This window comes from Stenotrophomonas sp. 71799_Sma, assembly GCF_056482505.1.
Genome location: NZ_CM151202.1, coordinates 3,596,413 through 3,654,083, shown reverse-complemented (window position 1 = coordinate 3,654,083; position 57,671 = coordinate 3,596,413). Strand labels below are relative to the sequence as shown.

Annotated in this window: 45 protein-coding genes, 1 pseudogene and 1 riboswitch (2 of these 47 only partly in view); of the genes and pseudogenes, 23 read left to right on the top strand and 23 right to left on the bottom strand. The window is 66.6% G+C overall.

Features of this window, described 5'->3' with window-relative positions; genetic code table 11:
- Positions 1-446 carry the 3' portion of an NTP/NDP exchange transporter gene (locus tag ACZK4Z_RS17000; protein WP_478450938.1) on the top strand. Its footprint begins 883 nt before the window's first position, so only the last 446 of its 1,329 coding nucleotides appear in the window; its start codon lies off the left edge, out of view; it ends in the stop codon at positions 444-446.
- Positions 447-523: 77 nt separating this feature from the next.
- Positions 524-871 carry a DUF1304 domain-containing protein gene (locus ACZK4Z_RS16995; protein ID WP_277778651.1) on the top strand — a complete coding sequence of 116 codons (348 nt, stop codon included), beginning with the start codon at positions 524-526 and terminating at the stop codon, positions 869-871.
- A 29-nt stretch (positions 872-900) separates the two neighbouring features.
- On the opposite strand, the gene ACZK4Z_RS16990 is transcribed toward ACZK4Z_RS16995, so the two are convergent.
- The 4 genes from ACZK4Z_RS16990 to ACZK4Z_RS16975 form a co-directional block, all read right to left on the bottom strand.
- A complete protein-coding gene (locus ACZK4Z_RS16990) occupies positions 901-1,305 on the bottom strand; it encodes a hypothetical protein (RefSeq protein WP_049420963.1) in 405 nt (134 codons plus the stop codon).
- A gap of 6 nt (positions 1,306-1,311) precedes the next feature.
- On the bottom strand, positions 1,312-1,791 hold the full coding sequence (locus ACZK4Z_RS16985) for a hotdog fold domain-containing protein (RefSeq protein WP_478450937.1): 480 nt from the start codon (positions 1,789-1,791) through the stop codon (positions 1,312-1,314).
- Between the two features lie 75 nt (positions 1,792-1,866).
- On the bottom strand, positions 1,867-4,344 hold the full coding sequence (locus ACZK4Z_RS16980; protein ID WP_478450936.1) for an acyl-CoA dehydrogenase: 2,478 nt from the start codon (positions 4,342-4,344) through the stop codon (positions 1,867-1,869).
- Complete coding sequence (locus tag ACZK4Z_RS16975; RefSeq protein WP_032130065.1) at positions 4,341-5,258, bottom strand: alpha/beta fold hydrolase; 918 nt, start codon at positions 5,256-5,258, stop codon at positions 4,341-4,343. Before ACZK4Z_RS16975 ends, ACZK4Z_RS16980 begins: the two co-directional genes overlap by 4 nt.
- 141 nt (positions 5,259-5,399) lie before the next feature.
- Here ACZK4Z_RS16975 and ACZK4Z_RS16970 point away from each other — a divergent pair, with 141 nt between their 5' ends.
- A complete protein-coding gene (locus ACZK4Z_RS16970; protein WP_006464233.1) occupies positions 5,400-6,002 on the top strand; it encodes a TetR/AcrR family transcriptional regulator in 603 nt (200 codons plus the stop codon).
- A 150-nt stretch (positions 6,003-6,152) separates the two neighbouring features.
- Here ACZK4Z_RS16970 and ACZK4Z_RS16965 read toward each other — a convergent pair whose 3' ends face one another.
- From ACZK4Z_RS16965 to hslO, 3 genes are all read right to left on the bottom strand, one after another.
- Positions 6,153-8,906, bottom strand: a complete 2,754-nt coding sequence (locus ACZK4Z_RS16965; RefSeq protein WP_049401415.1) for a TonB-dependent receptor plug domain-containing protein — start codon at positions 8,904-8,906, stop codon at positions 6,153-6,155.
- 382 nt (positions 8,907-9,288) lie between these two features.
- Positions 9,289-10,137 (bottom strand): XOO1806 family protein, encoded by an 849-nt coding sequence (locus ACZK4Z_RS16960; RefSeq protein WP_049420960.1) that lies wholly within the window; start codon positions 10,135-10,137, stop codon positions 9,289-9,291.
- A 116-nt stretch (positions 10,138-10,253) separates the two neighbouring features.
- A complete protein-coding gene (gene hslO / locus ACZK4Z_RS16955; RefSeq protein WP_478450935.1) occupies positions 10,254-11,147 on the bottom strand; it encodes an Hsp33 family molecular chaperone HslO in 894 nt (297 codons plus the stop codon).
- Between the two features lie 77 nt (positions 11,148-11,224).
- On the opposite strand from hslO, the gene mtgA reads away from it, so the two are divergent.
- Genes mtgA through ACZK4Z_RS16940 form a run of 3 tightly spaced genes read left to right on the top strand, consistent with a single transcriptional unit; the run spans position 11,225 to position 13,442 of the window.
- On the top strand, positions 11,225-11,974 hold the full coding sequence (gene mtgA, locus ACZK4Z_RS16950) for a monofunctional biosynthetic peptidoglycan transglycosylase (RefSeq protein WP_032130069.1): 750 nt from the start codon (positions 11,225-11,227) through the stop codon (positions 11,972-11,974).
- Between the two features lie 57 nt (positions 11,975-12,031).
- Complete coding sequence (locus tag ACZK4Z_RS16945) at positions 12,032-13,051, top strand: glycosyltransferase family 2 protein (RefSeq protein WP_032130071.1); 1,020 nt, start codon at positions 12,032-12,034, stop codon at positions 13,049-13,051.
- On the top strand, positions 13,011-13,442 hold the full coding sequence (locus tag ACZK4Z_RS16940; protein ID WP_019336409.1) for a CBS domain-containing protein: 432 nt from the start codon (positions 13,011-13,013) through the stop codon (positions 13,440-13,442). Before ACZK4Z_RS16945 ends, ACZK4Z_RS16940 begins: the two co-directional genes overlap by 41 nt.
- 488 nt (positions 13,443-13,930) lie before the next feature.
- Here ACZK4Z_RS16940 and ACZK4Z_RS16935 read toward each other — a convergent pair whose 3' ends face one another.
- The 4 genes from ACZK4Z_RS16935 to ACZK4Z_RS16920 form a co-directional block, all read right to left on the bottom strand.
- On the bottom strand, positions 13,931-15,904 hold the full coding sequence (locus ACZK4Z_RS16935; RefSeq protein WP_478450934.1) for an AsmA family protein: 1,974 nt from the start codon (positions 15,902-15,904) through the stop codon (positions 13,931-13,933).
- An 83-nt stretch (positions 15,905-15,987) separates the two neighbouring features.
- Positions 15,988-16,626: a PAQR family membrane homeostasis protein TrhA gene (gene trhA / locus ACZK4Z_RS16930; RefSeq protein ID WP_005410682.1), complete on the bottom strand. Its 639-nt coding sequence runs from the start codon at positions 16,624-16,626 to the stop codon at positions 15,988-15,990.
- Positions 16,627-16,840: 214 nt separating this feature from the next.
- Positions 16,841-18,445: a peptide chain release factor 3 gene (locus tag ACZK4Z_RS16925; RefSeq protein ID WP_014038155.1), complete on the bottom strand. Its 1,605-nt coding sequence runs from the start codon at positions 18,443-18,445 to the stop codon at positions 16,841-16,843.
- A gap of 66 nt (positions 18,446-18,511) precedes the next feature.
- Positions 18,512-19,396, bottom strand: a complete 885-nt coding sequence (locus tag ACZK4Z_RS16920) for a M23 family metallopeptidase (protein ID WP_478450933.1) — start codon at positions 19,394-19,396, stop codon at positions 18,512-18,514.
- Positions 19,397-19,545: 149 nt separating this feature from the next.
- Positions 19,546-19,664, top strand: a riboswitch (SAM riboswitch).
- Between the two features lie 77 nt (positions 19,665-19,741).
- Here ACZK4Z_RS16920 and metX point away from each other — a divergent pair.
- From metX to ACZK4Z_RS16905, 3 genes are read left to right on the top strand one after another with little or no spacing between them, the layout of a single operon-like run.
- The gene (gene metX / locus ACZK4Z_RS16915; protein ID WP_478450932.1) at positions 19,742-20,773 is read left to right on the top strand and encodes a homoserine O-succinyltransferase MetX; all 1,032 of its coding nucleotides are present in this window, start codon (positions 19,742-19,744) and stop codon (positions 20,771-20,773) included.
- Positions 20,770-22,005, top strand: a complete 1,236-nt coding sequence (locus ACZK4Z_RS16910; protein WP_478450931.1) for an O-succinylhomoserine (thiol)-lyase — start codon at positions 20,770-20,772, stop codon at positions 22,003-22,005. The genes metX and ACZK4Z_RS16910 overlap by 4 nt, the downstream gene beginning before the upstream one ends.
- Positions 22,002-23,069, top strand: a complete 1,068-nt coding sequence (locus ACZK4Z_RS16905; protein ID WP_049420952.1) for a homoserine dehydrogenase family protein — start codon at positions 22,002-22,004, stop codon at positions 23,067-23,069. The genes ACZK4Z_RS16910 and ACZK4Z_RS16905 overlap by 4 nt, the downstream gene beginning before the upstream one ends.
- A gap of 48 nt (positions 23,070-23,117) precedes the next feature.
- On the opposite strand, the gene ACZK4Z_RS16900 is transcribed toward ACZK4Z_RS16905, so the two are convergent.
- Both ACZK4Z_RS16900 and ACZK4Z_RS16895 read right to left on the bottom strand, forming a co-directional pair.
- The gene (locus tag ACZK4Z_RS16900) at positions 23,118-24,113 is read right to left on the bottom strand and encodes an alpha/beta fold hydrolase (RefSeq protein WP_478450930.1); all 996 of its coding nucleotides are present in this window, start codon (positions 24,111-24,113) and stop codon (positions 23,118-23,120) included.
- Positions 24,114-24,235: 122 nt separating this feature from the next.
- Positions 24,236-25,618, bottom strand: coding sequence for an L-serine ammonia-lyase (locus ACZK4Z_RS16895; RefSeq protein ID WP_024956918.1), 1,383 nt, complete (start codon positions 25,616-25,618; stop codon positions 24,236-24,238).
- 100 nt (positions 25,619-25,718) lie between these two features.
- Here ACZK4Z_RS16895 and ACZK4Z_RS16890 point away from each other — a divergent pair, with 100 nt between their 5' ends.
- Complete coding sequence (locus ACZK4Z_RS16890; protein ID WP_032127830.1) at positions 25,719-25,949, top strand: glutaredoxin family protein; 231 nt, start codon at positions 25,719-25,721, stop codon at positions 25,947-25,949.
- 99 nt (positions 25,950-26,048) lie between these two features.
- On the opposite strand, the gene ACZK4Z_RS16885 is transcribed toward ACZK4Z_RS16890, so the two are convergent.
- Genes ACZK4Z_RS16885 through ACZK4Z_RS16875 form a run of 3 tightly spaced genes read right to left on the bottom strand, consistent with a single transcriptional unit; the run spans position 26,049 to position 27,840 of the window.
- Positions 26,049-26,621 carry a YceI family protein gene (locus tag ACZK4Z_RS16885; RefSeq protein WP_010482754.1) on the bottom strand — a complete coding sequence of 191 codons (573 nt, stop codon included), beginning with the start codon at positions 26,619-26,621 and terminating at the stop codon, positions 26,049-26,051.
- 3 nt (positions 26,622-26,624) lie between these two features.
- Positions 26,625-27,197 (bottom strand): cytochrome b, encoded by a 573-nt coding sequence (locus ACZK4Z_RS16880; protein ID WP_005410672.1) that lies wholly within the window; start codon positions 27,195-27,197, stop codon positions 26,625-26,627.
- Positions 27,198-27,207: 10 nt separating this feature from the next.
- Positions 27,208-27,840: a YceI family protein gene (locus ACZK4Z_RS16875; protein ID WP_032127796.1), complete on the bottom strand. Its 633-nt coding sequence runs from the start codon at positions 27,838-27,840 to the stop codon at positions 27,208-27,210.
- Positions 27,841-28,006: 166 nt separating this feature from the next.
- Here ACZK4Z_RS16875 and ACZK4Z_RS16870 point away from each other — a divergent pair, with 166 nt between their 5' ends.
- Together ACZK4Z_RS16870 and ACZK4Z_RS16865 are read left to right on the top strand one after the other, a co-directional pair.
- Positions 28,007-31,552, top strand: coding sequence for a hybrid sensor histidine kinase/response regulator (locus ACZK4Z_RS16870; RefSeq protein ID WP_478450929.1), 3,546 nt, complete (start codon positions 28,007-28,009; stop codon positions 31,550-31,552).
- A gap of 96 nt (positions 31,553-31,648) precedes the next feature.
- Positions 31,649-35,176: a hybrid sensor histidine kinase/response regulator gene (locus ACZK4Z_RS16865; RefSeq protein ID WP_107431908.1), complete on the top strand. Its 3,528-nt coding sequence runs from the start codon at positions 31,649-31,651 to the stop codon at positions 35,174-35,176.
- Positions 35,177-35,847: 671 nt separating this feature from the next.
- On the opposite strand, the gene mdtD is transcribed toward ACZK4Z_RS16865, so the two are convergent.
- The 5 genes from mdtD to ACZK4Z_RS16840 form a co-directional block, all read right to left on the bottom strand.
- Positions 35,848-37,257, bottom strand: coding sequence for a multidrug transporter subunit MdtD (gene mdtD / locus ACZK4Z_RS16860; RefSeq protein WP_010482759.1), 1,410 nt, complete (start codon positions 37,255-37,257; stop codon positions 35,848-35,850).
- Between the two features lie 92 nt (positions 37,258-37,349).
- Entirely contained in the window at positions 37,350-38,432 is a 1,083-nt protein-coding gene (gene hemE / locus ACZK4Z_RS16855; RefSeq protein WP_032127799.1) for a uroporphyrinogen decarboxylase, read from the bottom strand.
- A gap of 26 nt (positions 38,433-38,458) precedes the next feature.
- Entirely contained in the window at positions 38,459-38,698 is a 240-nt protein-coding gene (locus ACZK4Z_RS16850; RefSeq protein ID WP_032127800.1) for a WGR domain-containing protein, read from the bottom strand.
- 67 nt (positions 38,699-38,765) lie between these two features.
- Positions 38,766-39,878, bottom strand: coding sequence for a 3-dehydroquinate synthase (gene aroB / locus ACZK4Z_RS16845; protein ID WP_478450928.1), 1,113 nt, complete (start codon positions 39,876-39,878; stop codon positions 38,766-38,768).
- Positions 39,875-40,417 carry a shikimate kinase gene (locus ACZK4Z_RS16840; protein WP_032127802.1) on the bottom strand — a complete coding sequence of 181 codons (543 nt, stop codon included), beginning with the start codon at positions 40,415-40,417 and terminating at the stop codon, positions 39,875-39,877. Before ACZK4Z_RS16840 ends, aroB begins: the two co-directional genes overlap by 4 nt.
- Positions 40,418-40,515: 98 nt before the next feature.
- On the opposite strand from ACZK4Z_RS16840, the gene ACZK4Z_RS16835 reads away from it, so the two are divergent.
- Positions 40,516-40,719 (top strand): dodecin family protein, encoded by a 204-nt coding sequence (locus tag ACZK4Z_RS16835; protein WP_005410663.1) that lies wholly within the window; start codon positions 40,516-40,518, stop codon positions 40,717-40,719.
- A gap of 6 nt (positions 40,720-40,725) precedes the next feature.
- Here the strand turns inward: ACZK4Z_RS16835 and ACZK4Z_RS16830 are convergent, their stop codons facing one another.
- On the bottom strand, positions 40,726-41,553 hold the full coding sequence (locus tag ACZK4Z_RS16830; RefSeq protein ID WP_478450927.1) for a kinase: 828 nt from the start codon (positions 41,551-41,553) through the stop codon (positions 40,726-40,728).
- Positions 41,554-41,593: 40 nt separating this feature from the next.
- Between ACZK4Z_RS16830 and pdxH the strand changes: the two genes are divergently transcribed.
- Positions 41,594-42,193 carry a pyridoxamine 5'-phosphate oxidase gene (gene pdxH / locus ACZK4Z_RS16825; protein ID WP_049401396.1) on the top strand — a complete coding sequence of 200 codons (600 nt, stop codon included), beginning with the start codon at positions 41,594-41,596 and terminating at the stop codon, positions 42,191-42,193.
- A gap of 9 nt (positions 42,194-42,202) precedes the next feature.
- Entirely contained in the window at positions 42,203-42,550 is a 348-nt protein-coding gene (locus tag ACZK4Z_RS16820; RefSeq protein ID WP_125895329.1) for a YqfO family protein, read from the top strand.
- 78 nt (positions 42,551-42,628) lie between these two features.
- Here the strand turns inward: ACZK4Z_RS16820 and prpR are convergent.
- Positions 42,629-44,210, bottom strand: a pseudogene (prpR, locus tag ACZK4Z_RS16815) (propionate catabolism operon regulatory protein PrpR).
- 153 nt (positions 44,211-44,363) lie between these two features.
- Between prpR and prpB the strand changes: the two are divergent.
- The 8 genes from prpB to ACZK4Z_RS16775 all read left to right on the top strand — a co-directional run.
- Positions 44,364-45,257: a methylisocitrate lyase gene (gene prpB / locus ACZK4Z_RS16810; RefSeq protein WP_478450926.1), complete on the top strand. Its 894-nt coding sequence runs from the start codon at positions 44,364-44,366 to the stop codon at positions 45,255-45,257.
- Between the two features lie 36 nt (positions 45,258-45,293).
- The gene (gene prpC / locus ACZK4Z_RS16805) at positions 45,294-46,451 is read left to right on the top strand and encodes a bifunctional 2-methylcitrate synthase/citrate synthase (RefSeq protein WP_014038133.1); all 1,158 of its coding nucleotides are present in this window, start codon (positions 45,294-45,296) and stop codon (positions 46,449-46,451) included.
- A gap of 97 nt (positions 46,452-46,548) precedes the next feature.
- Positions 46,549-49,167, top strand: coding sequence for a Fe/S-dependent 2-methylisocitrate dehydratase AcnD (gene acnD, locus ACZK4Z_RS16800; RefSeq protein ID WP_478450925.1), 2,619 nt, complete (start codon positions 46,549-46,551; stop codon positions 49,165-49,167).
- 100 nt (positions 49,168-49,267) lie between these two features.
- The gene (locus ACZK4Z_RS16795; RefSeq protein WP_006384133.1) at positions 49,268-49,525 is read left to right on the top strand and encodes a type II toxin-antitoxin system ParD family antitoxin; all 258 of its coding nucleotides are present in this window, start codon (positions 49,268-49,270) and stop codon (positions 49,523-49,525) included.
- On the top strand, positions 49,512-49,838 hold the full coding sequence (locus tag ACZK4Z_RS16790) for a type II toxin-antitoxin system RelE/ParE family toxin (protein ID WP_006384132.1): 327 nt from the start codon (positions 49,512-49,514) through the stop codon (positions 49,836-49,838). Before ACZK4Z_RS16795 ends, ACZK4Z_RS16790 begins: the two co-directional genes overlap by 14 nt.
- Before the next feature lie 23 nt (positions 49,839-49,861).
- Positions 49,862-51,040 carry a 2-methylaconitate cis-trans isomerase PrpF gene (gene prpF, locus ACZK4Z_RS16785; protein ID WP_253145166.1) on the top strand — a complete coding sequence of 393 codons (1,179 nt, stop codon included), beginning with the start codon at positions 49,862-49,864 and terminating at the stop codon, positions 51,038-51,040.
- 124 nt (positions 51,041-51,164) lie between these two features.
- A complete protein-coding gene (locus tag ACZK4Z_RS16780; protein WP_293795375.1) occupies positions 51,165-52,625 on the top strand; it encodes a bifunctional 2-methylcitrate dehydratase/aconitate hydratase in 1,461 nt (486 codons plus the stop codon).
- 227 nt (positions 52,626-52,852) lie between these two features.
- Positions 52,853-57,671 carry the 5' portion of an alpha-2-macroglobulin family protein gene (locus ACZK4Z_RS16775; RefSeq protein ID WP_478450924.1) on the top strand. Its footprint extends 89 nt past the window's final position, so the window shows 4,819 of its 4,908 coding nt (coding positions 1-4,819); the start codon lies at positions 52,853-52,855; its stop codon lies beyond the right edge, outside the window.

Sequence of the window (57,671 nt, the reverse complement as noted above, 5' to 3'; positions counted from 1 at the left end):
GTATCGACCTGGCGGTGAACGCACTGGCGCTGCTGATGCAGCTCGGCCTGACCCGCTGGCTGCTGTCGCGCCACGGTATCGCGCCGGCCCTGTTGATCCCTGGTTTTGCGATCCTGATCGGCTTTTCGGTGCTTGCCGCTTCACCCATGCCGTTGATGGTCGCAGTGGTGCAGGTGATGACCCGCGCCAGCGAGTTCGCATTGGCCAAGCCGGCACGCGAAACCATCTATACCCGCGTGGACCGGCAGTGGCGCTACAAGGCCGGTGCGGCCATCGATACCGTGGTGTACCGCGGCGCGGACCTGAGCTTTGCGTGGGTGCACAAGGGCTTGTCGCTGTTTGGTTCACACGTGGTGTTCATCGGCGGCGTGGTGGTTGCCGCGTGCATGACCGCCGCCGCATTCGGTGTGCTGCGCGAAGAAAAGAAGCTGCCGCGCGACCGCTGAGCCGCGCGGGGTCGGCTCCCTCTCCCACGGAGAGGCTCTGACCCCATCACCCCATCCATCTATCCAAGGAACCGCCCATGTACTGGATCGCACTCGCCCTGACCCTGCTGGTCGCCCTGCTGCACGTCTATTTCCTGGTCCTGGAAATGTTCCTGTGGACGCGCCCGCTGGGCCTGAAGACCTTCCGCAACACGCCCGAGAAGGCAGAGACCACGCGCGTGCTGGCGGCCAACCAGGGCCTGTACAACGGCTTTCTGGCGGCGGGCATCGTGGTGGGGCTGGTGATCGGTCAGCCGGTGCTGGTGACGTTCTCGCTGGCCTGCGTGGTGGTGGCCGGGTGCTATGGCGCGTACAGCGTGAGCCGGCGCATTTTCATGATCCAGGCCGTACCGGCCATTCTGGCGCTGGTGTCGCGAGCGCTCTGACGTGGGCGCGTGCTGGCAGGCGCCGCCGCTCAGCGGCTGATGGCGCGCATGAAGCCTAGCCACATTGGCACGGCATGCAGCGCCGCACCCAGCACGAACAGGCCCGTCAGCAGGTGTACGCGCCAGTCGTTGATGCGCAGGAAAATGAATTGCTCAAGTGTGCGGCCCACCCAGAACACCGCCATGAAACCCAGCAGGACCAACCCCAGACGAGTGTCGACCAGGTCCGGGGCAAAGATCAGCGCGATCAGCCCCATTCCCAGGAACACATAGATCACGCGCAGATTGAGGATCTGCATGATCGCGCGGTTGACCGTGCCGAGCTGGGCGAGCTCGCGTTTCCAGCCGAACAGCCGCCAGAACGCCAGATGGAAGGCGGCAAACCCCAGGCTGTGAATGCCTGCCAGGCGCACAAGCAGTTCAGCGGTCGTCATGGTTGATCAGCCTATACGCGGAGGGCGCGGCGATACCCACATCGCGATGGTCGCATGGAACACCTCGGTCCCTGCCGCATCGGTCACGCTGACCTTCACGGGCAGGTCGTAGCCGTCCGCAGCACTGACGATGGACAACATGGGCGTCGCCACGGCCTTCAACGTGCCCAAGGCCTTGGCCTGGTATTTCACTTCCATGCCCTTGGGGATCCAGCGCATGTCTGCCGGCAGGCTGGCGTCCACCATCACCCCGCCGACCAGCTCGGCCAGGTTGCACATCGCGATCGCATGTACCGTGCCGATGTGGTTGTTGATGCGGCGGTGCTGGCGGATCACGCCTTCGCAGCGGCCTGGCTCCAGTGCGGTAATGGTGGGCGAGATGCTGGCGAAGTAGGGTGCCTTGAAGCACACCGCGCGTGAGAACAGCCAGTTGCCGGCAGGCCAGCGCTGCAGGCGGTGGTAAAGCGAGAGCAGGGGCGTGGACATGGTTGATGTTCCGGTCGGCGGATAAAGCGACGGCGGGCCGAGGCCCGCCGTCGTGGCAACGCGTGTCGCGGGCGATCAGGCCGCCTGCGAATGCGGGTCCTTGTGCTGGCAGTCGTAGTAGCTGGCCGCGCGCAGTTCGTGGGTGTCGAAGTCGTCCACGGTGATGGTGTCCAGGGTCAGCGTACGCAGTTCTTCCAGCAGGCTGCGCTCGTCCTGGGTGATCACGCCTTCGGCCACGGCCTCGTCCAGCTGGCTCTTGAAGTCCAGCGCTTCGATGCCCTTGCTCTTCAGCGCCTTCAGGAACTTGCGCTCCACCGGCTCGGCCATGATCGCCTTGCTCAGGTAGCTGTTGATACGGCCGCCCGGGTTGTTCTCGCACGGGGTCAGGAACACGCCGCTGGCCAGACGGTCGCGGGCTTCGTTCGGCGCCATCAGCAGAGCGGCAACACGGCGGCTCAGGCGGTCGCCGGGGGCCTCGGCACGACGGCCCAGCGGGAAGATCAACGCCCACATCAGCCAACCGATCGGACGGATCGGGAAGTTGCGCAGCGCGGCCGACAGCGATTCTTCGATCTTGTGCACGCTGTCGTGGAAGGCCCAGGCCAGCAGCGGCTGGTCGGCCTGCGGTGCGCCTTCGTCGTGGTAGCGCTTGAGCATGGCGCTGGTCATGTAGACGTGGCTCAGCACATCGCCCAGGCGGCCGGACAGCGATTCCTTGAACTTCAGCTTGCCGCCGAGGGTCATCATCGAGATGTCGGCCATCAGCGCCAGGTTGGCCGAGTAACGGTCCAGCTTGCGGAAGTAGCGGCGGGTGTAGGCGTCACCCGGGGCAGCACCGAAGCGTGCACCGGTCAGGCCGAACCAGAACGAACGCACGGCATTGGAGAGGCCATAGCGGATGTGGCCGAACAGGCTGCGATCGAACTCCTGCAGACCGGCACGGGTATCCGGATCCTGCGCAGCCTTCATTTCCTTCAGCACCCACGGGTGGCAGAGGATCGCACCCTGGCCGAAGATCAGCAGGCTGCGGGTCATGATGTTGGCGCCTTCCACGGTGATCGCGATCGGCGCGGCCTGCCAGCTGCGGCCGGCGAAGTTGCGCGGCCCCAGGATGATGCCCTTGCCGCCGATCACGTCCATCATGTCCGAGATCACTTCGCGGCTCATGTTGGTGCAGTGGTACTTGGCGATCGCCGACGGCACCGACGGCACGTCACCACGGTCAACCGCCGCGGCGGTGGCCTGCGACAGCGCACTGATCTTGTAGGCCTTGCCGCCGATGCGGGCCAGCGCTTCTTCCACACCTTCGAAGCGGCCGACCGACAGGCCGAACTGCTTGCGGATGCGCGCATAGGCGCCGGTCACCGCGGCACCGGCCTTGGCACCGCCGCTGGCGGTGGACGGCAGGGTGATCGAGCGACCCACGGCCAGGCACTCGTTGAGCATGTTCCAGCCCTTGCCGGCCATGGCAGCGCCACCGATCAGCTGGGTCAGCGGAATGAACACGTCCTTGCCGCGGATCGGACCGTTCTGGAACGTCGAGTTCAGCGGGAAGTGGCGGCGGCCGATTTCAACACCGGCGGTGTCGCGCGGCAGCAGGCCCAGGGTGATGCCGATGTCGCGGGTATCGCCGATCAGGCCATCCGGATCGTACATGCGGAAGGCCAGGCCGATCAGCGAGGCAACCGGGGCCAGGGTGATGTAGCGCTTGTCGAAGGTCAGCTTGACACCGAGCACCTGCTCGCCGTTCCACTCGCCCTTGCAGACGATGCCGTAATCGGGAATCGAGGTGGCGTCGGAACCGGCGAACGGACCGGTCAGGCCGAAGCAGGGCACTTCGCGGCCATCGGCCAGGCGGGGCAGGTACTGGTCCTTCTGTTCCTGGGTGCCGTAATGCACCAGCAGTTCACCCGGGCCCAGCGAGTTGGGCACGCCGACGGTGGAGCTGACCACCGAAGACACCGACGCCAGCTTCTGGATCACCTTGTGGTGGGCCAGCGCAGAGAAGCCCAGGCCGCCGTACTCCTTCGGGATGATCATGCCGAAGAACTTGTTCTTCTTGATGAAGGCCCACAGTTCCGGCGGCAGGTCGGCGTGGACGTGGGTGATTTCCCAGTCGTTGACCATGGTGCACAGCTCTTCCACCGGGCCATCGAGGAAGGCCTGTTCTTCGGCGGTCAGCTGCGGCTTGGGATAGTTGAGCAGGATGTTCCAGTCCGGATCACCGGTGAACAGTTCACCCTCGAAACCGACCGAGCCGGTTTCCAGCGCGATGCGCTCGGTCTGCGACAGTGGCGGCAGCACCTTGCGGAACACCTTCATCATCGGGCCGGTCAGCAGCGGCTTGCGGATGAACGGCAGCAGCAGCGGCACGGCGATGACGGCCAATACAGCGGCTGCGACGATCGTGGCGGTCTGGTTGACGTACGGAATGAACCAGCAGGCGGCCAGCAGGGCCACGCTGATCAGCGTCCAGGTAACCAGCCGCATGCGGTGGTAGGCGACGAACGCGCCTGCCAGCAGCAGGGCGAGGAAGGGAAGAACGATGCTCATGAGCGTGCTCCGGTGACGTGCTCGTTTGTGGCGGACGAAGCCGCAGCGTCTGCTGCGGGCAACACGTCCAGATAGTCCAACACAGTAGCGGTAAAGGCGTCGTTGTCATCGCCGGCGACCATGTGCGTGGCCTGCGGCAGCTGTACATGACGCGCGTGCGGCGCCAACGCCAGGAATTCGGCCACGGTCTGCGGCGTGACCAGGTCGCTGCGACCGCCGCTGACCAGCAGCAGCGGGCACTTTACCTGGCGCGCGGCTTCGGCCAGTGCGTCCTGGTGCTGTTCGCTGTCGCGGGCCAGTTCGGCCACCAGGCGCGGATCCCAGTGCCAGCGCCAGCGGCCGTGACCGTCTTCGCGCAGCAGCGCGCGCAGCGACTGCTCGGATTTGCGCGGACGGTGCGGCATGTAGGCCGAGATCACGTCGGCGGCCTGGCTCAGCGAGGCGAATCCGTCGGGATGGGCGGTCATGAAGGCGAGGATGCGCTCGACACCGGCGGTATCCCAGCGCGGGGTGATGTCGACCAGCACCATCGCCGAGAACAGGCCCGGCCAGCGCGACTCGGCCAGCAGGCCGAACAGGCCCCCCATCGAGGCCGCAACCAGCACCGGCGGGCGCGGCTGTTCGCCAGCCAGCACGATCAGGTCATCGGCGAACTGTTCGCCGTGATAGGGCAGGTCGGCGGCATTCCAGTCCGAATCGCCGTGACCACGTGCGTCATAAGCCAGCGTCTGCAGGCCGGCTGCAGACAGGGCACGCGCGGTGGCATTCCAAGCGTGACGGGTCTGGCCGAAACCGTGCGCGAACAGCACCCGGCCACGACGACCGTGGTCGCTGGCAGTGGCGGCGAGGCGGGCACCATGGGCCGCCTCCAGGTGCAGGTCATGGAACGCAGCGGGAGTAGGGGACGTAACCATACTTGCTAGTATGGATCGCTTGTGAGGGAAGTCAATACTGCATCGTATGGTGCGGTGCGGCAGCCCTGCGGGAGAGCCCTTTGACGGTTTCGCCCGCAACGGCGTACTGCAACGAACCCCGGCGTATGGTTAAATCAGCCCATGAATCAACCTGACGCTTCCGCCGGCGAACCGCGCGCCGGCCGCAACAGCCGCCTGAGTGCCGAAGACTGGGCCCAGGCGGCCCTCGACCTGATTGCTGAACAAGGCGTAGGCGCCGTTGCGGTGGAACCGCTGGCGCGGCGCCTCGGCGTGACCAAGGGCAGTTTCTATTGGCATTTCCCCTCGCGTGACGCCTTGCTGCAGGCCGCGCTGGAACGCTGGGAACTGTTCGAACAGGAACAGGTGTTCGGCAGCCTGGAAGACGTACCGGACCCGCGCGTGCGCCTGCGCCAGCTGTTCCAGATGGTGGCGCATGAAGTGCAGCCGCACATCATCTACAGCGAGCTGCTGAAGGCATTGGACCATCCGATGGTGCGTCCGGTGATCGACCGCGTGTCGCAGCGCCGCCTCGACTATCTGATCGCCTCGTTCCGCCAGGCAGGGCTCAGCTCGACCGATGCGCGCCACCGCGCACGCCTGGCCTACGCGGCCTATGTCGGCTTCCTGCAGCTGTCCCTGCAGCTGCAGCAGCCCAAGCAGGCGCGCGAGGATTTCGAGGCCTATGTCGAGCATCTCATCGAGACGCTGATTCCGAACGGTTGAAGATTGCCGTACTGGTCACGAGAAAGCCGCGGCATTGCCGCGGCTTTTTTCTTGCGTGCCATCCTTGCGTGCCATCCACGTATTGCCGGAGGCACAAAGAACAACGGCCCCTTGCGGGGCCGTTGCTGCATCAGCTGATCAGTGGATCGATCAGAACTTCTGCTTGTACTGCATGTACATGTAGCGGCCCGGCAGGTCGTACTGCGGGTCGAACATGTTGTACGAGGTGTAGTACGAAACCGGCGGGCTCTTGTCCCACGCGTTGTTCAGGCCGACCATGATGGTGCCCTTCCACGGCGTGTTGTAGCGGAACTGGATGTCGTGGTAGGTCGTGGCACCAATGTGGTTCGTTCCCTTCGCGCCATCAGAGCAGTATGCGAAGGTTTCCGGTTCCTTGACTGGATCAAACGGGCACGGTTCGGTCATGCCGGACTTGTAACGAATGCCGTAGTTGACCCCGAAGTCCCCGTAGGACCAGTCCACATACAGATTGGAACGGATGCGCCAGTACGGATCCTGGTCGAGATAGCGTCCCTGGCGACCCTCGATCGGAGCATCCTGAGTCGACTTGGTATCCCACTTGGACAGGTAGGTGCCGTCCAGAGTGATGGTGAACTGGCCGATCGAAGTTTCCGGCAACTTGTACAGGATGCCCAGATCCCAACCTTCCACCTTGTACGACGCCAGGTTCTGCAGCGGCATGTTGACGTTGGTGATGGTGTAACGCTGGTTGGTGCTGCCGTAGTTCGGGTCACGCGTGATCAGGCCGCAGTTGGCTGCCTGCTCCTGCGCGGTGCCGCCATAGCAACGATCCATGATGTCCTGGATGGCCGGACGGGTGATGGCGTCCTCGATCTTGATCTGCCACCAGTCCAGGGTCACGTTCAGACCCTGCACGAAGCTCGGGCTCCACACCAGGCCCAGCGTCTTGCTGGTCGAGGTTTCCGGCTTCAGGTTCGGGTTGGCCTGCCAGGTGAACGGCTCAGGAGTCTGCTTCGCACCACTACCAGCGCCCGGCTGAACGAAGCCGATCGGCACGCCCTCTGCCGCACATTGTGCCGCGATAGCGCCGGTACGGCGACCAGACGTTGAGGAGCACGGATCGATGTAGCTCTCGAACGAGTCAGCATCACCGCGATACAGGTTGTTGATGCTCGGGGCGCGGAAGCCTTCCGAGTAGTTACCACGCACCATCAGGTCGTCGATCGGCTTCCAGCGGAAACCGAACTTGTTGTTGGTGGTGTTGCCGAAGTTGCTGTACTTCGAGTAGCGGGTTGCCGCGCTGAAGTCGAGCAGCTTGGCGCCCGGCAGGTCAGCCAGCACCGGGATCGACAGTTCCAGGAAGAACTCGTCCAGGTCATAGCTACCCTTGGTGGGCGATGCTCCGTTGCCGGTGCTCAGGCCAGAGGCGATGAAGGCGTCCGGATCGAACTGACCGGTTTCCTTGCGATATTCGTAACCAGCTGCGAAGCCCAATGCACCCGCCGGCAGCTGCACGATTTCGCCGGAGATGTTGGCGTAATAACCCTTGGACACCAGGCTGGCGGAGTCATGCGCGGTGAACGAGGTGTAATCCAGTGCCTCCTGCGAGATCGAACCCATCCCACCCAGCGGATTGATCGGGGCGCAGCCCGGAATGATTGCGCCAGCGGAGTTGAGGCACACTGCCTTGCCATCGCGGATCGCCGAGGGACCATATGCCTCGGCCAGACGCTGCTTGTTGAACAGACCGTAGGTCAGATCGTTCTGGTCGGTCTTGTCGTAGCGGTAGCCGACATCCCAGTCGAAATTGCGGTCGGCGAATTCGAAGAAGCCCTCGAAACCACCGTAGAAGTGCCAGTTCTTGACGTTCTGGTTGAACGAACGTCCACCGGTTTCGTTGAAGCGGCGCGCGACGCCAGTCAGGTCAACGCCGTACGGATTGTACATGCTGCCCGCGCTGAGGCGCTGGCCGGTGACCGGCATGGCAGCCAGCAGCTGTTCGGACTTGCGTTCGTTGTACATCGCCTCGGTGCGGAAGGTGATGTTGTCGGTAACGTTGTAAGAACCCACCGCGAACAGCGAGGTGCGCTCGTTGGGGGTCAGCAGGTAGTTGTCCGGCGCGGTGTTGTAGCCGTGAACATTGGGATCGAACGGCGTTTCCACGCCGTTGAGGATGATGTAACGCTCGTCGTTACGCAGATACGAACCCGGAATACCGGTGCTGCTCTGGCCGCTGAAGAACGGCGGGCCACCGGCGGAGATCTTGCGATCGCCGGCCATCACGGCCTTTTCGTTGACGTAGGAGACGCCCAGCACCAGCGAAGCGCGGTCAGTGGTGGTGCCCAGAGTGAAGTCGGCCGCTTCGCGGTCGCCGTCACCGGCGCTGTACTGGCCCTTGTAGAAGTTGGCTTCCGCGCCATCGAAGTTCTGCTTGGTGATGATGTTCACCACGCCGGCGATCGCGTCCGAACCGTAGATGGTCGATGCGCCGTCCTTCAGGATGTCGATGCGCTCGATCATCGCGGTCGGGATGGTGTTCAGGTCGACGCTGCCATCCAGGCCGGTGGTCCAGCGACGGCCATTGACCAGTACCAGGGTGCGCTCGGAACCCAGGTTGCGCAGGCTTACGCCGGCAGAACCGTCACCGCCGTTGTTGTAGGTACGGTTCAGGGCGGCACCGTTGGCGGCAACGCGCTGCAGGATGTCGGCGACCGAAGTCACGCCCTGCTTGTCGATGTCGGCGCGGGTCAGGCTCAGGACCGGCTGCGAGGTTTCGATGTCGGTGCTCTTGATGCGCGAACCGGTGACCGAGATGCGGTCAAGGTTGGTCGCTTCCTGGGCCTGGGCGGTGGCAGTGGACGCCACACCGGCAACGAGCGCGACCAGAACGGCATCGCGCAGCTTGTTGGACTGGAAATTCATTGGCTCTCTCTCTCCAAGAAATCTTGGCTGGGTTAATGCCCGGCGGGGGAGCGAAAAGCGCTCCCAAATCGCGAGGCTGAGTCGATAGTAGCGGGCGCTCGCCAAGAATTAAAGCTGCGTTAATCAAGTCTATGATTTTGGTAAAAATGAAAATTGATGCACGAAATCAAGGGGTTGAATCGCAGGTGACATCAATCCGTCTCGTTTGTTAGCGCAAAGTGACGAAAAAAGTTTCCGTTGATGTGTATCGCAGTGTGTCGACGTGAATTGCGCGGTATCCAATTCGTCGAAAAGCGCTCTGCGTGTATCACGAACGCGCATACGCAACGGGCGCCTTTCGGCGCCCGGGAGAAGTCACTGCAGGAAGACCCAGGAGGTGGGGTCAGAGATCCTGTTCGTAACGCACATACGGCACGGTGCCGTCGTCATTGCTTTCATTGCGCGGGGAGAACGGATTCTTGCCGCGGCTGATCACGTTTTCGGCGCCAACGGTAAGTTGGCCAGACCACGGGGTACGCCAGGTCAGGCCGATGCCCAGGCCCTCCCACTTGCCGGGCTTGCCCGGCACGTCGATCACGCGGCCGATGATGCTGCCGGTGAAGTTGCCGTAGCCGGCGCCGATGCTCAGGCTCTTGCTGTCCCAGCGGTCGACGATGGACGGTGCGGCATCGGCCAGCGGTACCAGGCGGGCCTTGGCGTAGGTACCGGCGATCGAGACAAAACCCTCGCGGCCGATGTTCTTCTGCGCGAATACGGTCAGATCGTTCTGCTCGGCGCGCAGCGAGGGGGTCTTGTTCGGGCCGGACAGCCACGCCGGCAGCGTTTCACGGCCGGTGCCGGCGGTGATGCCGAGACGGCTGCTGCCGCGGTTCAGCGCGGCGGTACCGGTGAAGCGGCGGCTGTTGAGGTCGTCGTCGTCACCCAGGCTGGCCAGCATGCAGTGACTGGCCAGGCCGCTCATGCTGGTCCCGCTGCTGCTGTTGCAGAGCAGGCCCAGCGAATCGCCGGAGGACAGGCCGAAGGCCGCATCCAGCGAGTTGCGGCCGAAGTGCCAGCGGGCGCCGGCGGCCTGTTCACCGGTGGGCTCCAGGTACAGCAGGGCCTCGACCTTGCCGCTGCCCTTGTTCCATACCGGCAGCACGGTCCGGGTGTCCTTGCTCTGCGCGTGCACGCCCGTGATCGCGCCAAGGGCGATCAGCAGGGCCAGCGGTAGACGCAGGAAGGTACGCATCGGACCAGTTCAGACAGGGACGGACAACGGAAGTTCCCGCGGAGACGGGAACTTGATCCTAGGGTGTTTATGAATTCTTAACAAGCCTTGATCCCCCCAGATGCAAGACAAGCCGTTTACTGAAGCCGTTCAGGCGCCGGTACAGTCCCCTCGGCACCTTGGAACAGTATGCCGAACTCCGTCAAAGGAAAGTGATACTCCCGCCCGCAGAATTCGCAACGGACCTCGACGGCGTCGGTGTCCGCGGCTGCGGCACGGGCCTCGTCCTCGCCCAGCGACTGCAGCATCGACGCGACCCGCTCGCGGGAACAGGAGCAGGCGAAGGACAGCGGCTTGCCGCCCATCAGTTCCGGCTTCTCTTCGTGGAACAGGCGGTGCAGCAACTGCTCGGCCGGGGTCGCCAGCAGCTCGGCCTTGCCCAGGGTCTCGAACAGGGCGCTGGCACGCGCCCAGCCGTCCTCGTCACCCTCGTCGCCCGGCAGCTTCTGCAGCAGCAGGCCGGCGGCGCCGTTGCGGTCGGCGGCCAGCAGCAGGCGGGTCGGCAGCTGTTCGGACTGGCGGAAGTAGTCCTCGAAGGCCTCGTCCAGCTCCGGTGCGGTCAGCGCGACCAGGCTCTGGTAGCGCTGCGGCTCGCGCGGGTCCAGGCCCGGGTTCTCGATGGTGATCGCGAGCAGGGCGTCATCACCCAGGCTGGACAGGTCGCGCGGCGCATCGGTGCCCTCGCTGAGCTGGGCGATGCCGCGCAGGGTACCGGCAGCGGTGCACTCGGCAAACAGGGTGCGCAGCGCGGTGCTGCTGCGCAGCTGGATCGAGAGGCGGCCATCGATCTTGGTGTGGCCGGTGAACAGCGCCGAGGCCACGCAGGCCTCGCCGAGCAGTTCGGCGGCGGTATCCGGGTACTCGGCGTGGGACAGGATCTCCTGCCAGGTCGCCTGCAGGCGCACGTGGACGCCACGGACGCCAGCGTCGGGGAGCAGGAAGCGGATCAGGGAATCGGGGTTGGCGGTCATCGGCTCACATCGCGCGTAAACGAGGGCGGTTGCCGGATAATGCGCCGACAACCGGATAGAAGAAGGATGCACCAGTAATGGGGGCAGGGGGAGAGCAGCACAAGGTGGAGGCCATCGCGGAAGTCCCGCGCCGCAGGCGCTGGCGCTGGAAACGGCTGCTCTGGCTGCCGCTGCTGCTGGCCGCTTTCAGCTGCCTGCAGGTACTGGTGCTGCGGTTCATCGACCCGCCGGTATCCACGGTCATGCTGTGGCGCTATGGCGAGGCATTGGGGGAGGCCGACTGGTCCTATCGCCTGCATTACCAGTGGCGCGACCTGGACCAGATGGCAGCGAGCCTGCCGATCTCGCTGGTGGCCGCGGAGGACCAGCGCTTCCCCGACCACAATGGCTTCGACCTGCAGGCCATCGAGAAGGCCCGCGACCACAACGCCAAGGGCGGACGCCTGCGGGGGGCCAGCACGATCAGCCAGCAGGTCGCCAAGAACCTGTTCCTCTGGCAGGGCCGCAGCTGGATCCGCAAAGGCCTGGAAGTCTGGTACACGGTGCTGATCGAAGCACTGTGGCCGAAGGAACGGATCCTGGAGATGTACGCCAACATCGCCGAGTTCGGCGATGGCGTCTATGGCGCGCAGGCGGCGGCGCAGACGTTCTGGGGCAAGGATGCGTCCCGGTTGAGTCCGGCCGAGAGTGCACGGCTGGCGGCGGTGTTGCCGGCACCGCGGCGCTACAACGCGGCAAAGCCAGGGCCGTACGTGCAGCGGCGCGCGGCATGGATCCAGCGCCAGGCACGGCAGCTGGGCGGCGCGGCTTACCTGTCGGAAGACTGAGGACACCTGCCCTCGGGGCGGCAGGCCATGCACCTGCAGGCAACGTACAATCCGGGCATGAACCGCGAACGCCTTACTGTCGTCATCGCCGCCTACAACGAGGAGCAGGCGCTGCCGTGCCTGCATCCCCGCCTGTGTGCGGTGCTGGACGGAATGCCCGACATCGATGGCCACATCCTGTATGTGGACGATGGCAGCCACGACGGTACCTGGCAGGTGATCGCAGGATTGGCGCAGGACGACGCGCGCGTATCGGCGTTGAAGCTGTCGCGCAATTTCGGCAAGGAGGCCGCGCTGACTGCCGGCCTGGATCTGGTGCGCGACGGCGCGGCGATGATCCTGGATGCCGATGGCCAGGACCCGCCGGAACTGGTGCCGCAGTTCGTTGCGCGCTGGCGCGAGGGCCATGACAACGTCTATGGCACGCGCATGGCCCGCGATGGCGAAGCCTGGATCAAGCGCGCCACGGCGGCGGCGTTCTATCGGGTGATCGGTCGCCTGTCACGCACGCCGATCCCTGCCGACACCGGTGATTTCCGTCTGTTGTCGCCACGCGCGCTGAGTGCGCTGCGCGAGATGCGTGAACGCCACCGCTTCATGAAGGGCCTTTTCAGCTGGGTCGGATTCAAGCGTATTGCTGTGCCCTACCACCGTCACGCGCGGGTGGCCGGCTCCAGCAAGTTCAGCCTGTGGCGGCTGTGGAACTTCGCGCTGGAGGGCATCACCGGGTTCTCGACCGTTCCCCTGCGGGCGGCGACCTACATGGGCCTGGCAACGGCGGCGGTGGCCTTTGTATTCGGCGTGTGGGTGATTGCCAAGGCGGCCCTGTACGGTGACCGCGTGGCGGGTTGGCCGACGATGATGGCGGTGATCCTGTTCCTGGGCGGGGTGCAGTTGATCGCGCTGGGCCTGATCGGCGAGTACCTGGGACGGCTGTACGAGGAATCCAAGCAGCGCCCGTTGTACCTGGTTGACGCCTGGCTAGCATCCGCCGTGGCAGACTCGGCCCTGCAACCCACCCTCGGAGGGCAGGCAGATGACCACGGTACGGCAACTGTTGGACGGCAAGTCTCCTGAAGTACATGCGGTCGCGCCGGATGCGGCGGTGATCGATGCGATCCGGTTGATGGCGGAAAAGGGCATTGGCGCGGTGCTGGTGATGGACGGTCCGCGGCTGGTCGGGATCCTTTCGGAGCGCGACTACGCGCGCAAGATCGTGCTGCGTGATCGTTCGTCGCGGGATACGGCGGTGGCCGAGATCATGACGGCGAAGGTGGTGACGGTGTCGCCGGGCGAGCAGGTGGAGCACTGCCTGCAGCTGGTGACCGACTACCGCATCCGCCACCTGCCAGTGGTGGAGGGGGCACAGGTGCTGGGGGTGATTTCCATCGGCGACCTGGTGAAGTCGGTGATCGATGCGCAGCGGCGCGAGCTGGATCAGCTGCAGCAGTACATCGTGGCGGGGTGAGGTGTTCGCTGGCGGGCCTGCGGCCCGCCGGCCCGCTTTTCGAAGCCAGAGCCAGAGCTGAGGGCAGCGCCTTCCTGGTACGCCGGGAGGCTGAGGGCATGGGCGTGCAGGACACGCCGCAAGTACGTCCCTGTAGGCTCGATGGCGCCATCCATGGCGCCAACGGTCCTGCACGCCCATGCCCTCTGCCTCTGGATACATTGCCGCGAGCGCGGTGAGATTCGCCGCAGACGATCTGCTTTTGGTAGCTGCCAACCTTGGTTGGCAACAGCTTTTGAATTTGCTTTTCTCTTCTGACTTTGAATTTCCGCTCTCGTTCCGCGCGCGCTGGAAACTGTCCGGAGCCGGAGCAAGGCGGCAGGCAGGACCGTGAGGCGCATGGATGCGCCGACCGAGCCTACAGGGACGTATTTACGGCGTGTCCTGCCTGTCGCCTTGCTCCGGCTCTACGCGCGGAAAAACGAGGCGCCGCGAACAACGCTGTAACCCTACTTCGCATACTGCCCCCCGCAGTCGGCATCCTTGCCCGGCCCCAGTTCGATGGTCGCCAGCAACGCCGCCGGCGGGGCAATGCTGCCCAGTACCAGGGCCACCGCGCCACGAATCCCCAACGCCTTGAAGTCCGGGCGGAAGGACGGGTCCTTGAACGTGCCACTGATGTGCAGTGGAGAGCGCAGTACCAGAATGCTCTTGTCCTTCGGGCGCGGTTTCAGCAGCAGGTCCAGGGTCTCGTCGCGCAGGCTGACCGTGCCTTCGCCGATGAGGATCGTATCGGTGGTGTCCACCGCCAGCGCCTGGCTGGTCATCAGGCCGTCGCGCACGCCGAAGTCGGCGAAGGCGCAGCGCAGGGGAATCTGTTTGTCGCCGGTCACCAGGAATTTCAGCGATTCGGTGATGTCCAGCCCTGCCAGTTCCATCACCAGGTTGCCGACATGGCCGCGGCCCATCGCCAGGCCGACCTTGCCACTGCTGCTGCCGAGCATTGCGGCGATCGAGTTGCCGCGGCCGCTCAGGTCCACCTCGCCGCCGATGCCGCCCTTGGCCTGCTCGGCCAGTTTCGCGTCCGGAAACAGCTGGCTGAGCTGCACGCCGCGCACGCTGGCCTTCAGGGCGGTGCTGATCTGCGGACGGCGCGCGTCCATGCGGATCGTGCTGCGGATATCGCCTCCGGCCACGCCGAAGTTCAGCGGGTCCAGCCGCAGTACGCCGTCATCCAGCAACAGGTGTGCATCCATGTCATCCAACGGAAGCGATGGCGCGTTGATGCGGTGGGCCTTCCAGCGCACGTCGGCATCCATCGCGCGCAGCTTGCCGAGGTTGTAGGGCGTGTCGGGCAGCACGCGTGCGCGGGCGGCAACCCGTGCGGCCTCGGCCTTCTGTTCGGCGTTGGCGGTTTCGCCGCCGCCGGTTTTCGGTGGGGCACCGACGAAGCCGGCAAGGTCATCGAAGTCCAGGCGCTTGGATTCCAGCGTGGCGGTCAGCCGCGGCCGCGCACCGCCCACTTCGAACTGCAGATTGCCAACGAGGTCGCTGTCGCCGACCTTGCCGGTGAAGGCGTCGTAGTGCCAGACGTTGTGGTCGCGCTTGAGCCGGCCATTCAACGCATAGGGCGGCGACGGCGGAATGGCAATGCCGAGCAGCGGATAGAGGTCGGCGAGGTCCTGGCCACTGAGCGCAAACTGCAGATCGAACACGCGCAGCTGGAAGGGATTGGTCAGCGTGCCACTGGCTACCGCGTGGGTGGCGCCTGCTCGGCCATCGAGATGGATGCGGAACGGATGGTCGCTGTCGGTCAGCTCCAGCGGTGATTCCGTGCCGCCACGCAGGGTGAACGGATTGCCGTGCCAGTGTCCCTTGCCCTGTACCAGCAGCGGTGGCGCCGCATCGGCCTGTTTCGGCTGGCCGCTGCGCACGTCCACGCGGATATCGGTACGGCCGAGCGCGTCGAGGAACTGCAGGCGACCGTCATCGATGCGCAACCGTTTGAGCTGCGGGCTGGTCCCACCGGCGCTGCCACCGAGGAAATTCCAATTGCCCGGGTCGCCCTTGCGCGGCGCTGTTTCCAGCAGCACGTCCGGCCGGGTCAGGCGTACTTCGGGCAGCTGCACGCTGCCGCGCAGCAGCGGCCACACCCGCACGTCGATCTCGACGCGGTCTGCGGTGGCCATATCGGGTTGCTTCGCCCAGCTTACATTGGCGAAGGTGATCGCATCGGCGCGGATCGTACTGGTGCGGCCGAGGTCGACATCAAGGTTCCCGATGTGCAGCGCACGGCCGGTACGTGCCTGCACCGCACGCTCAACCGGCCCCTTGAACCAGTTCCAGTCCCATAACGCGATCAGCAGCAGGAGTGCCGCCAGCAGGAAGATCAGGATCGTGAGCCAGCGCCGGCCTCGTGGGCCGGGGCGGTGGAGGCGCCAGCGGGTCGTGCGCTTTGCGTCAGGGGAGGCGGCAGCATTCACGCCACCATGGTTGCCCCCTCTTCGTGGACAGGGCGCGAAGCGTCCATGTGCGTGGTGTGCACACGCCGCGTTCGAACGCTGGTTTACAGCACCTGCATGGTGACTGCGACGAAGTGGCAGACGCTGCCACCGATCACGAACAGGTGCCAGATCGCATGCGAATACGGGATCGATTCACGGTGGTAGAAGTAGGTCCCCAGCGTGTACGACAGGCCACCGGCGAACAGCCAGGTGAGGGTGCCGCCGTCGATCGAAGCCCACATCGGCTTGATCGCCACGACCACCAGCCAGCCCATGGCGATGTAGATCACCGTTGAGAGCACCTTGAAGCGGCCGGTGTAGAACAGCTTGAACACCACGCCGCCCAGCGCCAGCGCCCAGATCGCGGTGAACAGGCCCCAGCCCCACGGACCACGCAGGCCGATCAGGGTGAACGGGGTATAGGTGCCCGCGATCAGCACGTAGATCGCACAGTGGTCGAACACCTTCAAGCGGCCCTTGGCGACCGGATGCTGGATGGCGTGATACAGGGTGGAGGCGGTGTACAGCAGCAACAGCGCGATACCGAATACGATCGCGCTGGCCAGCTGCCAGCCGTCGCCGTAGATCGCAGCCAGGGTGATCAGCACCGCGCTGGCTGCCAGGGCGAACACCGCGCCCAGGCCATGGGTCAGGGCGCTGGCGATTTCTTCACGGATCGAAGCAATGGACGTCGTGGACATGGGCATGGGCATCGTTCACGGGGAGGGGGACCCGCGTCCCCCTATCATCGCCGCGATGGCCGCCGTGTGCACGCCCGTCACCGTATGGTGGGTGAATCCCTGCGTTGCGCCGATGAATCCGTGAGCGGTAGATCCACGCCATGCGTGGATGAACCACCCGCGACGGCCGGGGGCAGAGCCCTTTCCTTGCGGAAAGGGATCCGACCCGCTGGCATCAGCCCACCGAAACCGTATGCGCCGCTTCGCGGGTGGCCGAGAAGCGCACGTCCGGCGAGCGTTCCTGGGCCAGCTGCAGGTTGACCCGGGTCGGTGCCAGGTAGACCAGGTGGCCGGCTGCATCCAGCGCCAGGTTCAGCGCATTTTTCTCGCGGAACTCTTCCAGCTTCTTCTCGTTGCTGCAGTGGACCCAGCGCGCAGTGGTCACGCTGACCGGCTCGAAGGTGGCTTCCACGCCGTACTCGTCCTTCAGGCGGTAGGCGGCCACGTCGAACTGCAGCACGCCGACCGCACCCAGGATCAGGTCGTTGCTGGTCAGCGGGCGGAAGAACTGGGTCGCACCTTCCTCGGACAGCTGGGCCAGGCCCTTCTGCAGCTGCTTGAGCTTGAGCGGATCGCGCAGGCGTGCGCGGCGGAACAGTTCCGGGGCGAAGTTGGGGATGCCGGTGAAGGTGACTGCTTCGCCTTCGGTGAAGGTATCGCCGATGGAAATGGTGCCGTGGTTGTGGATGCCGATCACATCGCCCGGCCACGCCTCGGCGGCGATCTCGCGGTCGCTGGCCATGAAGGTCAGCGCGTTGGCCAGCTTCATTTCCTTGCCGGTGCGCACGTGGAAGGTCTTCATGCCGGCGCTGAAGCGGCCCGAGCAGACCCGCATGAACGCCACGCGGTCACGGTGCTGCGGGTCCATGTTGGCCTGGATCTTGAAAACGAAGCCGGTCAGCTTGTTCTCTTCCGGGGCGATCTCGCGGCCGGTGGTGGAACGCGCCTGCGGCGACGGGGCATGTTCGACGAAGAAGTCCAGCAGCGGTTGCACGCCGAAATTGTTCACGCCCGAGCCGAAGAACACCGGGGTCTGCTTGCCGGCGCGGTAGGCGTCCAGGTCGAACGGATGGCTGGCGCCCTGCACCAGTTCCAGTTCGTCGCGCAGGTCGGCCAGCATCTGTGCACCGATCTTCTCGGCCAGGCCGGGCGCATCGATGGACGGGAAGATGGTCGAGTCCTGGCGGGTGAAGTTGCGGCCCGGTTCGTACAGGTGCACTTCGCCGGTCAGCAGGTGCACCACGCCCTTCAGGCGCTGGCCCATGCCGATCGGCCAGGTCACCGGCGCGCACTGGATGCCCAGCACGGTTTCCACTTCATCCAGCAGCTCGATCGGGTCCTTGCCCTCGCGGTCGAGCTTGTTGATGAAGGTCATGATCGGGGTGTCGCGCAGGCGGCAGACTTCCATCAGCTTGATGGTGCGCTCTTCCACGCCCTTGGCCACGTCGATCACCATCAGCGCCGAGTCCACCGCGGTCAGAACGCGGTAGGTGTCCTCGCCGAAGTCGGCGTGGCCGGGGGTGTCGAGCAGGTTGACGATCTTGCCTTCGTACGGGAACTGCATCACCGAAGAGGTGACGGAGATGCCACGTTCCTTTTCCAGCGCCATCCAGTCGGAGGTGGCGTGGCGGGCGGCCTTGCGGCCCTTGACCGAACCGGCCATCTGGATCGCGCCTCCGAACAGCAGCAGCTTTTCGGTCAGCGTGGTCTTGCCGGCGTCAGGGTGGGAGATGATGGCGAAGGTGCGGCGACGCGACGCTTCGTTGGCGACTTCGGACATGGCAGTGGCGCCCGCCCGGGGCGCTTTTCAAAGAGATAAGCGCCCGATTATACCGGCCGGGGGCGGTCAGCGCCCGGTGCCGCCTTCGGCCTCGCCCTGGCGGGCGAACTGCAGCTGGCCCTGCTCGGCGAAGATCCGTGCCGGCACCGAGCGCAGGCCCATGCCGCGGTTGACCTGCACCACGAAGTGCAGGTGCGGCGCGCTGCTGAAGCCGCTGTTGCCGGACAGGCCGAGCGGCTGCCCGGGCCCCACCGCCTGGCCGCGACGCACGCGCATGCCGCCGGCCTGCAGGTGACCGTACAGCGCCATGCTGCCGTCGCTGTGCAGCACACGGATGAAGTTGGCGCGGGCACCATCACGTTCGCGGTCCTGGCCGTTGCCACGGAAGCCATCCTGGATCTGCATCACCGTGCCCTCGCGCGCGGCCAGCACCAGCGTGCCCTCCGGCAGTGCGAAGTCCACCGCGTCGCGGTTCTCCTCGTCATCGTGGCTGAACCGGCCCTGCGGCGCCTGGTCCACGCGCGGACGGGCCGCATCGAAAGGCAGGCGATAGGCGACATCTTCGGCCTGTGCGGCCGGGTTGCCCGGCACCGACTGCAGGCGCAGATCCAGCGTGCGGCCATCGAGCGGGGCGGGCAGGTGGCCGACCACCAGGCTGCTGTCGCCCTGGATCAGCGATTGCAGCGGCAGCCCTTCGACCGGGCGTCCGGGTGCAGCGCGCAGCTCGATCTGCAGCGGTCCTGCCAGCCCATTGTCGATCCGGGCCTGCCATTGCGTGCCGACCGGCTGCAGGCGCAGCCGGGCCATGGGGGCGGCGCCCTCGGCACTGCCAGCGTGGGTGGTTGGGGTGGCGGGGGAAACCAGTCCCCAGCCCTGGCGCCAGTCACCGGCGCTGGCCGTCGTGCTCGCCAGCAGGGACATCAGCAGGCAGGTCAGGGGCAGGCGCAGCATCAGTGGTTCCAGAGGGTAGGGACCGCCGGGACTGTAGCCGATCCTGAACAGGACGACCGCGACCGCCTTCGCATAGTCGCGTTGAAAATATTCATCGCTTTATCCGCATGAAGGGATTGACAGTGCCGGAAAGGGCTGGCATCGTGGCTCCACCATCGAGACCGGCAGAGGGACAGGCCCTTTGAAGCCGGGGCAGCCCGCGGATGCGAAAGCGTCTGCGTAGGTGCCAAATCCTGCGGGGACCGTGGCGTCCACCGAAAGATGGTTCGAACCATGCACCCCACGTGCATCTCGAACGCGGGCCCCGCGAAGGCTCGATGGCCGATTCCCCAACCGGATCCCGCCATGAGCTTCGCCGCCAGTACCGCCATTCGCCCCGAACCCTTTGTCCCCGTCAGCGTGCCGGTCGAAGACCGCGTGCATGCCGAGCGCGGTGAGTTCGCCGCGGTGCTGTCGATGCGTCACGCCGGCCCCAGCCCGGTGCGCCTGCGCTATGAGTGGGTCGGCCCGGCCAATGCGCCGGTGGTGGTGCTGGCCGGTGGCATTTCCGCCCATCGCCACGTGGCGTCCAATGCACAGTTCAGCGAGAAGGGCTGGGCCGAAGACCTGGTCGGCAGCGGGCGCGCGCTGGATCCGCAGCAGCTGCGTGTACTGGCCTTCGACTTCATCGGCGCCGATGGTGCACTGGATGTGCCGATCGATACCGCCGACCAGGCCGATGTACTGGCGCTGCTGCTGGACCATCTCGGCATCCGCACGCTGAAGGCGTTCGTGGGCTACTCCTACGGGGCGCTGGTCGGCCAGCAGTTCGCGATCCGCCACCGTGCACGCGTGCGCCAGCTGGTGCTGGCCAGTGGCGCGCATCGCCCGCATCCGTATGCCGCCGCCTGGCGCGCATTGCAGCGCCGCGCGGTCGCGTTGGGCCAGCTGCAGTGCGGCGAAGACCACGGTCTGGCGTTGGCCCGGCAGTTCGCCATGCTCAGCTACCGCACCCCGGAAGAGTTCGGCGAGCGCTTCGATGCCGCGCCGGAAGTGATCAATGGCCGCGTGCGCGTGGCCGCCGAAGACTATCTCGATGCGGCCGGTGCGCAGTACGTCGCGCGCACGCCGGTGACTGCTTACCTGCGCCTGTCCGAATCGATCGACCTGCACCGCGTCGACCCCACCGCGATCCTGCCGCCCACCGTAGTTGTCGCGGTGGAGGGTGACCGCCTGGTGCCGCTGGCCGACCTGGTCGGTCTGGTCGAAGGGCTGGGCCCGCGCGGCAGTCTGCGCGTGCTGCGCTCGCCCTACGGCCACGACGCCTTCCTCAAAGAAACCGATCGCATCGACGCGATCCTCGCCACCGCCTTCCGCACTTCTGGAGAGTCCGCATGAGCCTGCACGCAAACGAGCCGTCCTGTAGTCGCACCACTGCCGCCGTCCGTGCCGGCATCGATCGGGACACCGCGCATGGTGCGGTCACGCCGCCGATCGTGCTGTCGTCGAACTTCAGTTTTGAAGGCTTCGGCAACAAGCGCCAGTACGACTACACGCGCAGTGGCAACCCGACCCGTGACCTGCTCGGCGAGGCGCTGGCGGAACTGGAGGGCGGCGCCGGCGGCGTCATCACCGCCACCGGCATGGGTGCGATCAACCTGGTGTTGAACGCATTGCTGCAGCCGGGCGACACCCTGGTGGTGCCGCACGATGCATACGGCGGCAGCTGGCGCCTGTTCAATGCGCTGGCGAAAAAGGGCCACTTCGAACTGGTCACCGCCGACCTGACCGATCCGCGCGCACTGGCGCAGGCGCTGGCCACGCAGCCGAAGCTGGTGCTGGTGGAAACCCCGTCCAACCCGCTGCTGCGCATCACCGACCTGCGCTTCGTCATCGAGGCCGCGCACAAGGCCGGTGCACTGGTGGTAGTCGACAACACCTTCCTGTCGCCGGCACTGCAGCAGCCGCTGTCGTTCGGCGCGGACCTTGTGCTGCATTCCACCACCAAGTACATCAATGGCCATAGCGATGTGGTCGGTGGGGCGGTGGTCGCGCGCGATCCGGCGCTGCACGAGCAGCTGGTGTGGTGGGGCAACGCGCTGGGCCTGACCGGCTCGCCGTTCGATGCGTTCCTGACCCTGCGCGGCCTGCGCACGCTGGATGCGCGCCTGCGCGTGCACCAGGAAAACACCGCGTCGATCGTCGCATTGCTGGATCAGCATCCGGCGGTCGGCACGGTGTACTACCCGGGCCTGGCCGATCACCCGGGCCACGCCATCGCCGCGCGCCAGCAAAGCGGCTTCGGCGCGATGCTGTCGTTCGAACTGGCCGACTGCGAAGGCGATGATCCGCATGCCGCAGTGCGTGCCTTCGTCGATGGCCTGTGCTGCTTCACCCTGGCCGAATCGCTGGGTGGCGTCGAAAGCCTGATCGCGCACCCGGCCACCATGACCCATGCGGCGATGACCGCTGAAGCGCGCGCGGCCGCCGGCATCAGCGAAGGCCTGCTGCGCCTGTCGGTCGGCATCGAGGCCGAGCGTGACCTGCTGGCTGATCTCGGCGCAGCGCTGCAGCGCGCCGAAGCCGTGATCGATGCGGCTGCGCGCCGCAAACAGGTGGTGGATGCATGAGCGCGCTCGCCGCTGACATTCCTGCGCTGGGCGTGGGACGCCTGGCGCTGCTCGGCACCGGCACGGTGGGCTCTGCCTTCGTGCAGCGCTACCAGGCGTTGCAGGCACGCGGGTTGGAACTGCCCAGCGTGCAGTGGCTGGCCAATTCGCGCACCGCACTGGCGATCGACCGTGATCTGGCGTTGCCGCTGGAGCTGGCACGACGCGCACCGCGTGACGGTCTCAGCTCACCGCCATGGGCGAGCGCCGAAGGGCTGGAACGGGGTGACGTGGTGGTCGATGCCACTGCCAGCGAAGATGTGGCCGCACGTCACGTGCAGTGGCTGGCGCGTGGGGTGCACGTGGTCACCGCCAACAAGCTGGGCCGCGGTGCGCAGCTGGCACGTGCCACGGCCATCGCCGAGAGCTGCGCAGACAGTGGCGCACGCTATGGCGACAGCGCCACCGTCGGTGCCGGCCTGCCGTTGCTGAGCAGCCTGCGCGCGCTGGTAGCCGGTGGCGACCACATCCACGCCATCGAGGGCGTGCTGTCCGGCTCGCTGGCGTGGCTGTTCCATCGCTATGACGGCCAATCGCCGTTCTCGGCGGCGGTGCGCGAGGCGCTGGCGGCCGGTTATACCGAACCGGACCCGCGTCTGGATCTGTCCGGCGAGGACGTGCGCCGCAAGCTGCTGATCCTGGCGCGCAGCAGCGGGCTGGCGCTGGATGCTTCGCAGGTGCAGGTGGATTCACTGGTGCCTGAAGCGCTGGCAGCGCTGCCGCTGGAGGATGCGGTGGCCGCACTGGAGCAACTGGATGCGCCGCTGCAGGCGCGTTGGCAGCAGGCGCGCGACAATGGTCGTGTGCTGCGTTTCGTCGGCCGCGTTGATGGCGAGGGTGCGCAGGTAGGCCTGCGCGAGTTGCCGGCCGATCACCCCTTGGCGCAGGGCGCGGGCACCGACAACCGCGTGGCCATCCACAGCGATCGCTATCACCGCCAGCCGTTGCTGATCCAGGGGCCGGGCGCGGGTGCGGAAGTCACTGCGGCCGCGTTGCTGGATGACGTGCTGCGGATCGTGGGTTGATGTCCGTGCTGCTGCGCTCGCCGGGCCATGCCCGGCGGGCCCGCAATCTCAACGCGACCTCAACGCCTTCAACAATGCCGCATTGAACTGCTTCGGGTCCTGCACCTGCGGCGAATGGCCCAGTTCGGCGAACTCGACCAGCGTCGCGCCCGGAATGGCCGCGGCCGCTGCTCTGCCCAGCACCGGATAATTGCCCAGCGTCGCCTTCACCGCAGGCGGCGCCAGGTCACGGCCGATCGCGGTGCGGTCCTTCTGGCCGATGAACAACGTGGTCGGCACCTGCAGATTCTTCAGTTCGTAGACCACCGGCTGGTTGAACACCATGTCCGATGCCAGTGCCTGGCTCCACGCAACGACCTGCTTGCCCGGGCCTTCATACATGCCCGACTGCATCCGCGCCCACGGTTCATACGCCGGCTTCCATTTGCCGTCGTAGTACACGTCCAGCTGGTAGCGGCGGATGCTGTCATAGCTGATGTTCATTTCGCCGGCGTACCACGTGTCCACGCTGTGCCAGGGAACACCCAGCGCCTTCCAGTCTTCCAGCCCGATTGGATTGACCAGTGACAGGCTGCGCAGGTCCTGCGGGAACATCAGCGCGTAGCGCACCGCCAGCATGCCGCCCATCGAATGACCGACCAGGTGCACCGGTACATCACCCAGCTGCAGCTGTTGCAGCAGGGCATGGGTGTTGGCGGCCAGCTGCGCGAACGAATACTGGTAGCGTTCGGGCTTGCTGGATTTGCAGAAGCCCACCTGGTCCGGGGCGATCACCCGGTAGCCGGCGTTCAGCAGCGGCGCGATGGTCTGCTGCCAGGTGGCTGCGCAGAAATTCTTGCCGTGCAGCAGCACCACCACGCCGATGGCGCGGCGCTTGGGCAGGACATCCAGATAGGCCATTTCCAGTGGCTGCCGCTGCGACTCCAGTGCGAAGATCTTCACCGGATAGCCGTAGTCGAAACCCTCCAGCCGCGGCCCGTAGGTGGGCGCGGCCAAGGCAGGCAGCGGCAGGCAGGCAAGCAGGGCAGCAGCGATCACGCGCATGGGGCCAATCCGGGGCAGGGGAGCCCCGAGCCTAACCGGAACGCGGTGACGACGTCGTCCGATGTTGAGCCGGGCTCATGCCCGGCTGCAGGGTAGAGCCAGGCCATGCCTGGCTGCGGCCATCAGCACTCGATGACGTTCACCGCCAGGCCACCGCGGCTGGTTTCCTTGTACTTGTCCTGCATGTCGCGGCCGGTATCGCGCATGGTCTTGATCACCTTGTCCAGCGACACCTTGTGCTTGCCGTCGCCGCGCATCGCCATGCGCGAGGCATTGATCGCCTTCACCGCACCCATCGCATTGCGCTCGATGCACGGGATCTGCACCAGGCCGCCGATCGGGTCGCAGGTCAGGCCCAGGTTGTGTTCCATGCCGATTTCCGCAGCATTCTCGATCTGGCTCGGGTTGCCGCCCAGCGCCGCGACCAGGCCGCCGGCCGCCATCGAGCAGGCCACGCCCACTTCGCCCTGGCAACCCACTTCGGCACCGGAAATCGAAGCGTTTTCCTTGTACAGGATGCCGATCGCCGCCGAGGTCAGCAGGAAGTCGAACACGCGCTGCTCGTTGGCGCCCGGGCAGAAACGGTCGAAGTAATGCAGCACCGCCGGCAGCACGCCGGCTGCACCGTTGGTCGGCGCGGTCACCACGCGACCACCGGCGGCGTTTTCTTCGTTGACCGCCAGTGCGTACAGGTTGACCCAGTCCAGCGTGGTCAGCGGATCGCGCATCGCCGCTTCCGGCTTCGACGACAGCTCGCGGTACAGCGCCGGTGCACGACGGCCGACCTTCAGGCCACCCGGCAGCACGCCTTCCTCGCGGATGCCGCGCGCGACGCACGACTGCATCGCGCTCCAGATCTCGCGCAGGTTGGCGCGGATCTCGTCTTCGCTGCGCCAGCACTTCTCGTTCTCGAACATCAACTGGGCAATGCTCAGGCCGCTGCGTGCGGTCTGCGCCAGCAGCTCGTCGCCGCTCTTGAACGGGTAGGGCAGCGGGGTCTCGTCGGGCACGATGCGGTCATCGGCCGCGTCGTCCTGGTTGACCACGAAGCCGCCACCGACCGAGTAATAATCGCGGGTGGCGATCACTTCGTCCTCGGCGTTGTACGCGGTGAAGCGCATGCCGTTGGTGTGGTACGGCAGCTTCTGGCGCTTGTTCATGCCGAGGTCGCGCTTTTCGTCGAAGGCGATCTCGTGCTGGCCCATCAGCTGGATGCGCTTGCTGCTGCGGATGCGCTCCAGGGTGGCCGGGATGATGTCCGGGTCGATCAGGTTCGGCCGCTGGCCTTCCAGGCCGAGCAGGATCGCCTTGTCGGTGCCATGGCCGCGGCCGGTCAGCGCCAGCGAGCCATAGACATCGGCGCGGATGCGCGCGACCTCGTGCAGGCGGCCCGGATCGAGCAGCCAGCGATGGATGAATCGCTCGGCGGCCTTCATCGGCCCGACGGTGTGCGAGGAGCTCGGGCCAATGCCGATCTTGAAAACGTCGAACGTGCTGACAGCCATGGTTGCCGTACTGCGGGTACCGGAAGAGACCGCTATTCTAGCGGTTCACGCCGCACTTCAATGGCTGCGGCGCAGCATTTCCACCAAGGGGACCCTGCCGGTGTTGACTCTGTTCCAGCGTGACGACTGCCACCTGTGCGACATGGCGCTGGCCGAGCTGGCCAAGGCCCGGGCGCCGGAATTCGAATCGGTGTTCCTGGATGACCAGCCAGCGCTGGAATCGCGCTACGGCGCGCGGGTGCCGGTGCTGCGCGACGAGCGCGGCGACCGTGAGCTGGACTGGCCGTTCGACGCGGCTGCGGTTCAAGCCTGGCTGGCCGTCGAACGGTAGTGCCGGCCGCTGGCCGGCACCTACCCGCATCGGTGAGGTTGCCGGCCAGCGGCCGGCACCACCGGAGATGATGGCCGGGGCGGTGCCCCGGCCCGTTGATCATTTCGCGTCGAACTTCACGATCGTGCTGATCGCGGTTTCATCCGGGATGGTCTTGGTGTCGGCCCAGTCACCGCTGCCGACGCCGAAGTCCAGGCGCTTGACGGTGGCCTTGCCGGTCAACACCGGCTGGGTGCCCGGCTTCCAGGTGAAGGTAAGGGTGACCGGCTTGCTGACGCCGCGCAGCTCCAGCGTGCCGTCGGCGGCGAACTGGTCGTTGCCCACCGCACGGAAGCCCTTGGCGGTGTAACGCGCAGTGGCGAACTTGCCGACGTTGAAGAAGTCGGCGGTCTGCAGGGTCGAGTCGCGGTCGCTGTTGCCGCTCTTGGCACCGGCCAGCGGAATCACCACGTCCAGCGAACCGGCGGCCGGGTTGGCCGGGTCGAAGCTGAGCTTGGTGGCAAAGCCCGGGAAGCTGCCGGTGAACACTTCGCCGTCGTACTTGGTGGCGAACACCAGGATCGAGCCGGCGCCGGGGGCCTGCGCGTAGTCCGCAGCGAGCGCCGGGGCGGTGGCCAGCATGCCGGCCAGGGCGGCGGCCACGGCGGCCGGAGTGGTCAGTTTCAGGTTCATCGGTCAGTCCTTCTGAGGGGAGGCGAGCCAGCCGCGCGGCAACATGCGGGACAGCGTTGCATCGCGCTGGAACAGGTGGTGGTAGAAGGCAGCGCCGGCATGGGCCAGCACCACCGCGATCAACAGCCAGAAGCCGTATTCGTGGATGGCGTGGGACACCGCGACGACCTGCGGATCCGGGCCACTCAGCTTGGGCACATCAACCAGGCCGAACCAGCGGAACGGGCGCAGGCCACTGGCCGAGTCGTACAGCCAGCCCGACAGCGGGATGGCGAACATCAGCACATACAACAGCACGTGGGTGGCGCTTGCGATGCGCTCCTGCCAGCTGGGCACGCCCGGCACCGGCTTGGGGGCGCCGGCGTACAGGCGCCAGCCGAGGCGGAACAGCACCAGCGCCAGTACGGTGATGCCGATCGACTTGTGTGCGGTGTAGACCCAGAAGTACTTGGGCGTCTTGGGCAGTTCGCCCATGGTCAGGCCGACCACGCCCAGGGCGAGGATCAGCAGTGCGATCAACCAATGCAGGATCTGGCTGACACTCCCCCAGGCGGCGGGGGTGTTCTTGGCGGTCATGAAAGGTCCTCTAGCGGGCCGTCTTGGGGTCGGAGTGCGGAACGGGAGCGGGAGTTCCCGGGGCGTCGCTGCGGTCGAGGGTGGCTTCAGCCTCGATCCTCAGCTGTACTGCATCACCGATGACGCCCGGCCAGGCGGTGATGCCGAACGCGCGCCGGCTCAGCGTGGTGCTGGCGGAAAAACCGGCGGTGCGTCGGAACGGGGGAAGGGGGTAGCGCTTGATGGCGTTGAGGGTCACGTCCAGGGTGACTTCCTGGCTGACGCCGCGCAGGGTCAGGGTACCGATCACGTGCGCACGCTTGGCATCGATCGGTTCGACCCGGCTGGAGACGAAATGTGCCTTCGGGAAACGCTCGCCATCCAGAAGGCTGCGGGCCAGCGTGGCCTGGTTCCATTTGGCATCACCTAGGTCCAATCGCGACACGGGGACCTCGACATCCAGTGTGGCCTCGCGCCAGTTGTCGGGATCGAACTGCAGGCGGCCCTCACTGCCGGAGACCGTCCCCATCGCCTGCGAGTAACCCGCGTGGTCGATGGTGAACAGCACACGCGTATGCACCGGATCGAGGCGATAGGTATCTGCATCCGCCCAGGCGGGGGCGGTGGCGAGCAGCATCGGCAGCAGGGCCAGGCAGGGACGCATCGATGGCGGGCTCCGGAAGGGGGACGTTGCGATCATACGCACAGCCCCCCGCCAACGTTGCGTGCATGGCTGCAACAGTTCGTGGTGGGTCCACCGGTGGAAACAGGCTGTTGCAGCCATGAACCCGGCCCTGTGTGACAATCGGGACAGGACAGGGGGGTTCAGGATGACGAGCGGTTGGCGCCTGTGGTGCCGAGGCATCGCGGGAATGGGGCTGCTGCTGATGGCGTTCGCCACGGCGGCCACGGCCCTCGACATGGCGGAAACACCGCGCCTGCGCCGTTTCGGTGCAGCTGAAGGCATGCCCTCGCGCATGGTGCTGGCGCTGGCCGAGGACCGCCAGGGCCATATCTGGGCGGCCACCGATGGTGGCCTGGTGCGCTATGACGGCGGCAACCTGCGGGTCTGGGAACATGATCCGGAGCAGCCGGGCTCGCTGCCCGGCAACGAGATCGAGACCCTGCTGGTCGATCCCCTGGACCGCGTCTGGGTCGGCATCAATGGCAAGGGCGTGGCCCGGCTGGATGCCGACCGCGAACGCTTCAAGACCTTCGATGCGGTCAACGGCCCCTGCATGAGCCAGTTCTGGACGCTGGCCTACGCCGAGGATGCACTGTGGATCGGCACCAGTGGCCATGGCGTCTGCCGTTTCGGTGAAGACGGCAGCCTGCGCTTCTTCGAGCATGATCCGGCCCGTCCTGGCGGGTTGCCCAGCAATACCATCTACAGCAGCCTGGTCGATGCGCAGGGGCGACTGTGGATCGGCACCGAGGCGGGCATTGCGCGCTGGAACGGGACTGGATTCGAGGCTGTCGCGCCGCGCGAACTGGGGGCGCTTAGTGTATTGCGGCTGAGCCGCGACCCCGATGGCTCGATCTGGGCCGGCAGCCAGAATGACGGCCTCTACCGTATCGACGCGCAGGACCGGGTCAGCCGTCCGCGCTGGGCCGACAGTGCACACCTGCGTTCGGCACTGGTGCTGGCCGATCGCCAGGGCGGTTACTGGGCGGGCACCTCCGATGGCCTGTTGCGTGGAGATGCCAGCATGCTGCGGCGGCTCGACGGCGACCGCGGCAGTGGCTTCCTCACTGCCCAGAGCGGTGTGCTTGATCTGATGCAGGACCATGAGGGCGGATTGTGGGTGGCGCTGCTGACCCAGGGCCTGGCCTACCTGCCGCCGGACTGGCGCCGGTTTTCGATCTGGAACCAGCTTGACGGCAAGCCGCTGGACAGCCAGTACCTGCTGAGTGCAGCCAGTGATGGCCGGAATTACTACGTCGGCTCAGCGCATGGCGTGTACCAGCTGGACGCGCAGGGAGTACTGAAGTTGCTGGCCAGCGATCGCGAGATCGGCAGCGGGGCGGTGTGGTCGGTGCTGCCGCGGCCGGACGGGCGCCTGTGGCTGGGGCGTGCCGGCCGCATCAGCGTGTACGACCCGGCCACCCGCGCGCTGCACGATTGGCATATCGATGGGGGAGCCGATCTGCGCCAGCGCATCGATCTGATGCGGCAGGCCCCCGATGGCACGGTCTGGCTGTCGGTGATGAACCTGGGCCTGCAGCAGCGCAGCGCCGATGGCCGCGTGCTGCGTAGTTACCCGCTGGAGGATCTCCGCAAGACAGCCGATTCACCTGTCGAGCAGATCCGCTTTGATGCCCAGGGCAAGGCCTGGGTGATGGGCGACATGGGGATCTGGCGTGAACAGGCCGGGCGCTTCGAAGCGGTGCCGGGCGTTTCGCGCGGGTTGATCTACGATCTGGTGTGGGTGGATCCGCAGCAGCTGTGGCTGGCCCGGCAGGGGGCGCTGGAACGCTACCAATGGGATGGCATGAGCCTGCGCCTGATCCAGCGCATCGATGGCAGTGCTGGCGTACCCTCGGTCAGCATGGGAGGACTGGCGCTGGCCGAAGACGGCCGCCTGTGGGCGACCACGCCACGTGGCCTGCTGCGGTGGGACCCGAAGACGCGCCGCCTGCAGCAGTTCAACGAACGCGATGGCCTGCCCGACGCCGAGTTCACCAGCAGGCCGCCGGCGGTGAATGCCGATGGTCGCGTGCTCGCGGTGGCCCAGACCGGCCTGGTCGTGTTCGATGTGAATGCTGCCGATGCGGTGCTGCCGCCGTCGTCGCTGGTGATCGCCGAGGTCCGCGTGCGGCGCGATGATGCTCGCGGCTGGCAACCGCTGCCGACCACCGGCACGCTGTTGCTGGGGCCGGATGATCGTGATCTGCAGATCGATGCGCGACTGCTTTCCTATGCCAATCCGCAGGGCAACCGTTACCGCTTCCGGGTGCAGGGCTACGACCAGAACTGGGTGGAGCAGGGCGGTGACGGCCAGCGCACGCTGTCGCGGCTGCCGACCGGCAGCTACGTCATTGAAGTCCAGGCGGCAACGGCCAGTGGCACGTGGACGCCTTCACAGCGGTTGCAGGTGAAGGTGCTGCCACCCTGGTGGCGCAGCGGCATGGCGATCTTCGGCTACCTGCTGATCGGCTCGCTGCTGCTGCTTATCCTGGTGTGGTCGATCCGTGCGCGCCTGCGCCGCCGCCAGCAATGGCAGTTGACCGTGCACAAGCAGCAACTGGCAGAGCAGGCCTCTCAGGCCAAGAGCCGGTTCCTGGCCACGCTGGGCCATGAGGTGCGCACGCCGATGACCGGTGTGCTCGGCATGAGCGAGTTGCTGCTGGCCACCCCGCTGGATGCGGTGCAGCGCAGCTATGCAGGCTCGATCCAGCAGGCTGGCAGCCACCTGCTGCGGCTGGTCAATGACGCGCTGGATCTGGCCCGCATCGAGGCCGGCCGGCTGGAGCTGGACCTGCGACCATTCGATCTGGCTGGCCTGCTCGACCAGGTGCAGGCGTTGATGGAGCCGATGGCGAAGCAGCGCAACCTGGGGTTCCAGCGTGGGGGCGATCCGCCGGGGCCGATCAGCGTCAGCGGCGACGAGATGCGCGTGCGGCAGATCCTGCTCAACCTGCTGGGCAATGCAATCAAGTTCACCGAGCGCGGGCACGTCGGCCTGGCCGTGCGCCTGGAAGAGAACGGTGGCGGACTCTGCTTCGAAGTGCATGACACCGGCCCGGGCATCAACGCCGAACAGCAGGACCGCCTGTTCCATCGCTTCGAACAGGCGGACGGCCCGCGCACCGCGTCGCGCTATGGCGGCAGCGGGTTGGGCCTGGCGATCTGCCAGGAGCTGGCCGTAGCCATGAACGGACGCATCGAAGTGGACAGCCAGCCGGGCAAGGGCGCGCGATTCCGGGTGTGGTTGCCGCTGCCCTGGATCCGGCAGGCCGCCAATGCGCCGGGCGACTCGCCGGTGCTGCCGGTGCTGCCGCCGCTGCGCATCCTGCTGGTGGAAGATGACGCGACCGTGGCCGAGGTCATCGCCGGCCTGCTGCGTGGCCGTGGCCACGACGTGGTGCACGTGCTGCATGGCCTGGGCGCGCTTTCGGAGATTGCCACCGATGGTTTTGACGTGGGCCTGCTCGATCTCGATCTGCCCGCGCTGGACGGCACCGCCATCGCTCGCCAGCTGCGCACCATGGGCTATGAACTCCCCTTGGTGGCGGTCACCGCGCGCTCCGATGCCTACGCCGAGACCCAGGTCCTGGCGGCCGGGTTCGATGGCTTCCTGCGCAAGCCGGTGACCGGTGACATGCTGGTGACTGCCATTGCCCAGGCGCGCGCAAAACGACAAGCCGCCCTTTGAATGCGCCAGCGCCGGGCGTGAACGGCGCGACTTTCGGTTTACCATGCCGACGCCCGTAGTGCGGGAATCATCAGAAGCAGCGTGAGGAGGCAATCGGTGGTGTATCTGCGGGCGGCGATGCTGCTGCTGGTCCTCCTGTGCTGCCTGTCGCCCGCTGCGGCGCAGCCGGTGCCACCGAGCCCGCGCCAGGTGACGGTGTTCGACGGCTTGCCGTCCAATACCGTGAACCGCATGGCCGAGGATCGTTACGGTTACCTCTGGATCGCCACCAACGACGGTCTGGCCCGCTACGACGGGCGCAACTACCGGATCTGGCGCTCGGAAGACGGCCTGCGCGACAACCGCATCTGGACGGTGCTGGTCGATGCCCGCAACCAGCTCTGGATCGGCACCGAGAACGCGGGCCTGGTACGGATGTCGGCCGATCGCCGCCAGCTGCATTTCTACGACCGCAGCAGCCAGCCGTTGATGGGCACCAACACGGTCTGGAGCCTGGCCACCACGCCGGATGGTTCGGTCTGGTTCGGCACCCACGAAGGTGGTCTGTACCGCCTGGACAACCAGGACCGGCTGCAGCGCTTCCTGCCCGAAGCGAACAACCCACGCAGCCTGCCGGCCGCATCGGTGCCTTATCTGGCAACCCTGGCCGATGGCAGCCTGTGGATCGGCACCAAGCATGGTGTCGCGCGCTGGACCGGCACGGACTTTGAACGGGTTGGTGCCGGCATCGTTCCCAGCCTGCTGATCAATGGCCTGACGGCCGAGCCCGATGGCAGCCTCTGGATCAGCACGATGGCCGGTGCCATCGTGCGTCGTCCCGATGGTCGTTTCGAGGCACCGTCCTGGAAGCTGCCCGAAGGCGAACAGGTGCTGGGCATGATGCTGCGCGACGAGCAGGGCGGGCACTGGCTGGACACCCGCACCGGCCTTGGCCGCGCGGTCGATGGCCAGTACCAGGCCGTGCCGCTGTACAGCGCGGTGGCGCGTGGCCCGGTACGCCCGAACTGGACCGGCGCCTACGAGGATCGCGAGGGGGGCATCTGGCTGGCCAGCACCAACGCCGGCCTGTGGCACCTGCTGCCGCGCTGGTGGCAGTTCTCGGTGCTGTCGCGGCTGGAGGACGACCCGCGCTCGCTGCGCAATGCCTTCGTGCTGGGTACCAGCCCGTCCAGCAACGGCGGCATCTGGACGGTCGGCAGCCACGGCGCGCTGGACCGCTTCGATCCGAAGACCGGCCGCATCGAACAGCACCGCACCTGGGTCAACGGCATGCACTGGCTGACCTCGGTGCGCGAGGATCGCCGCGGCCAGGTCTGGATCGGCTCCAACGACGCGCTGCTGCGCTACGACCCGAAGCGGCGTGATCTGCGCCGCTGGGGCCGGGATGCCGGCGCCGACGCGACCATGGAAGGGGTCATCGAATCGATGATGACCTGTGATGGTGACAGCCTCTGGCTGATGCTGCCGTCGGGTCTTCAGCAGCGCGATCTGGATGGGCGCCTGCGGCGCCAGCTGGACAATGGCCAGCGCGGATTGCAGCAGGGCCAGCTCAATCTCGATGTGGAATGCGGGCCGCAGGACCATATCTGGCTGGCCAGCAGCCGAGGCCTGCTGCAGTGGCTGCCGGAAAGCGAGCGCTTCCAGCCGGTACCGGGCGCACCGGCGACCGCGATCCATGCACTGCACGTGGGCAGCGATGGCCAGGTCTGGCTGTCCGAGGATGGCCGACTGTCGCGCTACCGCTGGAGCCAGGGCCGGCTGGAGCGGCAGGCCGTGATCGGTGCCGAGCAGGGCTACCCGGCGATCTCCGCTTCGGGGCTGGTGGTCGATGCACAGGGGGTGGCGTGGGCAACCAGCGCGCGTGGCCTGGTGCGCATCGGCGCCGATGGCCAGAGCGTGCGCCTGTATGGCGTGCATGACGGCCTGCCGAGCCAGGAATTCCGCGAGCATACGCTGGTGATGTCGGGAGACGGCCATCTGGTGGCGGGTACGCCGGCCGGTGTGGTGGTGTTCGACCCGGAGCAGGTGCGGCCCTCGATGCGGCGTGCGCCGCTGGTGATCGAGCGGGTGGAGGTGCGCCGCAACGAGCAGGTGCTGGACCTCACCCACGACACGCCGTTGCAGATCGCCGATGGCGACCGCGATCTGCGCATCGTCGCGCGCCTGTTGTCGTTCGCCGATTCGGCGTCCAATACCTATCGTTACCGGTTGGCCGGCTATGACCCGGACTGGGTGGAAGTGGGACCGGCCGGTGAGCGCCTGTTCTCGCGGCTGGCACCGGGCAGCTATCGGCTGGAAGTGCAGGCGCGGTCGGCCGACCATGTCTGGTCACGGGTGCAGAGCCTGGAATTCCGCGTGCAGCCACCGTGGTGGCGCAGCCTGTCCGGCCTGCTGGTGCTGGCCTCGTTCGCGCTGCTGCTGACCAGCTGGTTCGCCTGGCTGTACCGTCGCCGCCTGCAGCGTCGCCACGCCTATCAGCTGGCGCTGCACAAGCAGGAGCTGGCCGAGCAGGCGTCGGCGGCCAAGACCCGCTTCCTGGCCAACCTTGGTCATGAGATCCGCACGCCGATGACCGGTGTGCTCGGCATGAGTGAGCTGCTGCTGTCCTCACCGCTGGATCCGCAGCAGCGCGGCTATACACAATCAATCCGCCACGCCGGCGAGCACCTGCTGCATCTGGTCAACGATGCGCTGGACCTGGCGCGGATCGAATCCGGCCGTCTGGAGTTGCAGTCCAAGCCGTTCGCGCTGAGCTGCCTGCTGCAGGACCTGGCGGCGCTGATGGGCCCGTTGGCTGCACAGAAGGGCCTGCGCTTCACCCTCGACAACCAGTTGCCGCCCGGCCTGCAGGCCACCGGCGACGCGATGCGGGTACGGCAGATCCTGCTGAACCTGCTTTCGAATGCGGTCAAGTTCACCAGCCGTGGCACCATCACCCTGCACGCGCGCAGCGACGCCGAGCTGCGATCGCTGCATTTCGAAGTGCGCGACACCGGCCCCGGCATCAGTCAGGAGCAACAGCAACGCCTGTTCCGCCGCTTCGAGCAGGCCGATGGTGCACGTACCGCGGCGCAGTACGGCGGCAGTGGCCTGGGCCTGGCGATCTGCCGCGAACTGGCGCATGCGATGCAGGGGCGGATCCAGGTGGAGAGCCAGCTCGGTCGCGGCACCTGCTTCGGCGTGACGTTGCCGTTGCCCATGGTGGTCGATGCCGATGCCGAAGCAGATGGTGAAACGCACCGCGAGGACGCGGCCAACATGCCGCCATTGCGGGTACTGCTGGTGGAGGACGACGCGACTGTGGCCGATGTAGTGCGCGGGCTGCTGAGTGCGCGCGGGCACGAGGTGGTACATGCGGGCCATGCGCTGGCGGCACTGCGTGAGATCAGTGCCGGTGATTTCGACGTCGGCCTGCTGGATCTCGACCTGCCGGGCCTGAGCGGCTTCGAGCTGGCCCAGCATCTGCGCAACCAGGGCTACATGCTGCCACTGCTGGCGGTGACCGCGCGTACTGACCCGGACCTGCAGCAGCAGGTGGAGGCGGCCGGCATCGGTGGCTTCCTGCGCAAGCCGGTGACCGGGGAACTGCTGGTGGAAGCGATCGCCCGGGTGATGGGAAGGTAGGGTTTATTGCAGGGCTTGCAGCCCTGCACCTGCAGAAGCAACGTCAACGTCAAAAGCGCGCAATCCGTGGGATGGCGGGGTGGGTCCGGTTGCGGGGGACGCTGCAAGTCCCCCTCCGGGGCCCGGCCCAGCCGCTGGCGGCTGTGCGTTCGGGCGCTTGCGAAGCAATGCTTCGCAAGCAAAGCGCCCTCACCCATGTAAGCTCGGTCGCCGCTTGCTCGTGTGCGCTGTCCTGCGCACACGGCAAGACCGGGGTTGGGCCTCCTGCCCAACTCGCCCGAGGCATGCCTCGGGCCCATGCGGCTCACGCCCCCACAACCGGACCCACCCCGCCTTCGACAGATTCTCGCGAGGTGCCGACAGTTGCTTTCTGTAGAGCCGAGCCATGCTCGGCTCAGATCTTTCCGATATCGAAATATTCGATTTCGATGAAGTTTCATCCACGCATGGCGTGGATCTACTTACCGTCACCGGGAAACTATCGGGGGTGGGGCGGTGTGGGGCTGCAGGACCGTTGGCGCCATGGATGGCGCCATCGAGCCCCCAAGGATGGGTTTACGGCGTGTCCTGAAGCCCCACACCGCACCGCCCAGCGCACAGCATTCACAGAGCCGGTTTTTGCTGTTGCTGCGGCTTCTAGCGGGTGCAGGGTGCAACCCTGCCGAACCCCCTCACTCCGCGACGTGCTCGACCTGCCGTGGCTCCGGCTTGGTGTCCGGCAGCTGCCAGAAGATCATCGTCGAGGTCAGGGTGATCGCGCCCACGCACAGGAACGTCGCATGCAGTGCCGCGGTGGCGCTGTTGCTGTCCAGGTGATTGCCGAACGCGGCCAGCAGGCTGCCGGCCGCCGCGGCACCGAAACCGGCGGCGAGCATCATCACCATCGACAGCAGGCTGTTGCCGGAACTGGCGAACTCGCGGTCCAGATCCCGCAGCGTCACGGTGTTCATCACGGTGAACTGCAGTGAATTGACCGCGCCGAAGAACGCCAGCTGCAGCAGGCGCCAGGCCAGGTGCTGGCCGGGTGTCATCAGGATGAAGCTGGCCATCGCCAGGCCCACCAGCACGGTGTTGACCATCAACACGCGGCGGTAGCCGTAGCGCTCGACCAGCTTCACCGCCAGCTTCTTCGACACCATGCCGGCCGCCGCCACCGGCACCATCATCAGGCCGGCGTTCATCGGGCCAAGGCCCAGGCCGACCTGCAGCAGCAACGGGATCAGCATCGGCATGGCGCTGCTGCCGATGCGCGAGAACAGGTTGCCAAGGATGCCGATGCGGTAGCTGGGCACGCGGAACAGGGCCAGCGAGAACAACGGCGCGGTGGAGTTGGCGGCATGCAGCCAGTAACCGACCAGTGCGGCCAGGCCGGCCACGGTCATCAGCATCACCAGTGCATGTGGCGTTCCGAGCCCGGAGATGCCGTCCAGCGCCAGCGACAGCACCACCATCGCAAAGGCCAGCATGATGTAGCCGCGCAGGTCGAAACGGGTGCGATGGCTGGCGTAGTGGTCGGGCATGATCTTCATCGCGGCGATGAAACCGATCACGCCGATCGGCAGGTTGATCAGGAACACCCAGTGCCACGACGCGATCTCGACCAGCCAGCCACCCAACGTCGGGCCGATCAACGGGCCGACCAGCGCGGGGATGGCGATGAAGCTCATCGCGCGCAGGAAGTCCTCGCGTGGCACCGAACGCATCACTGCCAGGCGGCCGACCGGCAGCAGCATCGCACCGCCGATACCCTGCAGCACACGTGCCCCAACCAGCTGGTGCAGGTGCTGGGCCAGCGCGCAGGCCAGCGAGCCGAGGGTGAACAGGATGATCGCTACCAGGAAGGTACGACGCGTGCCGTAGCGGTCGGCGATCCATCCTGAGGCGGGAATGAAGGTGGCTACCGCCAATGCGTAGCTGAACACCACCGACTGCATCTGCAGCGGGCTTTCGCCCAGGCTGGCCGCCATCGCCGGCAAGGCCGTGTTGACGATGGTCGAGTCCAGCATCTGCATGAAGATCGCCAACGAAACCAGCCACAGCAGGGGGCGCTGGCGGTTGTAGGTCGATGGCGATGTAGACATGGGGTGTGGCCGGTGCAGCGTGGGGGACGCCATGATCGCGCACTGCGGGTCACGGCGCGATCAACATCGCGCCGCAACCGCATGCGCAATGCTCAGCGCTGGCTGTGCGCGTGCACTGCGTCGACCAGCACCTGCACGTGCGCCGGGTCCATGTCCGGCGACATGCCGTGACCGAGGTTGAACACATGGCCCTCGCGCGAACCACCGTTGCCGGCGGCATAGGTGTCGAGCACGCGTGCTGCTGCGGCGGCGATCGCATCCGGCGAGGCGTACAGCGTGGTCGGGTCGAGGTTGCCCTGCAGGGCGACGCGGCCGCCGGTGCGGCGCATCGCCTCGTCCAGATCCAGCGTCCAGTCCAGGCCCAGCGCATCGGCACCGGTCTGCGACAGCGCTTCCAGATGCAGGCCGGTGCCCTTGCCGAACAGGATCAGCGGGGTGCGCTCGTTGCCTTCGCCGCGCTCCAGGCCCTCGGCAATCCGCTGCAGGTAGCGCAGCGAGAACTCGCGGTACATCGACGGCGACAGCACGCCACCCCAGGTATCGAATACCTGCAGCGCCTGTGCACCGGCCGCGCGCTGCGCGCCGAGATAGGCGATCACCGCCTCGGTGGTGACCTCCAGCAGGCGGTGCAGGGCCTGCGGATGGTTCAGTGCCATCGCCTTGATCCGCGCGAAGTCCTTGCTGCCGCCGCCTTCCACCATGTAGCAGGCCAGCGTCCACGGGCTGCCGGAGAAACCGATCAGCGGCACCTGGCCGTCCAGCTCACGGCGGATCAGGCGCACCGCGTCCATCACGTAGCCCAGGTCCTGTTCCATGTCCGGCACCGCCAGCCTGGCGATGGCCGCTTCATCACGCACCGGGTGGCGGAACTTCGGGCCTTCGCCTTCGACGAAGTACAGCTCCAGGCCCATCGCATCGGGAATGGTGAGGATGTCCGAGAACAGGATGGCCGCATCCAGCGGGAAGCGGCGCAGCGGCTGCAGGGTAACCTCGCAGGCAATCTCCGGATTCTTGGCCATGGCCAGGAAGCTGCCGGCCTTGGCTCGGGTCGCGCGGTATTCCGGCAGGTAGCGTCCGGCCTGGCGCATCAGCCAGACGGGGGTGCAGTCCACCGGTTCGCGGCGCAGGGCGCGCAGCAGGCGATCGTTGCGGAGAGGGCTGGTCACGATGGGCATTCCTTGGACGAAAGTTGGCAGCGGCGTCAGTCGCCGTGCGAGAGGATCTGGAAACCGCGATGCAGTTCGGCATCGCGGGCCTTCTCGAAGGCATGGCGGGCTTCGTCGGCCTGCAGGAACAGCTCGCGCCGCAGCTGCGAGCGGCTGCCGACGCGGCCGCTCTCGCGCAGCAGTTCCCAGCCGCCGAACAGATCCGGCTGCAGGCTCAGGCGCAGGAAGCGCGGTGCCTGCGCACCGGCGTCGGGATGTTGCAGGTAGACGTGCATGGCGCCGATTGTAGCGGGGCCAGGGTGACCCCGGCCGCAACGCGGTCGTGCCGGCCGCTGGCCGGCACTACCGGGCCGACAGCACCTTCAGCACCGCCGCCTCATCCACGTCCGGCACCACTTCGGCGCGGCCCATGCCGCGCCACAGCACCAGGCGCAGGCGGCCGGCCACGTTCTTCTTGTCCAGCCGCATGCGGCCGAGCAGGGCCTGCGGGTCCAGCCCCGCCGGGATCGCCACCGGCAGGCCGAGGCGTTCCAGCAGCGCCTGCAGGCGCGCGCGGTCGGCATCGTCGGCCAGGCCGAGGTCGGTGGACAGTTTTGCCGCCAGCACCATGCCCACCGCCACCGCTTCGCCGTGGTTCAGTGCATCGCGGCCCGGGGCCGAGTAGCCCTGTTCGGTCTCGATGGCATGGCCGAAGGTATGGCCGAGGTTGAGCAGGGCACGCTCGCCCTTCTCGAACGGATCACGCTCGACGATGGCGGCCTTGTGCCGGCAGCTGCGCGCGATGGCTTCGGACAGTACCGCATCCTCGCCGGCCAGCAGTGCATCGGCATGCTGCTGCAGCCATTCGAAGAACACCGCGTCGCCCAGCGCGCCGTACTTCACCACTTCGGCCAGGCCGGCGCGCAGCTCGCGCGGTGGCAGGGTGGCCAGCACGCGGGTATCGGCAATGACCGCGCGCGGCGGATGGAATGCGCCGACCAGGTTCTTGCCGGCCGGAATGTCGACCGCGGTCTTGCCGCCCACCGACGAATCGACCATCGCCAACAGGGTGGTCGGAAGCTGCACGCAATCCACGCCGCGCATCCAGCAGGCCGCGGCAAAACCGGCGAGATCACCGACCACGCCGCCACCGAGGGCGAACACGCAGGCATCCCGGGTGGCGCCGAGCGCGGCCAGCGCTTCGATCGCGCGGCCGAATTCGGCCAGGGTCTTGGAGGCTTCGCCGGCGGCCAGCACGTGCTCGCCGACGATCAGGTCGGGGCGTGCGGCCAGCAGCGTCTGCTTCACGGCTGCCAGGTAGCGCGGAGCCACTTCGTTGTCGCTGAGCAGCAGCACGTGGCGGCCGCGCACATGCGAGGCCAACGCGGTGCCGTCGGTCTGGGCACCAGCGCCGATGGTGATGGAGTAGGGGCGGTCGCCGCCAACGGCGACCTGCAGCAGGGCGGGGGAAGTCATGCGGTCAGGTCCTGGCGCTGCCATTGCGTGGCCAGCTTGACCACCAGGTGGGCGGTCGCGTCGGCAGCGGTATACGGGTCGGTATCAAGGGTGAGGTCGGCCAGTTCGCGGTACAGCGGGTCGCGGTGAGCAGCCAGATCGTGCAGCACCTGCTCGCGGTCCGGGCGCTGCAGCAGTGGCCTGCCTTTGTCGCGGGCCAGGCGTTCCAGCTGCGCGGCCACGCTGACCCGCAGGTAGACCACGAAGCCGCGCTGGGCGATCAGCGCACGGTTGTCCGGATCCAGTACGGCGCCGCCACCGGTGGAGACCAGCTGGCCGCGGCCTTCCAGCACACGGGCCAAGGCTTCGCGCTCATGGCTGCGGAAGCCGGTTTCACCCGAGTGCTCGAAGATGGTCGGGATGCTGGCGCCGGCGGCATCTACGATGGCCTGGTCGACATCGACGAAGTCCAGCGTGAAGCGCTCGGCCAGGCGGCGGCCGATGCAGGTTTTGCCGGCGCCCATCGGGCCGATCAGGATCAGGTTCGGAGCAGGATTCATGCCCTCTGATGCTAACACCTCCGTGCCCTTGCCTTTACGTTCTTCACGTCAGGGTAGGCGTTCCTGCGGGGTCTCCCGCGCCAGCCGGAGTACAGGCCATGACGGTCGCCAAGGTCATCGAAATCACCGCCTCCTCGCCGAAGAGCGTGGAGGACGCCGTGCGCAGCGGTCTGAAGAAGGTCTCCGAGACGGTCAAGGGCATCCAGGGCGCCTGGGTGAACGAGACCAAGGTGGTCACCAACGGCAGTGGCGAGATCACCGAATGGCGGGTCAACCTGCGGGTGACCTTCCTGGTGGAATAGGCGTGCTCAGCGCACGTCCTGCACCTGGCGCTGGCCGTCCAGCACCACCACGTGGTCGGCCAGGGCGGGCAGGGCGTGCAGTGCCTGCCGGCTGACCCGCTCGTAGTACTGCACGAAGCGCTCCAGCTGAGGCCGGCTCATGCCGTGCCGGCCCGGCTGCGCGGCCTGCAGGTTCTGCTCCTGCTGCCAGCGCCAGCGTGGTACCACCGAGAAATCCGGCGGCTGCAGGAACCACAGGCGGTCGCAGCGCTGCCACAACGCCGGGTAGTCGCGGGCCAGCGCCTGGTTGCACCAGCGGCGCCAACGGCCATCGGCGTCGGCCTCGCGCTCCAGTGCGTTCAGCGGGCTGTCCAGTGCGTTGTCATCCTGCGCCGGTGTGCCGAGGAACCAGCCTTCGAACACCAGCAGGTCCAATGGCTGCTGCAGCTGCGGCCACTGAGCCTCGGGCAGGCGTTCATCGGCCAGCTTGTCGAAGCGTGGCATCGCGAAGGGCTGGCGTGTGGCCACGGCGTCCAGCACGGCATGGGCCAGCGGCAGGTCGTGGGTGCCGGGCGGGCCGCGGGTGATCAGCAGCGGATGCACCTGGCGGGCCAGTCGCTGGCGCTGCGCACGGGTGAGGTAGACGTCATCGATCGACAGCGTGGCCGCGTTCAGGCCGCGTGCCTGGGCGCGCGCCACCACCTGCGCGGCCAGCGTCGATTTGCCGCTCCCCTGCAGGCCGCTGATCGCCAATACTGGAACCGCTGCACCGCTGCCCAGCGCATCATCCAGCGCCTGTTCGGCCAATGTTTCGGGGAATCCTTTCACCTGGGGCATATACGCAGCAGCGGCCATGCAGCCACAATAGCCCAATCCGTGTGAGAAGAACGCAATCATGAGCGACCTGTACGCCGAAGCCCTGTCCACGTTTGCCGGCCTGTTCGACGAGGCCAAGCAGAGCCGCGAGGTCGAGCCGAATGCGATGACCGTGGCCACCGCCGATACGCAGGGCCGTCCCTCGGCGCGTACCGTGCTGCTGAAGGCCTTCGACGAGCGTGGCTTCGTCTTCTATACCCACCTGGACAGCCACAAGGGCCAGGAGCTGCAGGCCAATCCGCAGGCCGCGCTGTTGTTCCTGTGGCGCAGCCTGCGCGAGGCGGGTATCCAGGTGCGCATCGAAGGCCGTGTCGAGCAGGTCGCCGATGCTGAAGCCGATGCCTATTTCGCCAGCCGCCCGCGCATGAGCCAGATCGGCGCCTGGGCCTCGCAGCAGTCGAAGACGCTGGCGACGCGCGAGGAATTCGATGCGCGCGTGGCCGAGGTCGAAGCCCGCTTCGAGGGCAAGGACGTGCCGCGCCCGGAGGGCTGGAGCGGCCTGCGCGTGGTACCCGACCGCATCGAGTTCTGGTATGGCGCGCAGTTCCGCCTGCACGAACGCTGGTGCTATGAAGCCGGTGCCGAAGGGCGCTGGAGCAAGCGCCTGCTGTATCCGTAAGGCAACCTGATGCAACGCCTGCCGCTGTACCGTGTGGTGGTGTTCGTGCCGTCGGCAGCACTGGATGCAGTGAAGCAGGGCATCCTCGCGGTGGACGCGCTGGCGGCCGGCGACTACGAGCACGGGATGTGGTGGTCGGCGCCGGGGTTCGAGCAGTTCCGCCCGCGCGTGGGTGCGTCGCCCGTGCAGGGTGAGGCGGGCCGCACCGAAGTGGTCGACAGCGTGCGTCTGGAGTTCTGCCTGCCTCGGAATCCGCAGCGGCTGCAGCGCATCTTCGAACAGGGCATCGTGCCGCATCACCCGTGGCAGGTGCCGGTGGTGCAGGTGGAGGAAATCGAGCTGCTGCTGGCCAGGTAGATCCACGCCATGCGTGGATGAGATGCTTGACGGAAGAGCGGTGCGAACCAAGGTTCGCACCCACCAGGCAACGAGTGGTTACAACCCCTCCGCGCGCAGCCAGCGCCACAGCGTGGTGCGTGAGACGCCCAGCGCCTGCGCCATCCCCTCGCGATCATTGCGATGTTCCTGCAGCAGCGTCTCCAGCTGCGCGCGCGGCGGGCGCTTCCCGTTGCTTTCCACCGGCAATGCTGCAACGCCCTCATTCACAAGTTCGGGCGCCAGCTGCAGCAGGCGCGCCGCATCGATCAGCCCTTCGCCCGGCTGCCAGTGGATGCGCAGGCGATCCACCAGGTTGCGCAGTTCGCGCACGTTGCCGGGCCACTCCGCGGTGGTCAGTACCGCCAGTGCATGCTCATCCAGTGGCGCATCGATGCCACGCAGCTGGCGGAATAAGTGCTGCGCCAGCAGCGGGATATCACTGCGCCGCGCGCAGCGGCGGCAGGGCAATGCGCAGTGCGGCCAAGCGGTAATACAAGTCGCGACGGAAGCTGCCGGTTGCTGCGCGCTGCTCCAGCGACTGCAGGGTGGCGGCCACCACGCGCAGGTCCACCGGGGTCGGTTCGGTGGCGCCCACGCGCAGTACCTCGCGTTCTTCCAGTACGCGCAATAGGCGGGTCTGCAGCGGTAGCGGCAGTTCGCCGATTTCGTCCAGGAACAGCGTCCCGCCGTCTGCGGCTTCGACCAGGCCGACACGGCCTCCACGGCGTGCGCCGGTGAAGGCCCCATCGCTGTAGCCGAACAGCTCCGCTTCCAGCAGCGATTCGCTGATCGCGCCGCAGTTCAGCGCCACGAAGCGTCCGCGACGGCCACTGGCGGCGTGCAGCTGCCGCGCCACCAGTTCCTTGCCGGTGCCGGTTTCGCCGGTCACCAGTACGGTGCTGTCGTGCGGTGCATAGAGCGCGATCTGTGCGCGCACCTGGGCCATCGCTTCGCTGTCGCCGAGCAGTTCATGCGTGTCGGCACGCGCTGCCGCGCGCCGGCGCGGGGCGGCTCGGTTGCCGCTGGAGCGGGCCAGGGTCTGGGTCAGTTCCAGTGCATGTTCGAACGCCTGCCGCACCGAGTCGGCCGAATACAGCAGCACCCCGGGCAGGCCGGCCTGTTCGGCGTGGTCGATGGCCATGCCGGTGCCGACGATCACTTCGATGCCGTTGGCGCGCAGATCGGCGATGCAGTCGCGTGCGTCCTCGCGGGTGACGAAACGGCGATGCTCGATATCCAGGCCGAAACTCTGCTGGAAGTTGCTGAACACCGGCACGTCGCTGGCGTGGGTGACCAGGCCGATGCGGCTGGCGATGCGTCGCGCGCGCGCCAGTGCTTCCATCAGATCGAAGCCGTTGGCCTGGATCGGCACCAGTGGCAGCTCCAGCCTGCCGCGCAGCCAGGCGGCGTTGGAGCCACCGGCGATCACCACATCGCAGTGCTCGCGACGCAGGCGCTGGCCGATCACCTCCACCGCTTCCTCGAAGCCGAGGTTGATCTGCTCGATGCGCGCGCGGCGGTCGAACTCCGGAATGACGTCGCCGAGCAGGCCGGTCAGCCGCGAGACGCTGACCGTCCAGATCACCGGGCGGCCGGGGTCGGCATCGGCATGGCGCAGGGGCGAGCGGGGCAGGTACATGGCGGCGGGTTCGGGCGAAGTGTTTCATGATACATCTGTTTCAGTGTTTCATATGTTTCACTGTTGAGTGACGGTCATGTCCGTGAAATCAACGGCTTGCAGCTTGGCATGGTGCTTGCGCCTACCCATCCGTTCTTCAACCTGGATTGCCGCATGACTGCTTCCGCCCCTTTCTCCGCCGGTGCCCGTTTCCGTGAGGCGCTGGCTGCCGAGTCGCCGCTGCAGGTGATCGGCGCGATCAACGCCAACCACGCCCTGCTGGCCAAGCGCGCCGGCTTCCGTGCCATCTACCTGTCGGGCGGCGGCGTTGCCGCGGGCTCGCTGGGCCTGCCGGACCTGGGCATCAGTACCCTGGAAGACGTGCTGGTGGACGTGCGCCGCATCACCGATGTCTGCGATCTGCCGCTGATGGTCGACATCGACACCGGCTTTGGCCCGAGCGCGTTCAACATCGCGCGCACCGTGAAGTCGCTGATCAAGGCCGGCGCGGCCGCCTGCCACATCGAGGACCAGGTCGGCGCCAAGCGTTGCGGTCACCGCCCGGGCAAGGAGATCGTCTCGCAGGGTGAAATGGTCGACCGGGTGAAGGCGGCCGCCGATGCCAAGACCGATCCGGACTTCTTCCTGATCGCGCGCACCGACGCCATCCAGGTGGACGGCGTGGACAAGGCTATCGAGCGCGCCATCGCCTGTGTCGAGGCCGGTGCCGATGGCATCTTCGCCGAGGCTGCCTACGACCTGGACACCTACCGCCGCTTCGTCGACGCGGTGAAGGTGCCGGTGCTGGCCAACATCACCGAATTCGGCGCCACCCCGCTGTTCAGCCGCGATGAACTGGCCTCGGCAGGCGTCGCGATCCAGCTGTTCCCGCTGTCGGCGTTCCGTGCCGCCAACAAGGCCGCCGAGAACGTCTACCAGGCGGTGCGCCGCGATGGCCACCAGCGCAACGTGGTGGACACCATGCAGACCCGCGAAGAACTCTACGACCGCATCGGCTACCACGCGTTCGAGCAACAGCTCGATGCACTGTTCGCCGCCAAGAAATAAGCAGTACCCTGCACCATCAAGTTTTCGGAGGGAAACATGAACGATACGACCGCAACCCCGACCTTCAAGCCGAAGAAGTCCGTCGCCCTGTCCGGCACCGCCGCCGGCAACACCGCGCTGTGCAGCGTGGGCCGTAGTGGCAACGATCTGCACTACCGTGGCTACGACATCCTGGACCTGGCCAACACCAGCGAGTTCGAGGAAATCGCCTACCTGCTGGTGCACGGCAAGCTGCCGACCCGCGCCGAGCTGGTTTCGTACAAGGCCAAGCTGAAGTCGCTGCGCGGCATTCCGGCAGCAGTGAAGGCGGCGCTGGAAGAACTGCCGCCGTCGGCACACCCGATGGACGTGATGCGCACCGGCGTGTCCGTGCTCGGCTGCGTGGCGCCGGAGAAGGACGATCACAACCATCCGGGCGCGCGTGACATCGCCGACAAGCTGATGGCCTGCCTCGGTTCGATGCTGCTGTACTGGTACCACTGGAGCCACAACGGCCGCGCCATCGACGTGGAAACCGACGACGACTCGATCGGTGGCCACTTCCTGCACCTGCTGCACGGCGAGAAGCCGCAGGAATCGTGGGTGAAGGCGATGCACACCTCGCTGATCCTGTACGCGGAACACGAGTTCAATGCCTCGACCTTCACCTGCCGCGTCATCGCCGGTACCGGCAGCGACATGTACAGCGCGATCTGCGGTGGCATCGGCGCGCTGCGTGGCCCGAAGCATGGCGGCGCCAACGAAGTGGCGTTCGAAGTGCAGAAGCGCTACGACAACCCGGATGAAGCCGAGGAAGACATCAAGGCCCGCGTCGAGCGCAAGGAAGTGGTGATCGGTTTCGGCCACCCGGTCTACACCGTCTCCGATCCGCGCAACAAGGTGATCAAGGACGTGGCCCGCGAGCTGTCCGAAGAACAGTCCAGCATGAAGATGTACGACATCGCCGAGCGCCTGGAATCGGTGATGTGGGACATCAAGAAGATGTTCCCGAACCTGGACTGGTTCAGTGCCGTCAGCTACCACATGATGGGCGTGCCGACCGCAATGTTCACTCCTCTGTTCGTGATCGCCCGCACCGCCGGCTGGAGCGCGCACATCGTCGAGCAGCGCATCGACGGCAAGATCATCCGCCCGAGCGCCAACTACATCGGTCCGGAAGACCGCGACTTCGTCGCCATCGACAAGCGCGTCTGATCCACCTGCTGTACCCATCCGGCCGGCCGCGTGCCGGCCGGATGCTTTCGCCGCCGCACCGCCGGCACCCGGCCCGCCTCAAGCACTCCGCCAGCCCATGAATACCGATTACCGTAAGAACCTCCCCGGCAGCACGCTGGATTATTTCGACGCGCGTGCCGCTGTCGATGCGATCCAGCCCGGCGCCTATGCCACCCTGCCGTACACCTCGCGCGTGCTGGCCGAGAACCTGGTGCGCCGCTGCGATCCGGCCACGCTCGGCGATTCGCTTAAGCAGCTGATCGAGCGCCGCCGCGACCTCGATTTCCCGTGGTTCCCGGCGCGCGTTGTGTGCCACGACATCCTCGGCCAGACCGCGCTGGTGGACCTGGCCGGCCTGCGCGATGCGATCGCCGACAAGGGCGGTGACCCGGCCAAGGTGAATCCGGTGGTGCCGGTGCAGTTGATCGTCGATCACTCGCTGGCAGTGGAATGTGGTGGTTTCGATCCGCAGGCGTTCGAGAAGAACCGCGCCATCGAAGATCGCCGCAACGAAGATCGTTTCCACTTCATCGACTGGACCAAGCTGGCGTTCGAGAACGTGGACGTGATTCCGCCGGGCAACGGCATCATGCACCAGATCAACCTGGAGAAGATGTCGCCGGTGGTCTACGTGCAGGACGGCGTCGCCTTCCCGGACACCTGCGTGGGCACCGACAGCCACACCCCGCACGTGGACGCGCTGGGCGTGATCGCGATCGGCGTGGGCGGCCTGGAAGCGGAGAACGTGATGCTGGGCCGCGCGTCCTGGATGCGCCTGCCCGACACCGTCGGTGTCGAACTGAGTGGCCGCCCTCAGCCGGGCATCACCGCCACCGATGTGGTGCTGGCCCTGACCGAGTTCCTGCGCAAGGAACGCGTGGTCGGTGCGTGGCTTGAATTCTTCGGCGAGGGTGCCGCGGCACTGACCATCGGTGACCGCGCCACCATTTCCAACATGTGCCCGGAGTACGGCGCGACCGCCGCGATGTTCTACATCGACGGGCAGACCATCGATTACCTTCGCCTGACCGGCCGCGAGGAATCGCAGGTGGCGCTGGTGGAGAACTACGCTCGTACCACCGGCCTCTGGGCCGATGACCTGGCCACCGCGCAGTACGAGCGCGTGCTGCGCTTCGACCTGTCCAGCGTGGTGCGCAACATGGCCGGCCCGTCCAACCCGCACAAGCGCGTGGCGACCGCCGAGCTGGCCGAGCGCGGCATCGCCGACGAAGCCAAGCTGGAAGCGGGCAAGGCCGAGCAGGCGCAGGGGCTGATGCCCGACGGCGCGGTGATCATCGCCGCCATCACCAGCTGCACCAATACGTCCAATCCGCGCAACGTGATCGCCGCCGCACTGCTGGCGCGCAAGGCCAACGAGCGTGGCCTGCTGCGCAAGCCGTGGGTGAAGTCGTCGCTGGCGCCGGGTTCGAAGGCGGTGCAGCTGTACCTGGAAGAGGCCGGCCTGCTGCCGGACCTGGAAAAGCTCGGCTTCGGCATCGTCGCCTTCGCCTGCACCACCTGCAACGGCATGAGTGGCGCGCTGGACCCGAAGATCCAGCAGGAAATCATCGATCGCGACCTGTATTCCACCGCCGTGTTGTCGGGCAACCGCAACTTCGATGGCCGCATCCACCCGTATGCGAAGCAGGCCTTCCTGGCTTCGCCGCCGCTGGTGATCGCCTATGCCATCGCTGGTACCGTGCGCTTCGATATCGAGAAGGACGTACTGGGTGTGGATGCCGATGGCAACGAGGTGCGCCTGAAGGACATCTGGCCGACCGATGCCGAGATCGATGCGGTGGTGAAGGCCGCGGTGAAGCCCGAGCAGTTCCGCAAGGTCTACAACCCGATGTTCAACGTGCGCGTGGAGCACGGTGCGGCGGTCAGCCCGCTGTACGACTGGCGCCCGCAGAGCACCTACATCCGTCGTCCGCCGTACTGGGAGGGCGCGCTGGCCGGTGAGCGCACGCTGTCTGGCATGCGCGCGCTGGCGGTGCTGCCGGACAACATCACCACCGACCACCTGTCGCCGTCCAACGCGATCCTGGCGTCCAGTGCCGCCGGTGAGTACCTGGCGAAGATGGGCCTGCCGGAAGAGGACTTCAATTCCTACGCCACCCACCGCGGTGACCACCTGACCGCGCAGCGCGCCACCTTCGCCAACCCGAAGCTGTTCAACGAGATGGTGCGCAACGACGACGGCAGCGTGAAGCAGGGTTCGCTGGCGCGCGTGGAGCCGGAAGGCAAGGTCATGCGCATGTGGGAAGCTATCGAAACCTACATGGACCGCAAGCAGCCGCTGATCATCATCGCCGGTGCCGACTACGGCCAGGGCAGCTCGCGTGACTGGGCCGCCAAGGGCGTGCGCCTGGCCGGCGTGGAGGCGATCGCGGCCGAAGGCTTCGAACGGATTCACCGTACCAACCTGATCGGCATGGGCGTGCTGCCGCTGGAGTTCAAGCCGGGCACCACCCGCCTGACCCTGGGCATCGACGGCACCGAGACCTTCGACGTGATCGGCGAGCGCACCCCGCGCGCCGAGCTGACCCTGGTCATCCACCGCCGCGACGGCCAGGACGTGCTCGTGCCGGTCACCTGCCGCCTGGACAGCGACGAGGAAGTGGCGATCTACGAGGCCGGCGGTGTGCTGCAGCGCTTCGCCCAGGACTTCCTGGAAGGCGCCAAGGTGGCGTGATGCCGGACTGAATGCCTGCCCCCGGAGGCCGGGGGCGGGCTTGTCCGACACCAGGGCAGGGCGCACACTGACTTGGCAAAAACTGCCAAAGGAGAGTTTCATGGCCACCATGAACATTTCGCTGACCGATCCGCTCAAGCAGTTCGTGGACGAAGAAGTGCGCGAAGGCGGCTACTCCAGCACGTCGGACTATGTGCGTGACCTGATCCGCCAGCGCCAGCGCAGCAAGGCTGAAGAGCTGCTCAAGCAGCTGATTGCCGAGGGGCTGGCTTCTGGGCCTGCCGTTCCGGTGACTGCGGCCACATTCGAGCGGATGCGTCGCGAGCTGACCGAAAGGATGGAGCGTGAAGGCGATTGAATGGAGGCCCCGGGCCGAGACAGACGCAGCCGACGCCGCGCTGTGGTACGCACGACAGGGAGGGCTGGCACTGGGTCAGCGCTTTCTCGCCGAGCTGGAGGCCACGCTTCAACGTATTGCGATGTTCCCTGCGTCAGGTTCCGTCCGCCATGCCGACCTCGCCGCACAGTTGCCGGCACTCCTGCGCTTCATGCAGGTTCCGGGCTTTGAACGCTATCTCGTCTACTACCTCGATCTGCCGGACCGCGTGGACGTCATGCGGGTGTGGTGCGTTGATCGTGGCCTTGACGCACTGATGCAAGACATTTCCTGAAATCCAAACGCTTGGATCCGACGATGAATTTTCTTCCGCAACTCCGAATTCCCGCCACCTACATGCGCGGCGGCACCAGCAAGGGCGTGTTCTTCCGCCTGCAGGATCTTCCCGAAGCCGCGCAGGTGCCGGGCGCCGCACGCGATGCGCTGCTGATGCGCGTGATCGGTTCGCCCGATCCGTATGGCAAGCAGACCGACGGCATGGGCGGCGCCACCTCCAGCACCAGCAAGTGCGTGATCATTTCCACCGCTTCGGTGCCTGACCACGACGTGGACTACCTGTATGGCCAGGTATCGATCGACACCGCCTTCGTCGACTGGAGCGGCAACTGCGGCAACCTCAGCACTGCGGTGGGTCCGTTCGCGATTGCCAATGGTCTGATCGATCCGGCCCGCGTGCCGCGCGATGGCCTGTGCACCGTGCGCATCTGGCAGGCCAACATCGGCAAGACCATCATCGCGCACGTGCCGATGCGCGATGGCGAAGTACAGGAGATCGGCGATTTCGAGCTGGATGGCGTGACCTTCCCGGCCGCCGAGATCCAGCTGGAATTCATCGATCCGTCCGATGACGGCGATGCGGGCGCGATGTTCCCGACCGGCAACCTGGTCGACACCCTCGATGTCCCCGGCGTGGGCAGTTTCGAGGTGACGATGATCACCGCCGGCATCCCGACCATCTTCCTCAACGCCGCCGACCTGGGTTACGCCGGTACCGAGCTGCAGCCGGCGATCAACGAAGACAAGGCGGCGCTGGAGCGCTTTGAGAAGATCCGTGCCTACGGTGCACTGCGCATGGGCCTGATTTCGAAACTGGAAGACGCGGCCACCCGCCAGCACACACCGAAGGTGGCCTTCGTTGCCCCGGCGCAGGACTACGTATCGTCCAGCGGCAAGTCGATTTCTGCCGCGGGCATCGATCTGCATGCGCGCGCGCTGTCGATGGGCAAGCTGCACCACGCGATGATGGGTACCGCCGCGGTGGCCATCGGCACTGCAGCGGCAATTCCCGGAACGCTGGTCAACCGTGCTGCAGGCGGCGGCGAGCGCGAAGCGGTGACCTTCGGCCATCCGTCCGGCACGTTGCGCGTGGGTGCGCAGGCCGGTCTCGTTGACGGCCAGTGGACAGTAAGCAAGGCCATCATGAGCCGCAGTGCCCGCGTGCTGATGGAAGGCAAGGTGCGGGTGCCGGCCGAGTGATGCGTTGGTAAACGCCAACCAAGGTTGGCGACTACCGGGCCGCAGTGACCAATTGCTTTGGTAGATGCCAACCTTGGTTGGCATGGTGCACGGGCAACCGTGCACCGTAACGAGGAGATCGACGATGCCTGACAACCCCACCCCATCCAACGAGCGTGCAGCGTGGGATGCGCTGCTGGTGGACATCGTCGACTACGTGCGCGACGCCCGCATCGACTCACCACTGGCGTTCCAGACCGCACACCACTGCCTGCTCGACACGCTGGGCTGTGGCCTGGAAGCGCTGTCCTTCCCGGCCTGCAGCAAGCTGCTTGGTCCGCTGGTACCGGGCATCAGCGCGGTCAACGGCGCACGCGTACCGGGCACGCACTACGTGCTGGACCCGGTGCAGGCGGCGTTCAATCTGGGCGCGATGGTGCGCTGGCTCGATTTCAACGACACCTGGCTGGCCGCCGAATGGGGCCACCCGTCGGACAATCTGGGCGGAATCCTCGCCGTCTGCGACTGGCTGGGACGCAACGCGCAGGCCCTGCGCCGCCCGCCGCCGACCGTGCACGACGTGCTGCTGGCGATGATCAAGGCGCACGAGATCCAGGGTGTACTGGCCCTGCAGAATTCCTTCAATCGGGTCGGGCTGGACCATGTGGTGCTGGTCAAGGTCGCCACCACCGCTGTGGTGGCGCAGCTGCTCGGGCTTGATCGCGAACGCATGCTCAATGCTGTGTCGCTGGCCTGGGTCGATGGCCAGGCGCTGCGGACCTACCGGCACGCGCCCAACACCGGTTCGCGCAAGAGCTGGGCCGCCGGCGACGCCACCAGCCGTGGCGTGCGCCTGGCGCTGATCGCGGCAACGGGTGAAATGGGCTATCCGAGCGTGCTCAGTGCACCGACCTGGGGCTTCGAGGCTGTGTCCATGCATGGCCAGGCACTGACGCTGGAGCGGCCGCTGGGCAGCTATGTGATGGAGAACGTGCTGTTCAAGATCAGCTACCCGGCCGAGTTCCACGGCCAGACCGCAGTGGAGGCAGCGATCACGCTGCACCAGCAATTGCGCGTGGCCGGGCGGCGCGTCGAGGACATCGAACACATCGCGATCCGGACCCAGGATGCCTGCATCCGCATCATCGACAAGCAGGGCCCGCTGCACAATCCGGCCGACCGCGACCACTGCGTGCAGTACATGATCGCCATCGCGCTGCTGCATGGGCGGCTGGTGGCCGAGGACTATGAGGACGACGTCGCCGCCGATCCGCGCATCGACGCATTGCGCGCAAAGATGGCCTGCCACGAGGATCCGCAGCTCAGCGCCGACTACCTGGACCCGGACAAGCGCAGCATCGCCAACGGCCTCAGCGTGCGCTTCAACGATGGCAGTGAACTGCCGGAAGTGCTGGTGGAGTACCCGCTTGGCCACGCCCGACGCCGCGGAGAAGGCATTCCGCTGCTGATGGACAAGTTCCGCCGGCACCTGGCCCATCGCTTCCCGACCGCCCAGCAGCAGCGCATCCTGGCCGCCTCGCTGGACCCGGTGGCGCTGGCGGCGATGCCGGTGACCGATTACGTGGACCTGTACCTGCCGGTGTAGGGAACGCGCTTCGGCGGATCTGGCGCTGCGCCTGCTTGCCGGGCACGTAGCTGCACCTGCTTTGGTAGGTGCCAACCTTGGTTGGCACAGCCGACGCCAACCAAGGTTGGCGACTACCGGTTCCGCCGGCCAGCGGCCGGCACTACCCGCCCGGGCAATTGCCGAATTCGCGTCAACACCTTGACGCGGCCTGCCTATAATGGCCGCCTCGATCAAGGAGTGACGACATGAGCGGTCCGGCACGGCGGAAGCGGTGGGGATGGGCGGCGGCGGTACTGGCAGGAGGCCTGTTGCTGGGCCTGGCCGGCTGCCGCAACGACAGCGGGCAGCTGCCCAAGGCCAGCGGTGAAGCGATCACCACCCAGGCCGAGCAGGTGAAGGAATTCACCCTGCTGCGCGCTTACCCGGACCAGAAGAATGACGGCCTGTCGCTGGCGCTGGAGTTCTCGCGCCCGCTGGTTGGCACCCAGGATTTCGACAAGCTGGTGCGCTTCGAAGAGAAGGTCGGCACCGACGACAGCAGTTGGACGCTGTCCGATGACGGCCTGACCCTCCGCTATCCGTTCGTCGAGGCTGGCAAGGAGTTCAGCCTGGTGGTCTCGCCCGACCTGCTGGCCGCCGATGGCAGCCGGCTGGGCATGGAACTGAAGCAGAAGGTGTTCAGCGGCGAGCTTAAGCCGGTGGTCGGCTTCGCCTCGCAGGGCAGCGTGCTGCCGGCCAAGGACAGCCGTGGCCTGCCGGTGGTCTCGGTGAACGTGCCCGAGGTTGACGTCGAATTCCTGCGCGTGCGCGAGAAGGACCTGCCGACCTTCTTCAGCCAGTACCAGCGCGGCGGCCGCCGTGGCAGCTGGGAGCTGAGCAGCGACTACGAACGCAGCCCGATCAACAAACTGGCCGAGCCGGTCTACGTCAACCGCTTCATCCTCGGCGGCAAGAAGAACGAGCGGGTGCTGACCTACCTGCCGACCCAGGACATCAAGGAACTGCAGGAGCCGGGCCTGTACTTTGCCCTGCTCAAGCGCACCGGTGACTACGAAGGCGAGTTCGATACCGCGTTCTTCTCGGTCAGCGACATCGGCCTGCATACCCGTGCCTACAAGGACAAGCTGTTCGTGCACACCGCCGGCCTCAAGGACGGCGCGCCGCTGAAGGGCATCGACCTGCGCGTGCTGGATGCCAAGGGCGAAGTGGTACTGAAGGGCAGCACCGACGGCAACGGCAATGCGCTGCTGAACTACACGCTGGATGCCACCCACGTGCTGGTCGCCAGCAGTGGCAAGGACACCAGCTTCCTGCCGTTCAACCAGCCGGCGCTGGACCTGAGCGAATTCGCCGTGGCCGGCCGTGACAATGCCTGGTTCGACGTCTATGCCTGGTCCGGGCGCGACCTGTATCGCCCGGGCGAAACCGTGCGCCTGTCCGCACTGCTGCGCGACAACGATGGCAAGCCGGTCAAGGCTCAGCCGGTGTTCCTGCGCCTGAAGCAGCCCGACGGCAAGACCTTCCGCGAGACTCGCCTGCAGCCGGGCGAGCAGGGCTACATCAACTTCGAGCAGGTGATCCCCGCCGAGGCGCCGACCGGGCGCTGGCAGGTCGAGTTCCGCACCGATCCGGCCAGCAAGGAAGCGATCCAGGGCATGACCCTGCGTATCGAGGAGTTCCTGCCCGAGCGCATGAAGCTGGACCTGGACAGCGCGCAGAAGACGCTGAAGCCGGGTGAGGACCTGCGCCTGCAGGCCAATGGTGCCTACCTGTACGGGGCGCCGGCCGACGGCAACCGCTTCACCGCGCGCATGGCGGTGGCCGCCGAACAGCAGCCAGTCGAAGGCCTGCCGGGCTACTTCTTCGGTGACCCGACCCTGCAGTTGCCGCGCGAAGCCAAGGACGTGATCGATACCACGCTGCCGGGCAACGGCCAGCTGCGTGAGGATGTGGCGTTGCCGGAAGAGGCCGCCAAGGCCAAGGCACCGATCGCGGTGGTGCTGTCCGGCAGCCTGTATGAAACCGGTGGCCGTACCGTCACCCGCACCCTGAAGCGGGTGATGTGGCCGGCCAACGCGCTGGTCGGCGTGCGGCCGCTGTTCAACCCCGAGGATGGCGCCGACTCCAACGGCAATGCACGCTTCGAGCTGATGCGCGTGGATGCCGCCGGCAAGCCGCAGCCGGCCAAGGGCCTGAAGATCACCCTGGTGCGCGAGCTGCGCGACTACCACTGGACCTTCAACGACAACCGCTGGGACTACGATTTCACCCGCCGCTTCGAGAACAAGGAAACCCGCACCGTCGACGCCGGCAGCAGCGCGGTCGCCTTCGATTTCCCGGTGGAGTGGGGCGAGTACCGGGTGGACGTGTTCGATCCGTCCACCGGCCTGACCAGCCGCTACCCGTTCCGTGCCGGCTGGAGCTGGGGCGATGACAACCGCGGCCTGGACGCGCGCCCGGACAAGGTCAAGCTGGGCCTGGACAAGACCGGCTACAAGGCCGGTGACACCCTGGAAGTGACGGTGACCCCGCCGCATGCCGGCAAGGGCATCCTGATGGTCGAGACCGACCGCATGCTGTACGTGCAGGACATCGACGCCAAGCCGGGGTCGACCTTCAAGATTCCAGTCACCGCCGACTGGGAGCGCCACGACGTCTACATCACCGCGCTGGTGTTCCGTGGCGGCAGTGCGCCGAGCAAGATCACCCCGGCGCGTGCCGTGGGCGTGGTGCATGTGCCGATGGACCGCAAGGGCCGCACCGTGGCGGTCGGCCTGGTGGCGCCCAAGCAGATGCGCCCGGAGCAGGACCTGCCGGTGACGGTCAGTGCACCGCAGCTGGCCGGCAAGATGGCGCACGTCACCGTCTCGGCGGTGGACGTGGGCATCCTCAACATCACCCGCTTCCCGGTGCCCGATGCCGGTGCGCACTTCTTCGCCCAGCGTCGCCTCGGCATCGATGCCTACGACATCTACAGCCGGGTGATCGAGAGCTTTGATGGCGGTGCCGGCAAGCTGAAGTTCGGTGGCGACATGGCGTTGCAGGCATTGCCGCAGGCCAAGCGCCCGACCGCGCGCGTGCAGACCGTGGACCTGTTCTCCGGCCCGGTGCAGCTCGATGCCAAGGGCATCGCCCGCATCCGCCTGAAGGTGCCGGACTTCAACGGCACGCTGCGGGTGTCGGCGCTGGTCTACAGCGATGACCAGTACGGCAAGCGCGATGTGGAAACCGTGGTGCGCGCGCCGATCCTGGCCGAAGCCAGCATGCCGCGCGTGCTCGCCCCGGGCGACCGCAGCACCGTGACCCTGGACGTGCAGAACTTCACCGGCAAGCCGGGGCAGTTCAACGTGAAGGTGGACACCGAGGGCCCGCTGAACCTGGGCGAGGGCAGCCGCAGCGTGCAGTTGAATGCTGATGCCAAGACAACGCTGAGTTTCCCGCTGTCGGCGCGTGAGGGCCACAGCGTGGCCAAGGTGCGCGTACGTGTGGACGGCAACGGCTTCAAGGCCGATCGCCGCTACGAGCTGCCGGTGCGTGCGGCGTGGCCGCAGGTGCTGCGTTCGCAGGTGCGCACGCTGGATCCGCTGGCAGCGGTCAGTCTCGACAACAGCCTGACCGATGGCCTGATGTCCGAGTCGGTGAATGCCCGCCTGCTGGTCAGCCCGCTGCCGCCGATTCCGTTCGCCAGTGCGCTGCAGGGCGCGCTGAACTACCCGTACGGCTGTGCCGAGCAGACCACCAGCAAGGGCTACGCCGCGCTGATCCTGGACCAGGCGACGTCGTCGATGCTCGGTGCCGATGGCCTGGATGCCAAGACCCGTCGCGAACGCATGGAAGGTGCGTTCGGTCGCCTGGCGTCGATGCAGGTGGCCAACGGCAACTTCTCGATGTGGGGTGACGACGGCTACGTGAACCCGTGGCTGACGCCTTACATCACCGAGTTCCTGCTCGATGCCAAGGAGGCCGGCTTCGCGGTGCCGGACAACGTGCTGCAGAAGGCACTGAACCGGCTCAGCGAGGACCTGCTGTCCGGCGGCAACCAGTTCTACGGCCAGGACGACCGCGAGAAGCTGAAGTTCGCCAATCAGACCTATTCGGGCTACGTGCTGGCCCGGGTCAACCGCGCTCCGCTGGGGACGCTGCGCACGCTGTATGACAACGAGCGCAGCAAGGCGGTCGGCGGCCTGTCGCTGGTCCATCTGGGCGTGGCGCTGTCGCTGCAGGGCGATGCCAAGCGTGGCCAGGCGGCACTGGCCGCGGCCTTCGCCAAGTCCAGCAGCGAACGTCCGTCGTACTTCGGCGACTACGGCAGCGCGATCCGTGATGACGCGCTGATGATCGCGCTGACCCACGAAAACAAGCTGGCCAAGCCGGCCTGGGATGCGCGTGCGGTGGATCTGGGCCGTGGCCTGGATGCGCGCCGCAATGCCGGCTGGATGTGGCTGAGCACGCAGGAACAGGTGGCCATCGCCCGCCTTGGCAAGGCACTGGCCGCCAATCAGAAGGCGCTGGTGGCCGGTGAGCTGGTGATCGGTGGCAACACCGAAGCCATCGGCGAGCGCAAGCTGTTCGGCCGCAATTTCAGCGCCAGCGAGCTGGCCAGCGGCGTGCGCTTCACCCCGCAGGGGCAGCCGCCGATGTTCGCCAGCATCGACGTGGCCGGTATCCCGCGCAGTGCGCCGGCACCGGACAACAGCGTGCTGGGCATTGAGCGCAGCTACTTCGGCACCGATGGCAAGCCGTGGTCGCCGCGCCCGCTGAAGGAAGGCGAAGCGCTGATCGTGCGCGTCACCGTCACCGCCGACACCACGATGCCCGATGCACTGCTGACCGACCTGCTGCCGGCCGGCCTGGAGATCGAGAACTTCAACCTGGGCGATGCCAAGCAGTGGGCCGACGTAGTGGTTGATGGCATCACCATCAGCGACCGCGGCGAAGCTGCCGACACCAAGCACGAAGAGTTCCGCGACGACCGCTATGTGGCTGCGCTGAAGCTCTCGCGTGGCAGCAAGGCCAACGTGTTCTATCTGGTGCGTGCGGTGACCCCGGGTACCTACTCGGTGC

Coding starts and splice junctions, on each gene's coding strand:
- ACZK4Z_RS16995 (WP_277778651.1), top strand. CDS start 524: ATGTACTGGATCGCACTCGCCCTGACCCTGCTGGTCGCCCTGCTGCAC.
- ACZK4Z_RS16990 (WP_049420963.1), bottom strand. CDS start 1,305: ATGACGACCGCTGAACTGCTTGTGCGCCTGGCAGGCATTCACAGCCTG.
- ACZK4Z_RS16985 (WP_478450937.1), bottom strand. CDS start 1,791: ATGTCCACGCCCCTGCTCTCGCTTTACCACCGCCTGCAGCGCTGGCCT.
- ACZK4Z_RS16980 (WP_478450936.1), bottom strand. CDS start 4,344: ATGAGCATCGTTCTTCCCTTCCTCGCCCTGCTGCTGGCAGGCGCGTTC.
- ACZK4Z_RS16975 (WP_032130065.1), bottom strand. CDS start 5,258: ATGGTTACGTCCCCTACTCCCGCTGCGTTCCATGACCTGCACCTGGAG.
- ACZK4Z_RS16970 (WP_006464233.1), top strand. CDS start 5,400: ATGAATCAACCTGACGCTTCCGCCGGCGAACCGCGCGCCGGCCGCAAC.
- ACZK4Z_RS16965 (WP_049401415.1), bottom strand. CDS start 8,906: ATGAATTTCCAGTCCAACAAGCTGCGCGATGCCGTTCTGGTCGCGCTC.
- ACZK4Z_RS16960 (WP_049420960.1), bottom strand. CDS start 10,137: ATGCGTACCTTCCTGCGTCTACCGCTGGCCCTGCTGATCGCCCTTGGC.
- hslO (WP_478450935.1), bottom strand. CDS start 11,147: ATGACCGCCAACCCCGATTCCCTGATCCGCTTCCTGCTCCCCGACGCT.
- mtgA (WP_032130069.1), top strand. CDS start 11,225: ATGGGGGCAGGGGGAGAGCAGCACAAGGTGGAGGCCATCGCGGAAGTC.
- ACZK4Z_RS16945 (WP_032130071.1), top strand. CDS start 12,032: ATGAACCGCGAACGCCTTACTGTCGTCATCGCCGCCTACAACGAGGAG.
- ACZK4Z_RS16940 (WP_019336409.1), top strand. CDS start 13,011: ATGACCACGGTACGGCAACTGTTGGACGGCAAGTCTCCTGAAGTACAT.
- trhA (WP_005410682.1), bottom strand. CDS start 16,626: ATGTCCACGACGTCCATTGCTTCGATCCGTGAAGAAATCGCCAGCGCC.
- ACZK4Z_RS16925 (WP_014038155.1), bottom strand. CDS start 18,445: ATGTCCGAAGTCGCCAACGAAGCGTCGCGTCGCCGCACCTTCGCCATC.
- ACZK4Z_RS16920 (WP_478450933.1), bottom strand. CDS start 19,396: ATGCTGCGCCTGCCCCTGACCTGCCTGCTGATGTCCCTGCTGGCGAGC.
- metX (WP_478450932.1), top strand. CDS start 19,742: ATGAGCTTCGCCGCCAGTACCGCCATTCGCCCCGAACCCTTTGTCCCC.
- ACZK4Z_RS16910 (WP_478450931.1), top strand. CDS start 20,770: ATGAGCCTGCACGCAAACGAGCCGTCCTGTAGTCGCACCACTGCCGCC.
- ACZK4Z_RS16905 (WP_049420952.1), top strand. CDS start 22,002: ATGAGCGCGCTCGCCGCTGACATTCCTGCGCTGGGCGTGGGACGCCTG.
- ACZK4Z_RS16900 (WP_478450930.1), bottom strand. CDS start 24,113: ATGCGCGTGATCGCTGCTGCCCTGCTTGCCTGCCTGCCGCTGCCTGCC.
- ACZK4Z_RS16895 (WP_024956918.1), bottom strand. CDS start 25,618: ATGGCTGTCAGCACGTTCGACGTTTTCAAGATCGGCATTGGCCCGAGC.
- ACZK4Z_RS16885 (WP_010482754.1), bottom strand. CDS start 26,621: ATGAACCTGAAACTGACCACTCCGGCCGCCGTGGCCGCCGCCCTGGCC.
- ACZK4Z_RS16880 (WP_005410672.1), bottom strand. CDS start 27,197: ATGACCGCCAAGAACACCCCCGCCGCCTGGGGGAGTGTCAGCCAGATC.
- ACZK4Z_RS16875 (WP_032127796.1), bottom strand. CDS start 27,840: ATGCGTCCCTGCCTGGCCCTGCTGCCGATGCTGCTCGCCACCGCCCCC.
- ACZK4Z_RS16870 (WP_478450929.1), top strand. CDS start 28,007: ATGACGAGCGGTTGGCGCCTGTGGTGCCGAGGCATCGCGGGAATGGGG.
- mdtD (WP_010482759.1), bottom strand. CDS start 37,257: ATGTCTACATCGCCATCGACCTACAACCGCCAGCGCCCCCTGCTGTGG.
- hemE (WP_032127799.1), bottom strand. CDS start 38,432: ATGCCCATCGTGACCAGCCCTCTCCGCAACGATCGCCTGCTGCGCGCC.
- ACZK4Z_RS16850 (WP_032127800.1), bottom strand. CDS start 38,698: ATGCACGTCTACCTGCAACATCCCGACGCCGGTGCGCAGGCACCGCGC.
- aroB (WP_478450928.1), bottom strand. CDS start 39,878: ATGACTTCCCCCGCCCTGCTGCAGGTCGCCGTTGGCGGCGACCGCCCC.
- ACZK4Z_RS16840 (WP_032127802.1), bottom strand. CDS start 40,417: ATGAATCCTGCTCCGAACCTGATCCTGATCGGCCCGATGGGCGCCGGC.
- ACZK4Z_RS16835 (WP_005410663.1), top strand. CDS start 40,516: ATGACGGTCGCCAAGGTCATCGAAATCACCGCCTCCTCGCCGAAGAGC.
- ACZK4Z_RS16830 (WP_478450927.1), bottom strand. CDS start 41,553: ATGGCCGCTGCTGCGTATATGCCCCAGGTGAAAGGATTCCCCGAAACA.
- pdxH (WP_049401396.1), top strand. CDS start 41,594: ATGAGCGACCTGTACGCCGAAGCCCTGTCCACGTTTGCCGGCCTGTTC.
- ACZK4Z_RS16820 (WP_125895329.1), top strand. CDS start 42,203: ATGCAACGCCTGCCGCTGTACCGTGTGGTGGTGTTCGTGCCGTCGGCA.
- prpB (WP_478450926.1), top strand. CDS start 44,364: ATGACTGCTTCCGCCCCTTTCTCCGCCGGTGCCCGTTTCCGTGAGGCG.
- prpC (WP_014038133.1), top strand. CDS start 45,294: ATGAACGATACGACCGCAACCCCGACCTTCAAGCCGAAGAAGTCCGTC.
- acnD (WP_478450925.1), top strand. CDS start 46,549: ATGAATACCGATTACCGTAAGAACCTCCCCGGCAGCACGCTGGATTAT.
- ACZK4Z_RS16795 (WP_006384133.1), top strand. CDS start 49,268: ATGGCCACCATGAACATTTCGCTGACCGATCCGCTCAAGCAGTTCGTG.
- prpF (WP_253145166.1), top strand. CDS start 49,862: ATGAATTTTCTTCCGCAACTCCGAATTCCCGCCACCTACATGCGCGGC.
- ACZK4Z_RS16780 (WP_293795375.1), top strand. CDS start 51,165: ATGCCTGACAACCCCACCCCATCCAACGAGCGTGCAGCGTGGGATGCG.